The 57051-nt window shown below is 70.9% G+C and carries 50 protein-coding genes (2 of these 50 running past the window's edge); 24 read left to right on the top strand and 26 right to left on the bottom strand.

Annotated features, from left to right (window positions below):
* On the top strand, window positions 1-11 hold the 3' portion of the coding sequence (locus CRP55_RS38335) for a class I SAM-dependent methyltransferase (RefSeq protein ID WP_097326907.1). It extends 217 nt beyond the left edge of the window; 11 of the gene's 228 nt are visible here — the last part of the coding sequence; the start codon falls outside the window, past its left edge; the stop codon is at window positions 9-11.
* Window positions 12-91: 80 nt separating this feature from the next.
* On the opposite strand, the gene CRP55_RS38340 is transcribed toward CRP55_RS38335, so the two are convergent.
* Window positions 92-568 (bottom strand): YcxB family protein, encoded by a 477-nt coding sequence (locus CRP55_RS38340; protein WP_097326908.1) that lies wholly within the window; start codon window positions 566-568, stop codon window positions 92-94.
* Window positions 569-677: 109 nt separating this feature from the next.
* Between CRP55_RS38340 and CRP55_RS38345 the strand changes: the two genes are divergently transcribed.
* Window positions 678-941, top strand: coding sequence for a YciI family protein (locus CRP55_RS38345; protein ID WP_097326990.1), 264 nt, complete (start codon window positions 678-680; stop codon window positions 939-941).
* On the opposite strand, the gene CRP55_RS38350 is transcribed toward CRP55_RS38345, so the two are convergent.
* Complete coding sequence (locus tag CRP55_RS38350) at window positions 938-1483, bottom strand: phosphoribosyltransferase (protein WP_097326909.1); 546 nt, start codon at window positions 1481-1483, stop codon at window positions 938-940. The two genes, CRP55_RS38345 and CRP55_RS38350, sit on opposite strands and share 4 nt — an antisense overlap.
* Before the next feature lie 100 nt (window positions 1484-1583).
* Here CRP55_RS38350 and CRP55_RS38355 point away from each other — a divergent pair, with 100 nt between their 5' ends.
* The gene (locus CRP55_RS38355; protein ID WP_097326910.1) at window positions 1584-2714 is read left to right on the top strand and encodes a PP2C family protein-serine/threonine phosphatase; all 1131 of its coding nucleotides are present in this window, start codon (window positions 1584-1586) and stop codon (window positions 2712-2714) included.
* Here CRP55_RS38355 and CRP55_RS38360 read toward each other — a convergent pair.
* A complete protein-coding gene (locus tag CRP55_RS38360) occupies window positions 2711-2929 on the bottom strand; it encodes a hypothetical protein (protein WP_097326911.1) in 219 nt (72 codons plus the stop codon). The genes CRP55_RS38355 and CRP55_RS38360 overlap by 4 nt on opposite strands.
* Window positions 2930-3214: 285 nt before the next feature.
* On the opposite strand from CRP55_RS38360, the gene CRP55_RS38365 reads away from it, so the two are divergent.
* Complete coding sequence (locus tag CRP55_RS38365; protein WP_097326912.1) at window positions 3215-5071, top strand: acyl-CoA dehydrogenase; 1857 nt, start codon at window positions 3215-3217, stop codon at window positions 5069-5071.
* Between the two features lie 164 nt (window positions 5072-5235).
* The gene (locus CRP55_RS38370; protein ID WP_218854815.1) at window positions 5236-8124 is read left to right on the top strand and encodes a FlgD immunoglobulin-like domain containing protein; all 2889 of its coding nucleotides are present in this window, start codon (window positions 5236-5238) and stop codon (window positions 8122-8124) included.
* On the opposite strand, the gene CRP55_RS38375 is transcribed toward CRP55_RS38370, so the two are convergent.
* Complete coding sequence (locus CRP55_RS38375; RefSeq protein ID WP_097326914.1) at window positions 8121-8642, bottom strand: SixA phosphatase family protein; 522 nt, start codon at window positions 8640-8642, stop codon at window positions 8121-8123. The genes CRP55_RS38370 and CRP55_RS38375 overlap by 4 nt on opposite strands.
* 87 nt (window positions 8643-8729) lie before the next feature.
* On the opposite strand from CRP55_RS38375, the gene CRP55_RS38380 reads away from it, so the two are divergent.
* Window positions 8730-9014, top strand: coding sequence for a DUF6458 family protein (locus CRP55_RS38380; RefSeq protein ID WP_097326915.1), 285 nt, complete (start codon window positions 8730-8732; stop codon window positions 9012-9014).
* A 64-nt stretch (window positions 9015-9078) separates the two neighbouring features.
* Here CRP55_RS38380 and CRP55_RS38385 read toward each other — a convergent pair whose 3' ends face one another.
* The gene (locus CRP55_RS38385; protein WP_097326916.1) at window positions 9079-9912 is read right to left on the bottom strand and encodes an SDR family oxidoreductase; all 834 of its coding nucleotides are present in this window, start codon (window positions 9910-9912) and stop codon (window positions 9079-9081) included.
* A gap of 105 nt (window positions 9913-10017) precedes the next feature.
* Between CRP55_RS38385 and CRP55_RS38390 the strand changes: the two genes are divergently transcribed.
* Window positions 10018-10404 (top strand): winged helix-turn-helix transcriptional regulator, encoded by a 387-nt coding sequence (locus CRP55_RS38390; RefSeq protein ID WP_097326917.1) that lies wholly within the window; start codon window positions 10018-10020, stop codon window positions 10402-10404.
* Here the strand turns inward: CRP55_RS38390 and trhA are convergent.
* Window positions 10383-11060, bottom strand: a complete 678-nt coding sequence (gene trhA, locus CRP55_RS38395) for a PAQR family membrane homeostasis protein TrhA (RefSeq protein WP_097326918.1) — start codon at window positions 11058-11060, stop codon at window positions 10383-10385. The genes CRP55_RS38390 and trhA overlap by 22 nt on opposite strands.
* A 53-nt stretch (window positions 11061-11113) precedes the next feature.
* Between trhA and CRP55_RS38400 the strand changes: the two genes are divergently transcribed.
* The 3 genes from CRP55_RS38400 to CRP55_RS38410 are packed head-to-tail and all read left to right on the top strand — an operon-like array spanning window position 11114 to window position 13294.
* Entirely contained in the window at window positions 11114-11725 is a 612-nt protein-coding gene (locus tag CRP55_RS38400) for a 5-oxoprolinase subunit B family protein (protein WP_097326919.1), read from the top strand.
* Window positions 11722-12552 carry a 5-oxoprolinase subunit C family protein gene (locus CRP55_RS38405; RefSeq protein WP_097326920.1) on the top strand — a complete coding sequence of 277 codons (831 nt, stop codon included), beginning with the start codon at window positions 11722-11724 and terminating at the stop codon, window positions 12550-12552. The genes CRP55_RS38400 and CRP55_RS38405 overlap by 4 nt, the downstream gene beginning before the upstream one ends.
* Window positions 12548-13294 carry a LamB/YcsF family protein gene (locus CRP55_RS38410; protein WP_097326991.1) on the top strand — a complete coding sequence of 249 codons (747 nt, stop codon included), beginning with the start codon at window positions 12548-12550 and terminating at the stop codon, window positions 13292-13294. Before CRP55_RS38405 ends, CRP55_RS38410 begins: the two co-directional genes overlap by 5 nt.
* Before the next feature lie 83 nt (window positions 13295-13377).
* On the opposite strand, the gene CRP55_RS38415 is transcribed toward CRP55_RS38410, so the two are convergent.
* The 6 genes from CRP55_RS38415 to pdhA form a co-directional block, all read right to left on the bottom strand.
* A complete protein-coding gene (locus tag CRP55_RS38415; RefSeq protein WP_097326992.1) occupies window positions 13378-15150 on the bottom strand; it encodes an NHL domain-containing thioredoxin family protein in 1773 nt (590 codons plus the stop codon).
* A gap of 63 nt (window positions 15151-15213) precedes the next feature.
* Window positions 15214-19002 (bottom strand): LppU/SCO3897 family protein, encoded by a 3789-nt coding sequence (locus CRP55_RS38420; protein ID WP_143235215.1) that lies wholly within the window; start codon window positions 19000-19002, stop codon window positions 15214-15216.
* Window positions 19003-19316: 314 nt separating this feature from the next.
* Window positions 19317-19454, bottom strand: a complete 138-nt coding sequence (locus CRP55_RS53530; protein ID WP_179855508.1) for a hypothetical protein — start codon at window positions 19452-19454, stop codon at window positions 19317-19319.
* A gap of 178 nt (window positions 19455-19632) precedes the next feature.
* Entirely contained in the window at window positions 19633-21075 is a 1443-nt protein-coding gene (locus CRP55_RS38425) for a dihydrolipoamide acetyltransferase family protein (protein ID WP_097326922.1), read from the bottom strand.
* A gap of 5 nt (window positions 21076-21080) precedes the next feature.
* Window positions 21081-22067: an alpha-ketoacid dehydrogenase subunit beta gene (locus CRP55_RS38430; RefSeq protein ID WP_097326923.1), complete on the bottom strand. Its 987-nt coding sequence runs from the start codon at window positions 22065-22067 to the stop codon at window positions 21081-21083.
* A complete protein-coding gene (gene pdhA / locus CRP55_RS38435) occupies window positions 22067-23206 on the bottom strand; it encodes a pyruvate dehydrogenase (acetyl-transferring) E1 component subunit alpha (protein WP_097326924.1) in 1140 nt (379 codons plus the stop codon). The genes CRP55_RS38430 and pdhA overlap by 1 nt, the downstream gene beginning before the upstream one ends.
* A gap of 461 nt (window positions 23207-23667) precedes the next feature.
* Here pdhA and CRP55_RS38440 point away from each other — a divergent pair, with 461 nt between their 5' ends.
* Entirely contained in the window at window positions 23668-25008 is a 1341-nt protein-coding gene (locus tag CRP55_RS38440) for a hypothetical protein (RefSeq protein WP_097326925.1), read from the top strand.
* On the opposite strand, the gene CRP55_RS38445 is transcribed toward CRP55_RS38440, so the two are convergent.
* The 3 genes from CRP55_RS38445 to CRP55_RS38455 are packed head-to-tail and all read right to left on the bottom strand — an operon-like array spanning window position 25009 to window position 29571.
* Window positions 25009-26220: a hypothetical protein gene (locus tag CRP55_RS38445; protein WP_097326926.1), complete on the bottom strand. Its 1212-nt coding sequence runs from the start codon at window positions 26218-26220 to the stop codon at window positions 25009-25011.
* Window positions 26221-26254: 34 nt separating this feature from the next.
* A complete protein-coding gene (locus CRP55_RS38450; protein WP_097326927.1) occupies window positions 26255-27937 on the bottom strand; it encodes a GTPase in 1683 nt (560 codons plus the stop codon).
* Window positions 27934-29571 (bottom strand): GTPase domain-containing protein, encoded by a 1638-nt coding sequence (locus tag CRP55_RS38455; RefSeq protein ID WP_245923640.1) that lies wholly within the window; start codon window positions 29569-29571, stop codon window positions 27934-27936. Before CRP55_RS38455 ends, CRP55_RS38450 begins: the two co-directional genes overlap by 4 nt.
* Window positions 29572-30056: 485 nt before the next feature.
* Between CRP55_RS38455 and dnaK the strand changes: the two genes are divergently transcribed.
* The 4 genes from dnaK (at window position 30057) to CRP55_RS38475 (ending at window position 34308) form a co-directional block, all read left to right on the top strand.
* The gene (gene dnaK, locus CRP55_RS38460) at window positions 30057-31949 is read left to right on the top strand and encodes a molecular chaperone DnaK (protein ID WP_097326928.1); all 1893 of its coding nucleotides are present in this window, start codon (window positions 30057-30059) and stop codon (window positions 31947-31949) included.
* A complete protein-coding gene (gene grpE / locus CRP55_RS38465) occupies window positions 31946-32581 on the top strand; it encodes a nucleotide exchange factor GrpE (protein WP_097326929.1) in 636 nt (211 codons plus the stop codon). The genes dnaK and grpE overlap by 4 nt, the downstream gene beginning before the upstream one ends.
* Window positions 32582-32651: 70 nt before the next feature.
* The gene (dnaJ, locus tag CRP55_RS38470) at window positions 32652-33851 is read left to right on the top strand and encodes a molecular chaperone DnaJ (protein WP_097326930.1); all 1200 of its coding nucleotides are present in this window, start codon (window positions 32652-32654) and stop codon (window positions 33849-33851) included.
* 22 nt (window positions 33852-33873) lie between these two features.
* Window positions 33874-34308 carry a heat shock protein transcriptional repressor HspR gene (locus CRP55_RS38475; protein WP_097326931.1) on the top strand — a complete coding sequence of 145 codons (435 nt, stop codon included), beginning with the start codon at window positions 33874-33876 and terminating at the stop codon, window positions 34306-34308.
* A 29-nt stretch (window positions 34309-34337) separates the two neighbouring features.
* Here CRP55_RS38475 and CRP55_RS38480 read toward each other — a convergent pair whose 3' ends face one another.
* The 4 genes from CRP55_RS38480 to CRP55_RS38495 all read right to left on the bottom strand — a co-directional run bounded on the left by CRP55_RS38480 (window position 34338) and on the right by CRP55_RS38495 (window position 37794).
* Window positions 34338-34784: a hypothetical protein gene (locus CRP55_RS38480; protein ID WP_097326932.1), complete on the bottom strand. Its 447-nt coding sequence runs from the start codon at window positions 34782-34784 to the stop codon at window positions 34338-34340.
* A gap of 102 nt (window positions 34785-34886) precedes the next feature.
* Entirely contained in the window at window positions 34887-36089 is a 1203-nt protein-coding gene (locus CRP55_RS38485; protein WP_097326933.1) for a cation:proton antiporter, read from the bottom strand.
* Window positions 36090-36097: 8 nt separating this feature from the next.
* On the bottom strand, window positions 36098-36595 hold the full coding sequence (locus CRP55_RS38490) for a cation:proton antiporter regulatory subunit (protein WP_097326994.1): 498 nt from the start codon (window positions 36593-36595) through the stop codon (window positions 36098-36100).
* Between the two features lie 2 nt (window positions 36596-36597).
* The gene (locus CRP55_RS38495) at window positions 36598-37794 is read right to left on the bottom strand and encodes a sugar efflux transporter (protein WP_097326934.1); all 1197 of its coding nucleotides are present in this window, start codon (window positions 37792-37794) and stop codon (window positions 36598-36600) included.
* 119 nt (window positions 37795-37913) lie between these two features.
* On the opposite strand from CRP55_RS38495, the gene clpB reads away from it, so the two are divergent.
* Window positions 37914-40505, top strand: a complete 2592-nt coding sequence (clpB, locus tag CRP55_RS38500) for an ATP-dependent chaperone ClpB (protein WP_097326935.1) — start codon at window positions 37914-37916, stop codon at window positions 40503-40505.
* A gap of 35 nt (window positions 40506-40540) precedes the next feature.
* On the opposite strand, the gene CRP55_RS38505 is transcribed toward clpB, so the two are convergent.
* Window positions 40541-40720: a hypothetical protein gene (locus CRP55_RS38505; RefSeq protein WP_097326936.1), complete on the bottom strand. Its 180-nt coding sequence runs from the start codon at window positions 40718-40720 to the stop codon at window positions 40541-40543.
* A gap of 397 nt (window positions 40721-41117) precedes the next feature.
* Between CRP55_RS38505 and CRP55_RS38510 the strand changes: the two genes are divergently transcribed.
* The 4 genes from CRP55_RS38510 to CRP55_RS38525 all read left to right on the top strand — a co-directional run bounded on the left by CRP55_RS38510 (window position 41118) and on the right by CRP55_RS38525 (window position 45628).
* A complete protein-coding gene (locus CRP55_RS38510; protein WP_097326937.1) occupies window positions 41118-42215 on the top strand; it encodes a hypothetical protein in 1098 nt (365 codons plus the stop codon).
* 81 nt (window positions 42216-42296) lie between these two features.
* Window positions 42297-43613: a hypothetical protein gene (locus CRP55_RS38515; RefSeq protein ID WP_097326938.1), complete on the top strand. Its 1317-nt coding sequence runs from the start codon at window positions 42297-42299 to the stop codon at window positions 43611-43613.
* Between the two features lie 857 nt (window positions 43614-44470).
* Window positions 44471-44848, top strand: a complete 378-nt coding sequence (locus CRP55_RS38520) for an ArsR/SmtB family transcription factor (protein WP_014440216.1) — start codon at window positions 44471-44473, stop codon at window positions 44846-44848.
* A 105-nt stretch (window positions 44849-44953) separates the two neighbouring features.
* Window positions 44954-45628, top strand: coding sequence for a class II aldolase/adducin family protein (locus CRP55_RS38525; RefSeq protein WP_097326939.1), 675 nt, complete (start codon window positions 44954-44956; stop codon window positions 45626-45628).
* A gap of 712 nt (window positions 45629-46340) precedes the next feature.
* Here CRP55_RS38525 and CRP55_RS38530 read toward each other — a convergent pair.
* The 4 genes from CRP55_RS38530 to CRP55_RS38545 form a co-directional block, all read right to left on the bottom strand.
* Window positions 46341-47159 carry a DedA family protein gene (locus tag CRP55_RS38530; protein ID WP_097326995.1) on the bottom strand — a complete coding sequence of 273 codons (819 nt, stop codon included), beginning with the start codon at window positions 47157-47159 and terminating at the stop codon, window positions 46341-46343.
* Window positions 47160-47280: 121 nt separating this feature from the next.
* Window positions 47281-49770, bottom strand: coding sequence for a polynucleotide kinase-phosphatase (locus CRP55_RS38535; protein WP_097326940.1), 2490 nt, complete (start codon window positions 49768-49770; stop codon window positions 47281-47283).
* Window positions 49767-51143: a 3' terminal RNA ribose 2'-O-methyltransferase Hen1 gene (locus CRP55_RS38540; RefSeq protein ID WP_097326941.1), complete on the bottom strand. Its 1377-nt coding sequence runs from the start codon at window positions 51141-51143 to the stop codon at window positions 49767-49769. The genes CRP55_RS38535 and CRP55_RS38540 overlap by 4 nt, the downstream gene beginning before the upstream one ends.
* Window positions 51144-51189: 46 nt before the next feature.
* Entirely contained in the window at window positions 51190-51369 is a 180-nt protein-coding gene (locus tag CRP55_RS38545; RefSeq protein ID WP_097326942.1) for a hypothetical protein, read from the bottom strand.
* Window positions 51370-51542: 173 nt separating this feature from the next.
* On the opposite strand from CRP55_RS38545, the gene fbaA reads away from it, so the two are divergent.
* On the top strand, window positions 51543-52568 hold the full coding sequence (fbaA, locus tag CRP55_RS38550) for a class II fructose-bisphosphate aldolase (RefSeq protein ID WP_097326943.1): 1026 nt from the start codon (window positions 51543-51545) through the stop codon (window positions 52566-52568).
* 102 nt (window positions 52569-52670) lie between these two features.
* On the top strand, window positions 52671-53192 hold the full coding sequence (locus tag CRP55_RS38555) for a hypothetical protein (protein WP_097326944.1): 522 nt from the start codon (window positions 52671-52673) through the stop codon (window positions 53190-53192).
* Here the strand turns inward: CRP55_RS38555 and CRP55_RS38560 are convergent.
* Window positions 53164-54381, bottom strand: a complete 1218-nt coding sequence (locus CRP55_RS38560) for an LOG family protein (protein WP_097326945.1) — start codon at window positions 54379-54381, stop codon at window positions 53164-53166. The genes CRP55_RS38555 and CRP55_RS38560 overlap by 29 nt on opposite strands.
* 18 nt (window positions 54382-54399) lie before the next feature.
* On the opposite strand from CRP55_RS38560, the gene CRP55_RS38565 reads away from it, so the two are divergent.
* Together CRP55_RS38565 and CRP55_RS38570 are read left to right on the top strand one after the other, a co-directional pair.
* Entirely contained in the window at window positions 54400-55389 is a 990-nt protein-coding gene (locus tag CRP55_RS38565) for an ADP-ribosylglycohydrolase family protein (protein WP_245923636.1), read from the top strand.
* Window positions 55390-55475: 86 nt separating this feature from the next.
* A complete protein-coding gene (locus CRP55_RS38570; protein ID WP_097326946.1) occupies window positions 55476-55898 on the top strand; it encodes a DUF3151 domain-containing protein in 423 nt (140 codons plus the stop codon).
* Between the two features lie 193 nt (window positions 55899-56091).
* Here CRP55_RS38570 and CRP55_RS38575 read toward each other — a convergent pair whose 3' ends face one another.
* A protein-coding gene (locus CRP55_RS38575) for a MinD/ParA family ATP-binding protein (RefSeq protein ID WP_438865844.1) crosses the window boundary here: on the bottom strand, window positions 56092-57051 show its 3' portion. Its footprint extends 714 nt past the window's final position; 960 of the gene's 1674 nt are visible here — the last part of the coding sequence; the start codon falls outside the window, past its right edge — the gene reads right to left on this strand; it ends in the stop codon at window positions 56092-56094.

Below are 57051 nucleotides of genomic sequence, written 5' to 3' on the forward strand. Positions count from 1 at the left end.
AACGGGTTTGACCGAGACCATGCGCCTGGAGCGTGCGGCCGAGCCGCCGGAGAGGCAGCCCCGGGCCTACGGCATGTTCCTCGAGCCGGGGTCAGCTGTGGCGGATCTGTAGGCCGTGGCCGGCGGCGGTGCCGAGGACCTCTTCGATCTGGGCCGGGGTCAGGCCCGCGGTCGGCACGGGCAGGAAGCGGGCCCGGGTCCGGCCGAAGACCAGCTGGCCGGCGAGGTTGTCGACCCTGGTGAAGGCGGTCCAGGCGTAGGCGTGGCGGCTTTCGGCCGTGGAGAGGGCCACGCCGCCGTCGCTGATCTCGTAGGTCGTCAGACGGCCCGCGTCGAGTGCTCGGCGGGTGCCGGTGTTGATCAGGAGGAGGGGGATGCCCACGGCCAGGAGCACTCCGAGCACGAGCAGGGGGATGTCCAGCCCGTTGCCGGTGAGCTCGTGCAGCGCGGCCAGCCCGATCGCGGCCCAGCCCGCCACCCGGGCGATCAGCAGCGGGCGGCGCAGGCCGTGGCGCAGGGCGGTGGCGGCCAGCCGGGGGTCCGGACGCGCGGTGATCTGCAAAAACACTCCTGAAATGTAACTTTTCGGGAGTGTCGGACACCATCGGCCGCTCAGCCGAGCGAGAACCACCCGGAAGAAACCTCAACCGGCTCGTACGATTGCCGGCGTGTATTTGATGATTTCGAAGTACGTTGTGCCGGTCGAGCAGGTTGACGCCGTGCGGGCCGAGCACCTGGCCTATGTGGACTCGCTGGAGCAGCGGGGGCTGCTCGCCTCGGCCGGGCGGCAGGATCCGCCGGTCGGTGGGGTGCTCGTGCTCAAGGTCACCGAGCGGGAGCGCGCGCTCGAGCTGATCGCCGAGGACCCGTACGTCAAGGCTGGGGTGGCCGAGTACACGCCGGTGGGCTACGTCGCCAACCGGGGACTCGTCACGGACTAGACGGGCTCGATGTCGTCGCCGGTGAGCAGGCCGCGGATGGTCAGCTCGCGGGCCACCGGCGGCGGCGTCTCGTCCACGATCACCGCGGTGCCGACGTAGCCGGGGCCGAACAGGCTGCTCAGGCCCCGTGCCTGGGCGCCGGTCGACGCCCAGTCGTCGACCACGAGCACGCGATCTTCCGGCGTGAGCAGCTGACGGCGTACCCCCAAATGCTGTTTTTCTCCCCGATGATCCGACGGGACCTCGGCCCAGATCATCGGCTCGGCGATCGGGCGGCGGGCGCCGGCCCGGTAGGCCTCGACGAAGCCGACGCCCAGCGCCCGCGCCACCAGTGGGCCGACCAGGAAACCCGTCACCTCCGGGGCCACCACGACGGTCGGCTTGTCGGCGCGGAACAGGTCGGCCAGGCCGTCGCCGAGCTTTTCGAGGATCACCGGATCGCGCCACCAACCGGAGCGGTCGCTCACCAGATATCCACTGCCGTCGCCCGGGTCGGTCCACCGGAAACCGGCCCTCAAACGATCACGCAAGTCGCTCGCCACGCCGACATCCTGTCATCGTGCGGCTGATCCATTCCGCCGCGCGGTCAGAACCCGCTCAGACTACGGGTCAAGTTAGTGCAGTCCGTCGCTCTGATCGGGCATGCTGTGTCGCGTAACCATGCCTACTCTGCCGCCGGGCCGCCGCCGCCCGCTGAGCCCTGGATCCCGCGCCGGCCTCGGCGCGGCCCTCGTGCTGCTCGCCGTCGTGTCCGCGGTGGAGCTGGCCGACCCGAAGACGGCCGACTTCGTGGGCCTGCTCGCCGCCGTTCCGTTCCTGGCCGCCGTCTTCGCCTTCTGGCAGACGGTCCTCGTCGTCGGCATCGTCGCGACGGTCGTCGGGATGGCCTTCGTCGGGGCGGCCGGGCCGATCACCGTCGCCGGCATGGTCAACCTGCTCGGCATCCTGCTGGCCACCGGCATCGCCGGCGCCGTGGCCACGATCCGGCAGCGGCAGGCCGACCGGATCGCTGAGTTGCAGCGGCTGGCCGCGGTCGCCCAGCAGGCGGTGCTGCGGCCGCTCGGGCCGCAGGTCGGCTCGCTCGCGGTCGCCGGCCGCTACATCTCGGCGACGGCCGCCGCCGACATCGGCGGAGACCTCTACGAGGCCCTCGACACGCCGTACGGGGTTCGCATCATCATCGGTGACGTGCGCGGGAAGGGCCTGGACGCCGTCCGCCTGGCCAGCATCGTGCTCGGCTCGTACCGGCACGTGGCGTACGAGCGCAATGATCTGAAAGCCATGGTGACCGACCTCGACCGGGCGGTCGCGCGCAGCGTCGGTGACGAGGATTTCGTGACCGCGGCGCTGGTCGAGGAGCGTGGCGGCACGCTCACGATCGTCAACTGTGGACATCCGGCCCCGCTGCTGCTGCGGCGCGGCCAGGTCATCCCCCTGGAACCGCCGGCGCCGGCGCCACCGCTGGGCTTCATGCCCGAGGTGAAGGCGCGGGTCGAGCGGCTGGAGCCGGGTGACCGGCTGCTGCTGTTCACCGACGGGCTCGGCGAGGCCCGCCGGGAGGGCGAGTTCTTCCCGACCGCCGATCGGGCCTGGCGGCTGCTGGGCCACGGCACGGTCGGTGATGGTCTCGCCTCGCTCGAGACCGCCCTGGTCGACTGGGTGCACGGCCGTCTCGAGGACGACATTGCGCTGGTGCTGCTGGAATACGCGGGCCCGGACGACGGCGCGACGATGCCGATGCCGAGCTGGGAGGTCGGCGCCGCGGGCAGTTAAGCCGCGGCGATCTCCTGGGTCTCGGCTTCGAGCACCTGCGCCTTGCCCTCGAGTACCGGCACCTTGCCCTCGGGGACCGATTCTCCCGTGGGCGGAGCGGGCGCGGGCGAGACCGGAACGGGCACCGGTTCCGGCTTGCGGTGGCGCCCGACGTAGTGACGTGGCTGGTCCGCCTGGCGAGGCTCCGGAATCAGGCTCTTGATCGTGGCGAACATGCGCGCCCCCTTGGCGGCTTGAATGAACGTCTATCCACAGCAACGAGCCGAGGAACCCTCCGATACGTCTGTGGCGCATGGGAGCACGCAAATAGCCGAACGGCTGTCCTGCTGGCCACCCGATCGGAGGCGTTTGATGTGCGAACCGACGGACAGACCCCCACACGCGGGTGGTCGGTCACGAAACGGCTTGCGGCTTGTCCGTCTCTACCGATCAGTAATACAGTGGGAGTTACTGACGGGTAACTCCAAGACTCGCGGCGTTCGGAGAGCGGGGCCAGCAGCATGACTCACTACAAGGGCAACCTTCGGGACCTCCAGTTCAACCTGTTCGAGGTCTTCGAGGCTGATCGTGCGTTCGGCCAGGCGCCGTACGAGGACATCGACGCGGAGACCGCCAAGGACGTTCTTTCCGAGGTGCACCGCCTCGCCACCGAAGACCTCGCGGCCAGCTACACCGAGGCCGACCGCAACCCGCCGGTCTTCGACCCCGCCACGCACACCGCGCCGCTGCCGGAGTCGTTCAAGAAGTCGTTCGAGCAGTGGATGGCGTCCGAGTTCTGGCGCCTCGACCTGCCCGGCGCCCTCGGCGGCACCCTCGCCCCGCGCGCCCTGTGGTGGGCGCTGGCCGAGAACATCCTCGGCGCCAACGCGCCGGTCTGGATGTACTCCTCCGGCCCCTCCTTCGCGCACGTCGTGCACGAGGAGGGCACCGAGGAGCAGAAGCAGTGGGCGAAGCTCTTCGTCGAGAAGCAGTGGGGCTCGACCATGGTCCTCACCGAGCCCGACGCCGGCTCGGACGTGGGCGCCGGCCGCACCCGGGCCATCCCGCAGCCCGACGGCTCGTGGCACATCGAGGGCGTCAAGCGCTTCATCACCTCGGGTGAGCACGACCTGAGCGACAACATCGTGCACTACGTGCTGGCCCGCCCGGTCGGCGTGGAGGGCGTGGGCGGTCCCGGCACCAAGGGCCTGTCGCTGTTCATCGTGCCGAAATACCACTTCGACGCCGAGACCGGCGAGCTGGGCGAGCGCAACGGCGTCTACGCCACGAACGTCGAGCACAAGATGGGCCTCAAGGCCTCCAACACGTGCGAGATGACCTTCGGTGAGCACGGCACGCCGGCCAAGGGCTGGCTGCTGGGCGAGAAGCACGAAGGCATCCGGCAGATGTTCATGATCATTGAGTACGCCCGGATGATGGTCGGCACGAAGGCGATCGCCACCCTGTCCACGGGTTACCTGAACGCCCTCGAGTACGCGAAGAACCGCGTACAGGGCGCCGACCTGGTGCAGAACGACAACAAGGCCGCCCCGCGCGTCACGATCACCCATCACCCCGACGTGCGCCGCTCGCTGATGCTCCAGAAGTCGTACACCGAGGCCCTGCGTGCCCTGGTCATCTACACGGCCACCTGGCAGGACAAGGTGGCCATCGCCGAGGCAGCCGGCGACACCGCCGCCGCCAAGGCCGCCAGCAAGGTCAACGACCTGCTGCTCCCGCTGGTCAAGGGCGTCGGCTCCGAGCGGGCGTACGAGCTGCTCGGCCACGAGTCGCTGCAGACCTTCGGCGGTTCCGGCTTCCTGCAGGACTACCCGCTCGAGCAGTACGTCCGCGACGCGAAGATCGACACTCTGTACGAGGGCACCACGGCGATCCAGAGCCTCGACCTGATCTTCCGCAAGATCGTGAAGGACCAGGGCCGCGCGCTGGCCACCCTGGCCACCGAGATGCAGTCGTTCATCGAGAGCGAGGCCGGCAACGGCCGGCTCAAGGAGGAGCGCCTCGCCCTCGGCAAGGCCCTCGGCGAGCTCCAGCAGATCCTCGGCGTGACCATGGGCTGGCTGGCCGCGGTGCAGGGCGGCGAGACCCGCGAGCTGTACAAGGTGGGCCTGACCTCCCGCCGCGTCCTGCTCGCCCTCGGCGACGTCGTCCTCGCCTGGCTGCTGCTGCGCCAGGCCGACGTGGCCCTCAAGGCCCTGGGCCGCGAGGTCTCGGCGGCCGACAAGAACTTCTACGAGGGCAAGATCGCCGCGGCCCGCTTCTTCGTCCGCGAGATCCTCCCCCGCGTCGGCTCCGACCGCCGCATCATCGAGAACACCACCCTCGACCTGATGGACCTCTCCGAGGACGTTTTCTGATCCGTTCGACCAGGAGAAAGGCCGGCCGAGAGGCCGGCCTTTTTTCGTTGATCTTCTATATGGACGGCTGTTACGCTGCGCTCCACGCGTGCGGGGGCGCGCTCCGTGACGGTTTCCGGGAACGCCACCACACCTCTCTTTCTTTTCTTCCTTCAGGAGGATCGGTGGCTCCAGCCATCCGGAGTCTGGCCGCAGCGGCCATCGGCGTCGGAATAGTCCTGACCGGTCTGCCCGCACAGGCGGCGCCGGTCACCCGAGCGGCGGCAGCTCCGTCGGGTGAGGTCGTGATCCCGGCCGCGTCCCGCTTCGTGCCCCGCGCGACCCGCATCCTCAACGCGGGCCTCACCGGCTTCCTCTGGGCTCAGGAGGGCGACGACCGCCTCCTGTGGACGGACTACGCCACCGGGACGGCGACCGCCCTCGCCCAGCGGCTTCCCGAAAAGGTCGTCTACGACATGGACGGCGGGTTCTACCCGTCGAGCCCGTCCTGGAACCCGGGGTGGTACGGCGCCGGCAGTGACACCGTCGCCCTGTACGACGCTCAGCGGGTCCGGCTCCAGACGGGGGCCGGGGGCGACGTCACCGAGGTCGTGCTTCCGGAGGGCCACTCCTACCAGGGAACCTTCGGCGCCGTGGTCCTCAGCCGCAGCGGCTACGAGGGCGGACCGCAGACGTATCACCTCTGGCGCGACGGCGCCGAGAGTGCCGTGACGGGTCTGCCGGCCGATGCCGCCGACTTCACCGTCGAGGACGGCGACGCCCGTTCGGTGATCCTCAAGTACAAGCTGCCCGATGCCACCGGCTGGGGGTCCTGGTCGATCGTCGACCTCGCCACCGGAGTGGCGACCGCGCTGCCGGTCAACGACGAGGACGGCTGGGATGTGGCGGCCTTCCGGCTCGGTGGTGATTCGGTCCTGCGCGACCGGTGGGGCCGGGGCAAGATGGACGTGTACGACCGGGACGAGCTGACCGCCGCGCCGCGGACGGTCGACACCGGGCAGTTCGGCTACCAGACCGTGTACGGCGTCGCCGGCTCCTCGCTGCTCGCCGTCGATCCGATCATGCCGGGCAACAACATCTACCGCGGCCAGCCGCTCTGGTCCTTGCGGACCGACGAGGCCGACCCCGACCAGACCGAGGTCATGAGCCCGGCCGCCCACCAGATCGTCCAGGCTCCGGACGGATCGGTCCTGGTGGCCGGCGCCGCGAAGTACGTGCAGTACGGCGACCTCGACTGGGGCTTCTACCGGATCACCGAGGCGGCCGGCGGAACGATCCAGCGGCGCGAGATCGCCGACATCGCGCCGATGCCCGCGCAGACCCTGGGCATGTCGCTCGGCAGCGGCATCCTCACCACCGGCGTCAACAGCACGATCTACGAGCCGGGCGGCCTGCTGGGCGCCTATCGCAGCACCTGGCTGACCACGGGCGGCACGCCCTCGGTGGAGAAGACCACGCTGGACGCCTGGGTGACCGGCGACGACGGCGACTGCCACTACAGCGGAAGCCCGACCTGCGTCACGATGTTCGCCGACGGCACCGGCTTCCACGGGCGGCGGGACGACACCTATTTCGAAGAGACCATGTTGTACGCCAACGGGTCCGCCACGCCGGGCCCGAAGGTCAAGACCGGGTTCTCGTCGCCGTACCTCCTCGACCTGTCCGGTCGCTACGGAGTGATCAACAGCGGTCCCAAGGGCGCGCAGGCGATCGCCGACTTCCGGGCCGGAACACTGCTGCAGAAGCGTGACGACGTCCCGGCCGCGGTCTGGGGCAACCTGCTGTGGAGCGCGTCCGCCGAGGGCGGCCGGGTGACCGCGACCCGGATCCCCGCGACGACGGCGGTGGAGTCCTTCACCACCTCCAACAACTGCACGCCGACCCAGGTGCAGGCGGTGGGCCGCTGGGTCTACTGGTCCTGCAACGAGTACGGCACGGCGTACGGCTCCGGCGTCTACGACCGGGTCACGAAGACCAGCGCCGCCGCGCCCGGCGAGAAGGTGCTGCTCGGTGACGGCTACTACGTCCAGCAGGACGCGGCCGGCACGCTGACGCTGTTCGACCTGTACCACCCCGGTACGGCCGGCCGGGTGATCGGCGCCGTCGGGCAGTACACCGAGCCGCGCGTCTCCTGGACCGTCGACCGGTTCGGCGGTGGCGTCGCCTGGTCCGATCAGGAGGAACGCGTCCACGTGACGCCGAGCGGTGTGCCGGCATCGGCCCTCACCGTGATCGACTCCGCGGTGTCGGCCACGGTCCCGAACTGGTCGGGCACCTGGTGGCTGTCGAAGCCGGGCGCCGCCTGGCAGCTCGTCTTCCGCAGCTCGGCCGGCACGGTGCTCCGGACGATCTCCGGCACGTCGGCCCGCGGCGTGGTGAAGGCGACCTGGGACGGCAAGGACTCGGCGGGCAGGGCCGTCGCCAACGGCACCTACGGCTGGTCGCTGACCGTGACGCCGGCCGACGGCCAGGGTGCGCCGCTCACCGCCGGGGTGGCCGCTCCGCCGGCTCCGCTGAAGGCCACCAAGGCGCCCACGATCACCGGCGCCGCCGTGGTCGGCTCCACCGTGAAGGCCGCCACCCTGGGCACCTGGACGCCGGCGCCGACGTCGTACACCTACCGCTGGGCCGCGAACGGCGTGACGATCAAGGGTGCGGTCTACCAGTCGTACCCGATCACCGCCGCCGTCCTCGGCAAGCGCCTGACCGTCACCGTGACCGCGAACCGCGCCGGTCACCCCTCCGGCAGCTCCACCTCGGCCGCGACCGCCGTGGTGGCCAAGGGCGCGGCGCCGCGCAGCACCAAGCGGCCGGTCATCCTGGGCACGCCCAAGGTCGGGCGCACCCTGTCCGTCTCCACCGGCGGCTGGTCGATCAAGCCGGACTCGTACCGCTACGAGTGGCGTCTCAACGGCAAGCTGATCAGCACGGGTACGAAGCTCAAGCTCACCTCCGGCATGCGCAACAAGAAGCTCGTGCTGACCGTCGTGGCCCGCAAGACCGGCTACAACGACGGCCGCGCGGCCAGCGTGGCGGTGACCGTCAAGAGCTAACCGCGGGCGGTGTGTCGCTCGATCAGGTGCATGGCGCGGGGCTCCGTCGTCGACCAGGAACCTTCTTCCCGGTGGACGGCGAGCCCCGCCGTCTTGAGGGCGACGTCGACGCCGTCGTACTGGGCGTCGGGGATCAGGAGCAGGGAGACCTCGGAGACGGTGGGGTTGTGCCCCACGACCAGGACGGTGCGGACCGTGTCGGGGACCGTGCGCAGCAGGTCGAAGACCTCCGTGCGGCCTCCGAAGTAGAGGGACTCCTCGTAGCGCACCTCGGGGGCGCCGCCGCCCGGCTTGGCCTGGGCCAACGCGATCGAGACGCCCTGCCACGTCTGGCGGGTGCGGGCCGCGGGGGAGCAGAGGACCAGGTCGGGGTGGAGGCGCTCGTCGGCCAGCCAGGCGCCGGCGGCGTCGGCGTCGGTCTCACCGCGCTCGGTCAGCTTGCGGTCGAAGTCCTGTTGATCGTCACCGATGATCTCGGCCTTGGCGTGGCGGAGCAGAACGAGCGTCCGTGCGGTCATGGGGACAGCTTGCCTGATTGAGGAATCGGGCGGGTGGGTAACCCATCATCAACGCATTGACCCCGGTGATGATCAAGGAGGCCCGTGATGGGCATCGGCGGCAGCATCTTCCTGCTGGCGGTGGGCGCGATCCTCGCGTTCGCCGTCAACGCGGATATCAGCGGGCTCGACATCAACATCATCGGCTGGATCCTGATGGCGGCCGGCCTCGTCGGGCTCATCATCACGCTCTGGTACTGGAACAGCCGGCGCCGCACCGTGGTGACCCGGCAGACCGCCGCTCCGGTGGTGGCTCCGAACCAGCAGGTTCGCAGCGAGTACCGCGAGACCCGTCGCGAGGACGCCCCGCCGCCCCCGCCCCCGGGTTACTGAGTTAGAGACTCGCGACGCCGGCACGGCCGCCTCCCCCCTAGCGGCCGGGCCGGCGTCGCGCGCGTCAGAGGGCGGCCTTGATGGCGGTCGCCACCGGTGTCGCCGGCCGTCCGAGCAGCTTCTCGAGGTCGTCGCGCGGCACGAACAGCGCGCCCGCGGCGGTGGCCCGGTCGACGTCGGCGAAGACCTCGGCCGCCTCGCGGGGCAGGCCCACACCGACCAGCAGCTCGGTGTACTTGTCGACGTCCAGGTCGGTGTAGGTGACCGGCTTGCCGGTCTGGCGGGAGATCTCGGCGGCCAGCTCGGCCTTGGTGAGGGCCTCGCCGCCCAGCTCGTACGTCTTGCCCTCGTGCCCCTCGGTGACCAGAGCCGCCGCGGCCGCCTCGGCGTAGTCGGCGCGGGGAGCCAGGCTGATCCTGCCGTCGCCGGAGGCGCCGACGAGGCCCTGCGCGACCGCCTGGTCGGCCGGGTAGTTCTCGACGTACCAGCCGTTGCGCAGGATGACGTACGGAAGCCCGGAGTCTTTGATCAGCTTTTCGGTGACCGCGTGCTCGCCGGCCAGCTTCATGTCGGTGGTGTCGGCCTTCGGCGCGCTGGTGTAGACGAGCAGCCCGACGTTGGCCGCCTTGGCCGCTTCGACGACGTTGGTGTGCTGCGCGATCCGCTTGCCGGGCTCGCTGGCCGAGATGAACAGCACCTTGTCGGCGTTCTCGAAGGCGGCCCGCAGGCCCTCCTGGTCCTCGTACGACACCTTCTTGACCGTGATGCCGAGGTCGGCGATCTTCTCGACCTGGCGGCCGAGACCGACGATGTCGCCGGCCGGTACGCCCTTGGCCAGCAGGGACTCGATGGCGAGGCGGCCGAGGTGTCCGGTGGCGCCGGTAACAACGATGGTCATGGGGAGCTCCTCTGACGACTTGATCTGCCAGTAGAAGCCAACATGCCTGGTCAGCGATCACTTCCCATTCGATAGTAGGCACCTTGAAGTGCAATACTTACTCGCATGGAAGTGACTGCGTACGCGAAGGACTGCCCGAGCCGGCAGATCCTCGACCGGATCGGCGACACGTGGAGCGTCCTGATCGTGGTGATGCTGGCCGACGGACCGCAGCGCTACACGGCGCTGTCGAAGAAGATCCAGGGCGTGAGCCCGAAGATGCTCACCCAGACGCTGCGCGGTCTGGAGCGCGACGGCCTGATCATCCGTACGGTGCACGCCGAGGTGCCGCCGCGCGTCGACTATCAGCTCACCGAGCTCGGCCAGAGCCTGCTGGGCCTGGTGCGGGCGCTGGAGCAGTGGGCCGAGACGCACATCGAGGATGTGCAGCGGGCCCGGGTCGTCTATGACAACCCGGGCGTCAAGGCCGACTACGCGTACAGCGCGAAGTAGATCGCGATGTGGTGGCAGAGGGCGGCCACCAGCGTGCAGGCGTGGAAGAACTCGTGGTGACCGAAGACTGTGGGCCACGGGTTCGGGCGGCGCAGAGCGTAGAAGACGGCGCCCACGCTGTAGATTACGCCGCCCACCGCGAGCAGCACGAGGCAGGTGACGCCGCCGGTGTGCAGCACGTCGGGCAGGATCGCGACGGCGCCCCAGCCGAGCGCGAGATAGAGCGGCGCCCCGGCCCAGCGCGGCAGGTGCGGCCAGATCGTCTTGAGGGCCACGCCGCCGAGCGCGCCGCCCCAGATCAGCGAGAGCATCAGCGTCGCCTTGCCGGGGTGCAGCAGCAGGACGCAGAACGGCGTGTACGTGCCGGCGATGAAGATGAAGATCATCGAGTGATCGGCCCGTCGCATGATCTGATAGCCGCGTTCGCTCCAGACCCGCCGGTGGTAGAGCGCGCTGATGCCGAACAGGCCGCAGACGGTCGCGCTGTAGATCAGGACGCTGAAGAACGGCGAGAAGCCCGGTCGGCTGAGCGCGATCGAGCACAGCACGATGCCGCCGACGACGGCGACGAAGAACGCATACTGATGCAGCCGGCCACGCAGACGCGGCTTGCCGAGATCGGCCGGCTTCATCCGGAACGGTGCGGAGGTCGTCACGACTCCAGGTTACGGTATCGTAAGTTACTGGCAAGTAGAACCAGGGTGTCGTGATGAGGCTACGACAGGTCGGCCGGACCGCGCTGCTGATCGAGTGCGACGATCCGGGTCAGGTCGAGGCCTGGCGTCGCGAGCTCTGGCGCCGGCGCGAAACGGGCGATCTGGCGGTGGTCGACATCGTCCCGGGAGCGGGCACCGTGCTGCTGGACGGTGTGGGGCCGGGCACGGCGGCGTTACTTGCTTCGCTCACTCCGCTTCTGGACGCGGCGGCTCTCGCCGAGGGACCGCTCGTGGAGGTGCCGACGGTCTTCGACGGTGAGGATCTCGCTGACGTGGCCGACCTCTGGCAGGTGTCGGTGGACGACGCGATCGGGCGGCTCGCCTCAGTCGACTTCACCGTGGCGTTCAGCGGATTTGCTCCCGGTTTCGGCTATATGCGAGGTCTTCCGGAGGAGTGGGCGGTGCCCCGGCTCGCCGCTCCGCGGCCTCGCGTTCCGGCCGGCTCGGTCGCCCTCGCCGACGCGTACTGCGGGATTTATCCGTCGGCCTCACCGGGCGGGTGGCGGCTCGTCGGTCGTACGGCCATGGAGCTTTTTGATGTACGCCGGGACGACCCGGCCACTCTCAGTCCGGGAGCGCGCGTGAAGCTCGTGCCAGCCTCATGATCACGGTCGTGCGATCCGGTCCGCTGACGACCGTGCAGGACCTCGGCCGGCCCGGGTACGCCCATCTCGGCGTTCCGCGGTCGGGGGCGCTCGACGGGCCGGCGCTGAAGCGGGCCAACGCGCTGGTCGGCAACCCGGCGGAGGCGGCCGGGCTGGAGACGACGCTGATGGGGTGCGCGCTGCGGTTCGAGGAGGCGGCGCGGGTCGCGGTCACGGGTGCCTCGGCGGTGGTGAAGCTGGACAAGAAGCCGGTCGAAGGCGTGATCGAGGTGCCGGCGGGCTCGGTGCTCGACATCGGCCGGGCCACCGCTGGGGTGCGGTCCTATGTCGCCGTGGCCGGGGGGATCGACGTCGAGCCGGTGCTGGGCAGCCGGTCGACCGACACGCTGTCGGGGCTGGGGCCGGCCAAGCTCACGGACGGGGCGGTGCTGCCGATCGGGACGGCCGCCGGGCTTTTCGTGGAAGCTGGTTCGCCGGCTAACTACCACGCTGAGCTGGAGCTGGGGGTGTGGCTCGGTCCGCGCGACGACTGGTTCCAGTGCCGGGAGCTCTTCGTGACCGCGTACAAAATAAGCCCGATGAGCAACCGCATCGGATGCCGGCTGGCCGGCAGCGCCCTGACCCGCGCCAAGGCCGGCGAACTGCCCTCCGAAGGAGTGGTGCTGGGCGCGGTGCAGGTGCCGGCGGACGGGCAGCCGCTGATCTTCCTGGCCGACCATCCGACGACCGGCGGCTACCCGGTGATCGGCGTGGTCGACGACGTGACGCCGCTCGCGCAGGCGCGGCCGGGTACTACCGTTCGGTTCCGTGCCCTCCCTCTCGATTGACCTCAACGCCGACCTCGGTGAAGGATTCGGCCGGTGGCGCCTCGGCGACGACGAGGCGCTGCTCGACATCGTGACCTCGGCCAACGTGGCGTGCGGCTTCCACGCCGGCGACCCGTCCACCATGCGCCGCGTGTGCGCAGCGGCGACGGCCAAAGGCGTGGCCATCGGCGCCCAGGTCGGCTACCGCGATCTGGCGGGCTTCGGCCGGCGGCGGATCGAGTACGAGCCGGACGAGCTCCGCGACGACATTTTGTATCAGATCGGGGCGTTGAGCGCGTTCGGGAAAGTCGCCTACGTGAAACCGCACGGGGCGCTCTACAACGTCGCGGCGGTCGACGAGGTGCAGGCCGGGGCGGTGGTGGCGGCGGTCAGCGCCTTCGACGCGGCGCTGCCGGTGCTGTGTCAGCCGGGATCGACACTTAGCCGGCTCGCTATCGACGCCGGGCTGACCGTGGTGGGCGAAGGCTTCGCCGATCGGGGCTACCGGCCGGACGGAACGTTGATGCCGCGCTCGCAGCCGGGCGCGGTGCTGCACGAGGCCGGCGCGGTGGTCGCCCAGGCCGTGCGGATGGCGGTGGAGAAGGTGGTCGCGACCGGCGATGGCCAGGAGGTGCCGTCACCGGTCGCGTCGATCTGCGTGCATGGGGACACGCCGGGCGCGGTCGAGCTGGCGGCCCGGGTCCGCGCTGGGTTGCGCGAAGCCGGGCTGACCGTCAGGCCGTTCGCTTATCCACAGTCCTGAGTTATCCACAGCCCGCCCGCGCGATCCTCGGCTTTTCGGGAGGATGGCTGTGTAGGACGGGGGCCCCCTTGGGAGGGCGGGGTCTAGGACTCGTCCAGGCCTCGCAGGATCAAGGGGAGGCGGTCGGGGCCGTCGGCGGTGACCACCACGGGGACGCCCCAGTCCTGGCGGGTCAAGTGGCAGGCGGCGAACTCGACGTCGACGTCACAGGTGGCGGCCTGGGCCACTACCTGCAGAATGCCCTTCGGGATGTCGGGGTTGATGACCAGCGGGCGGGACAGGTCGGTGGTCACGCCGGCGCCGGAGAGCAGCAGCTCCGGTGGGGAGGCCGAGACCTCCAGGCGCGTCGACGGGCCGAACTGGGTGTCGAGCTTCTGACCGGGAGCCGGTGTGAAGATCACGTCCAGGGTGAGGGCGCCGGGGGCCACCGGTGACGGCGGGCGCTCGGTGCGGTGACGCTCGCCGGCCACGCTCTGCACGGCGCCGGGGGCCAGGTGGGTCAGGCGGTGGGCGGCCGACTCGACCACGATCACGTCGCCGGTCGAGGTGACCAGCACGTCGCTGGGCTCGGCCAGGCCGGAGTCGACGGTCGAGACCGTCTCGGTGGCGGGGTCGTAGCGGCGGATCGCGCCGTTGTAGGTGTCGGCGATCAGGACCGAGCCGTCGGACAGTGCGGCCACGCCCAGCGGATGCTGGAGCAGGGCCTCCTTGGCCGGGCCGTCCACATGGCCGAAGTCGAACAGGCCCTGGCCGACGGCGGTGTGCATGACGCCGGCCTCGATGTAGCGCACGGCCGAGGTCTCGCTGTCGGCGATCCACAGGCGGTCGCCGCCGACCGACAGGCCGGACGGCTGGGCCATCCAGACGTCGGGGATCGGGCCGTCGCGCAGCGACTCGACCGTCGTGCCGGCGTAGACGCCGACCGTGCGCTTGATCGGGTCGAACCACCAGAGCTGGTGGATGCCGGCCATCGCGATGATGACCTTGTCGTCGAACCAGGCGAGATCCCACGGTGAGGACAGGTCGGCGGCGAGCGCGTCGTGCGGGTGCTCGTCGACGGCCGAACGCCACGGGCGGCCGGAGCCGGCGACCAGGGTGATCTCGCCATCGGACAGGCGCAGACCGCGCAGTTGGTGGTTCACCGTATCGGCGATGACCACATCGTAGCCGGCGGTGGCGGCGACGTCGGACGGCAGAAGCAGCAGGCCCTGCGGCTCGTTGAACGGCCCGAACCGGCGTACGAGCGTCTCGCCGTCCGCCTCGACCTCGGCCACCGAATGGCCGGTGGAGTCGCTGACCAGCAGGTTTCCGTTGGCCAGCTCGATCGCCTTGCCGGGGAAACGCAGCAGCGTGTCGGGCGCGGGCGGCGGCACGTACGGGCCGTCGCCGCGGTGCAGGGTGCCGTCGGCGGTGTGCTTGGCGATCAGCTCGTCGATCAGGCGGGAGAGGCCCTCGGCGTGACCCTCGCCGGCCATCGAGGCGACCAGGTATCCGGTCGGGTCGACCACCGCGATGGTGGGCCAGGCCTTGGCCGCGTACTGCTGCCAGAGGTGCATGTCGCCGTCGTCGACGACCGGGTGGTGCACGCCGTAGCGCTCCACGGCGGCGGCCAGCGCCTTCGGGTCGCGCTCGTGCTCGAACTTCGGCGAGTGGACGCCGATCACGACGAGGGCGTCGCCGTACTTCTGCTCGAGCGGCCGCAACTCGTCGAGCACGTGCAGGCAGTTGATGCAGCAGAAAGTCCAGAAGTCCAGAATGACGATCTTGCCGCGGAGATCGGCGAGGGTCACATCCCGGCCGCCGGTGTTCAGCCAGCCTCGGCCCCGGAGCTCCGGCGCCCGCACACGTCCAGTCATCCGACCATCGTGCCGCACCGGCATCGCCGGCACGGCACGAAGGTGGTCAGGATGACAAGGCGGTCACTTGTTGGGCTTCAGGCAGAGGACCTGCGACTTGCCGTCGCCCGTGGTGGTGAGCACCGACGGGTTGGCCGGGTCGGAGCACTGGGCCTTGTCGTCCACGATGGAGACGACCTGGAACGTGCCGCTGCCACCGCAGTCGACCTTGACCGCGGCCGTGCCGTCCTGCTTGACGCAGTCGCCGGTCTTCATGGCGGCCTCGTCCTTGCCGCCGGCGACCAGGAACACCAGGCCGAAGACGACACCGAGGAGCACGATCGCGCCGAGCACGACGGCGAGCAGGATCGGGAAGACCCGTACGTGCGGGGTCTCCGGCTTCGCGGCCGGTGCGTCCGGCTTGAAGCTGTCGAACTTGCCCTGCTCGGAGTCGGGTCCCGGCCAGCTGGTGGTGTCGTTCGGGCTGGGCGGGGTCACCGTGGCCCGGCTCGCCGCGCTGCCGAAGCCGCCGCTGGTCTCGGGTCCGAAGCCGCCGCTCGTGTCGGGCCCGCTGCCCGGCACGAAGCCGCCCGGCTGGCCACCGTTCGGCCCACCGAAGCCGTTGATGCCCGGGGGCATCGGCGGCAGTGCGGGCGCGGGCACGTACGGCTGCTGCTCGCGGCCGGCCACGTCGGTGGTCATCTCGTTGAACTGGTCGGGCCGGGCGCCGAACGGGGAGGTGCTGTTGGCCTGCTCACCGGGCCGCGGCCCGAACGGCGAGGCACCGTTCGGCGAGTCACCCGGCCGCGGTCCGAAGGCCGATCCGGCGGGCGCGCCGAAGGGCGAGTCGCTTTGCTTGCCGTACGGGGAGTCGCCCTGCTGGCCGAAGGCAGAGTCGCCTTGAGCGCCGAACGGGGAGTCATTCTGCTGGCCGTACGGGGAATCGCTCTGCTGGCCGTGCGAAGAGTCGCCCTGGGCGCCGAACGGGGAGTCATTCTGCTGGCCGTACGGAGAATTGCCCTGCTGGCCGAAAGCGGCGTCGCCCTGCTGGCCGAACGGGGAGTCGCCGGGCTGGCCGTAGGGCGAGGCGCCGGCGGGCGAGCCAGGAGGCGTGCCGTAGGTCGCGGCGCTCGCGGGGGAGCCGGGCGGGGTGCCGTACGTTGCGGCGCCGGCAGGGGTGCCGGGCGGGGTGCCGTAGGGCGAGCCGCTCGAGGGCTGCTCCGGGGTGGTGCCGAACGGGGAGCCGCCGGCGGGGGCGCCGCTGGAAGGCGAGCCGTAGGTGGAACCGCCGAACGGAGAACTCTCCGAGCCGGCAGGCGTTCCGTAGGTCTCCGGCGGGGCCGCGGGGGCACCGGCGGGCGAGACTCGGGCGCTGGCCCGGGCCGGGGACTGCGGGGCGACACCGGGCGTGCCCGGCTCGTCCTGCTGTTGGCCGAAGCCCTCGTCGGGGCGTGCGGTGAACATGCCCGTCGGCTCGCTGAAGTCGGCGGCCGGCTGGAACTCCTGGGCCGGGGCCGAGAAGTTCGGGGAAGGAGCCGAAGAGGCCTCCTCCTGGTCGGTCTCGGCCGGCGCCGGGCGACCGTAGACCCGTGCCTGCGGGCTGGACGACTGCGGCGGCAGCTCGGTGGCCTCGACCGGGGCGACCCGGTTCGTCGTGGGCACCGAGGCGCTGGCCGTGACCGGCCGGGCCGATCCGACCGCGGCCGAGCCCGCCGCGCCGGCCGAAGGTGAGCCGGAGGCGGGGTTGACGGAGGCGGAGCCGGGCTGCACCTCGGACGGGTCGCGCGGCTGCGGCACCGATCCGTTGCGGTTGTCGGAGCCGGTCAGGGCGCCGAGGGCCGCGCCGGGAACCCGCTGCGGATATCCGCTCGGGCTGTCGCCGGCCGGCTCGGGACGCCGGTAGGGAGCGTGGTGGTCGGGCGCGTCACCGGAGGGACCGTCACCTGAAGGACCGTCACCGGAGGAACCGTTGCCGAACGGACCGTCGCCGGACGGACCGCTACCGGACGGACCATCGCCGAACGGGCTGTTACCGGACGAAGCGTTGCCGAACGGGCTGTTGCCGGACGAAGCGTTGCCGGACGAAGCGTTGCCGAACGGGCTGTCACCGGGCGAAGCGGTCCCAGAGGGACCGTTGCCGGAGGGGCCGTTGCCGAACCCGGAGTTGTAGGCCGGAGCCTCGGGCCGCGCGGGCGCGCCATACGGCGACTCGGCGCCGGCCTGGTCGAACGGGCGGGCCGAGCCGTAGGTGCCGGTGGCCGGCTGCGCGCCGGAACTCTCCTCGGCCGAGCCCTCACCGAACGGGGCCGGGCGCGCGGAACCGTAAGCGGAAGCGCCGGCCGGCTGACCCGATCCGTAAGGCGACTCGGGCTGGGCCGATCCGTAAGGCGACTCGGGCTGAGCTGATCCATACGGCGAGTCGGCCTGGGCCGATCCTCCGTAAGGCGACTCGGACTGAGGCGATCCTCCGTAAGGCGACTCGGACTGGGGCGATCCGAACGGCGAGTTTGGCTGGGCACCGTAAGGCGAGTCGGGCTGGGCCGATCCGAACGGCGAGTCCGGCTGGGCGCCGTACGGCGAGTCGGGCTGGGCCGATCCGTAAGCCGCGGCGGCCGGCTGGTCGCCCTGGCTGCTGCGGCCGAACGGGTCGGGCAGCGCCGGGCCGGCACCACCGGAAGCACGGCTGGGCAGATCGGAACCGGCGGGCGCGCGGCCGGGCAGGTCAGAACCCGCGGGGCCGCGGCTGGGCAGGTCGGAGCCGGCAGCAGCGCGGCTGGGCAGGTCAGAACCCGCGGGGGCGCGGCCGGGCAGGTCGGAGCCCGAGCGGCCGAACGGGTCGGCGAAGGGCTCGGACCGGTAGGGGTGCGGCGGGATCTCTTCCTGTGAAGACGACGGGGCAGCCCCGCCGCCGAACGCGCTGAAGCCGCCGGACGGCGGGCCGTCGGGGCCGGACGGGGAACCGCCGCGGATCGGCAGCTCGCCGCTGGGGGCCTGGGTGCGGATGGGCAGCTCGCCGCCCTGCTGGGGGACGGCCGACGGTGCCTCGGGCTCCTGGCTGCCGCGCAGCGGGAAACCGCCGCTGCCGCCACCGCGGGTCGGGAACGCGGAGCCGCCACCGCCGGCGCCGCGCAGCGGGAACCCGCCGGCCGGGTCGGCCGCGGCCGGGGGCTGGGCCTGGGGCGGAGCCGCCGGGGCGGCGGCCTGCGGGGCCTCGGGCGCCCCTGTCGGGCGCGTCGGCGGCGGAGCGTCGGGCAGGCCGGTCAGGGTCGCGCCGGGCACGCGCACGCGCTGGTTGTCGAAGGCCGAGATACCGGGCGGCCGCCCGGTGGACGGGTCGACCGGCTCGCCCGAGCCCTGGTCAGGGCTGGACTGGTCACGGCTGGATTGGCCGGCGGCGAAGCCGTTGAAACCCTCGAAGCTGTCCACGGTGCCGGCCGGGTTCGCGTTCCGCTGCGGGAGCGGGGCGCCCTGGCGCTGGACGAACTGACCCTCGGAGTCGGGGGTGGAGCGCACCTGAGGCGCCCACGCCGAGTCGCCGGGTGTGACCGATCCGTAAGGCGAAGCGCCCCCACGCTGCGGCAACGCGCCACCTTCCTCGGGCTGCGGCTCGCGGGCCGAGCCATAGGGAGTCCCGCCGGAGCCGGCGGAAGCACCGAAGGAGGAGACCGCGGGCACCACGAACGGCGAGCCGCCGTTCGGCGTGGCCTGCGGGGGCGGGCCGTACGAGCTGGGGAAACCGTCGGCGGGCGGCTGGGCGGACGCTCGGCCCGCAGCTCGCTGACTGTCGGTGTCCGGCGGGAAACCGTCCGACGTGGGTCCGCCCGACGTGGCCTCGGCCGGTCGCGAACCGGCGTAATGCCCCTCGGACGTCATGAGCGCCTCCTCATACATTTCGGCCGTGCCGGGCTTTGCACGGACGCGGCCCACCGGCGGGCGCCGGAGACCGTGCCCAGCTCTGAGGCCAGGCCGTGCGGGATTCCCGGGCCAAAAAACAAGGCCGTGAACCCCGGCCCCCGTGCCGACCGGCCGAGCCGGCTCGTTGGCCGTGCCCAACCGTACCGGGCGAGGGCGGCCTGAGGAATCCCGGTGTACGTCCGGAAGGGGACCGATCGGAGATCTTTAAGCGTGACGTGAAAATGCAAACGGCCCGTCCGGAGTGAATCCGGGCGGGCCGTGGCGCCGTGGGGTCAGAAGTTGCGGCGCTGGGCCATGAGAGCGATCTCATCGCGCATCGACTGGGTGGGTGCGCTCATCCACGCACGGTCGATGGCACGGTTCTCGCGGTTGATCATCCGGCGCCGGCGGAGGCGGTCGGCGATGCTCATTGCTAAGTCACTTCCCTTGCTTGTGCCGGGATCATCCGGCCACATCGTGGTGCTCGTCTCGGTAGCTCCATTGTGCTACTTACCGAGACGAGCTGCCATCGATTTAGGGGGTGACGTTGCGCACGTGCCTAACGATCGTAGGTCAAGAAAACCAGTTGCCTACGCATCTTCGGTGTGCCTAGCTCCAGGAGAGTAGCGCCCCCTCGGGGTCGGTGAGGAAGTCACCGATGTCGCGGAGGAACTTCGAGCCCAGCTCGCCGTCGATGATCCGATGGTCGAACGAGAGCGACAGGGTCGTGACCTGGCGCGGCTTGACCTTGCCCTTGTGCACCCAGGGCATCGGCTTGATCGCGCCGAAGGCCAGGATCGCCGACTCGCCCGGCGGCAGGATCGGCGTGCCGGTGTCGACGCCGAACACCCCGACATTGGTGATCGAGAGCGTGCCGCCCGACATGTCGGAAGGAGGCGTCTTGCCGGATCTTGCGACCTGGACCAACGTGTTCAACGCCTCGGCCAGCTCCCGCAACGTGAGACGCCCGGCGTCCTTGATGTTGGGAACGATCAGGCCGCGCTCGGTGGCCGACGCGATGCCGAGGTTCACGTACTCCTTGACGACGATCTCGTTCGTCGCGCCCGACCAGGTCGAGTTGACCATCGGGTGACGCTTGACGGCGAGCAGCACCGCCTTCGCCACCAGCAGCAACGGCGAGATCCGGACGTCGCGGAACTCGCGCCGGCCCTTGATCTTCTCGAGCGCCTTCATCGACCGCGTCACGTCGATCGTGAGGAACTCGGTGACGTGCGGCGCCGTGAAGGCCGACGCCACCATGTTCTCCGCGGTGAGCTTCCGCACGCCCTTGATCGGGACGCGCTGCTCGCGGGACGCGTCGAAGACCGCCGCGGCCCGAGCGGTGGTCACGCTGGGTGCCGCGGTCGCTGCTTGCTGTCGCGCTGACGCGGCTTGGTGTACGTCGTCACGACTGACCGAACCCAGCGGCCCGGTCCCGGTGATCGCGGTGAGGTCGACACCGAGATCGCGGGCGAGCTTGCGCACCGGCGGCTTGGCCAGCACCGGACCGGCCGTCCGCACGCCCGGAGCCGGCTTGGGATTGGGGGCAGGCACCGGCGCGGGAGGCGGGGGCGGCGTCTCTGCGATGGGCGGCGCCGCTACGGGCGTACCACCCAATCGGGGTCGTCGCTTTGCCGCTGTTGTCTTTGGTCCGTAACCGACGAGGACCGGCGTGCGCCCGGCGTTGGGCGCCGGACTGCCGGCCATGCCCGGCTCGACGGCACCCTCGGCCGGCGCGATCTGCACCGCCGCGAGGGACTCGGCCGACGGCACCGGGCCGTCGAAGTCGGGCAGCGGACCGGCCGACGGGTCGGTGTCGATCGCGATGATCGGCGCGCCCACCTCGACCGTCGTGCCGGCCTCGAAGAAGATGCGGGCGACCACGCCGCCCCATTTGGCCGGGATCTCCACCGCCGCCTTGGCCGTCTCGACCTCGACGATCGGCTGGTTGAGCTCGATCGTGTCGCCGACCTTGACCAGCCAGGACAGGATCTCGCCCTCGGTGAGGCCCTCGCCCAGGTCGGGCAGGGGGAACTCCTTGATCCGGGACATCGGCGTCACCAGCCGAACGAACGGTCGACGGCGTCCAGGACCCGGTCGAGGTCGGGGAGGTATTCCTCCTCGACCCGCGCCGCCGGGTACGGGATGTCGTAGCCGGTCACCCGCAGCACCGGGGCCTCGAGCGAGTAGAAGCAGTGCTCGGTGACCCGGGCCGCGATCTCGGCGCCGAGGCCGATGTTGCCGGGCGCCTCGTGCACGACGACCGCGCGGCCGGTGCGCTTCACCGACTCGTACACCGGCTCGTAGTCGATCGGCGAGAGCGACCGCAGGTCGATGACCTCGAGGTTGCGGCCGTCCTCGGCCGCGGCGGCGGCCGCGTCGAGAGCGGTGCGGACCATCGGGCCGTACGCGATGACGGTCGCGTCCGTTCCCGGCCGGACCACCCGCGACTTGTGCAGCGGGTAGGCGCCCGACAGGTCGGCCGCGAGGTCGACGTCGCCCTTCTCCCAGTAGCGGCGCTTCGGCTCGAAGAAGACGACCGGGTCGTCGGAGGCGATCGCCTGCTGGATCATCGTGTACGCGTCCGCGGGGTTCGAGCAGGTCACGACCTTGAGGCCGGGAGTGTGCGCGAAGTACGCCTCCGGCGACTCCGAGTGGTGCTCGACCGCGCCGATGCCACCGGCGAACGGAATGCGGATCACGATGGGCAGGCGGACCTTGCCTCGCGACCGGTACGACATCTTCGCCACCTGGGTGACGATCTGGTTGTACGCGGGGTAGACGAACCCGTCGAACTGGATCTCGCACACCGGGCGGTATCCCCGGATCGCCAGGCCGACCGCCGTGCCCACGATGCCGGCCTCGGCCAGCGGCGTGTCGATGACCCGGTCCTCGCCGAAGTCTTTCTGCAGGCCGTCGGTGATCCGGAAGACGCCGCCGAGCTTGCCGACGTCCTCGCCCATGACGACGACCTTGGCGTTGCCCTCCAGCGAGCGCCGCAGGCCGTGGTTGAGCGCCTTGCCGAGGGTGATGTTGTCGCTCATCAGTGCCCGCTCCCCTCGAACGAAGCCTGGTAGTCGGTGAACTGCCGGCGCTGCTCGTCGAGATCGGGCGAGCCGTTCGGATAGACGTGGTCGAACATGGTGACCGGCTGCGGGTCGGGCATCGCCAGCACCCGCTCGCGCAGGTCGAGGGCGAGCTGCTTGGCCGCCTCGTCGACCTCGTCGAAGAAGTCGTCGTCCCCGATCTTCTGCTTGGCCAGGAAGGCCTTGAGCCGGGAGATCGGGTCCTTGGCCTTCCACGACTCGACCTCGCTGGCGATTCGGTAGCGCGTCGGGTCGTCCGAGCTGGTGTGTGCGCCCATCCGGTACGTGTACGCCTCGATCAGCGTCGGGCCCTCGCCCTGGCGGGCGCGGTCGAGCGCCGAGCGGGTGACCGCGTAGCTGGCCAGCACGTCGTTGCCGTCGATCCGTACGCCCGGGAAGCCGAAACCGGTGGCCCGGCGGTAGAGCGGGATGCGGGTCTGCCGCTCGAGCGGCTCGGAGATCGCGTACTGGTTGTTCTGGCAGAAGAAGACGATGGGTGCGTTGAAGACACCCGACCAGACGAACGCCTCGTTGACCTCGCCCTGGCTGGTGGCGCCGTCGCCGAAGTAGGCGATCACGGCCTCGCCGTCGGGGCTGCCGGTCTTGCCGTCCATGGTCACGCCCATCGCGTAACCGGTGGCGTGCAGGGTCTGCGCCCCGATCACGATCGTGTAGCCGTTGAACTTGTGCTCGTTCGCGTCCCAGCCACCCTGGTCGACGCCCCGGAACAAGCCGAATGGCATGATCGGGTCGATCCCGCGGGTGTAGAGGACGCCGTGCTCGCGGTAGGTCGGGAAGGCCATGTCCTGCGAGCGCAGGGCCCGGCCGGAGCCGACCTGGGCCGCTTCCTGGCCGAGCAGGCTGGCCCAGAGGCCGAGCTCGCCCTGCCGCTGGAGAGCGAGCGCCTCGCTGTCGAGCCGCCGGACCGTCACCAGGTCGCGGTAGAGCCCGCGGTACTCCTCGTCGGTGAAGTCGACGGAGTACGTCGTGCCGTCCGCGGTCGTGACGCTGTCGACGCGCTCCCCCTCCGGGGTGAGCAGTTGGACGAAGCCGCCTGCCGGTGCGTCAGCACCGACTTCGCTTTCGCCGTTCGCCATCGTGTCTCCCTGTTTCGTGTCAGCGCCGCGGCGGGTGTTGCCCGTCCACGCGGCGAACCGCCTCGGTCGCCGCGCCTGGCCCGGGTGAGGTTGCCGCGCAGCGTTTCGGCGCGGGCCGAGACCCCGCCGGGGAGTGACGGCCCCCACCTCCGCCCCGCTCAGTCAGCGAAGCGACGGCGGCGGTGCCGTCGCCCCCATCCTGACAGAGAACGTGAGCCCCGTTACAGGTCAGGTCGATCACAACTGGGAAATTCGGCCGTCACATCGGTGCCCATATTTGTCCTATTAAGTGGTTTTCGTACGGTCACTACCGTACGAACGGGCCGATTCCGCCGCTGCCGATATGCCCATGCGTCGTTCACTCCGGTAACCGGGACGAATCAATGTTGATCATTGCAGCCCCGGACCCGCCGACCCGCTCGTGACACGCCTGTGGCCAGGTTGTGAGGAGGAGACCGGACGTGCCGGACCAGCGCGACGACGACCTCGTGCCACCGATGAAGGTGATGCGGAAGCGTCTCAACGGCGTCTACCGCGCCGACACCGGCTTCTCCGGTCCCACTCGCCGCTATGTGCTGATCGTGGCGCTTCTGGTCGGGCTGGCGTCGATACCGACGCTGGCCGCGATCACCGCCGGAACCAGCGAGATCAACGGCGACCGCACCGACACCATGGACGTGCCGGTGCTGCCACCGGCCCGGCCCGGCCCCGTAGCGGTATCCCCATCCACCGCCGGCCCGTCCGCTTCCGCCTCGGTCGGCCCGTCGCCGGTGGGACCTTCGCGAGCGGACCGGTCGCCCGCGGCGAAGGGCGCCGAGCAGGCCGCCGATGCCGCGAAGCGCCTGGGCCTCCTCTTGGCCCAGCGCCAGTCGTGGGGTCAGGCACGGCCGTTCGCCGCCCTGCCCGGAATGCCCCGCGTGCCCGGCCTTCCTTCGCTGGAGTCACCCGACGACTCGTCGACCGATCGCTCGCGCGCCGACGATTCATCGGCCGGCCGCTCGCGTGGCGGCGGTACGTCGGCCGGCCGCTCGCGCGCCGATGGTTCGTCGGACGATCACCCGCAGTCCGGCAGCGCGCCCTCGGGCGACCGCCCAGCCGGTGAGGAGAGGTCCGGGGGAAAGAGGCCCGAGGCGCCGGTCCAGCTGGGCATCCCGGCGGTGCCGAATCTGCCGTCCGTGCCCGACGAGCCGGAAGAGCCTGACCTCGAGGATCCGCCTCAGGCGAACAACCCGCCCGCCGACGAGCCGTCCGGCCGCGACTGGGACGACCCTTCAGACGACGACGGCCGCGAGCCTTCGGGCCACGACGGCGGCGAGCCTTCGAGCCACGACGAGGACGACGCGGATGGCGTCGGGCGGGCGGATGATTCCGGCGATTCTGAGAAGCCGCATGTGCCGGGGCTGCCTGAGGTGCCCGATGAGCGGCCCGCGTGCCATGAGCGAGGGCGCTGCGGGGACGAGCCGTCCCATCACCGCCGGCCCGATCGCTCTCACGATCGTCGCTGCGAGCGCAGCGTGAAGACACCCGAGAAGAAGGTCAACCGTCACCGGAGGTCAGCAGTGACCGAACGTCCGCACAACATCCGCGCGACCCGCATCCTCGAGCGCAGCTACGCCAACGGCGGCGGCTATCACGGCCGGATCCCCGAGGCTCGCACCGAGGAGAACCAGATCGCGAACCGCTCCTACCGGGGCGCCCACCGCGCCGGCAGCCTGCACCACGCCGACGACCAGACCCCCGAGCAGCGGCGCAGCTCCCGGGTCGGGCGGCACCACGCCGAGGAGCACACCGGCAGCCGGTAGTCAGTTGCCGTCCAGGCGGTGGCGGTTGGCCTCGATCCAGGCGTCGATGGCGTCGGTGTCGTTCGGGTCGACACCCTCGGAGATCAGCTGGGCCACCGCCGCCGTGGCGGGGCTGCGCCGCTCGCCCGTCGCGTAGAGCCGGGCGAACTCGGGGATCATCTCCTCGACCACCTCGTCGGTCTGTGTGGCCGCCGACTCGGGCAGGTCGCGGCGCCGGGTCGCGTAGGCCGACCAGGCGCGGGCCACCCGCGGCAGCATCGCCGCGTCGTCCATGTCGAGGACCGCGCGCCGGTGCACCCAGTCGAGCAGGAACAACCCGGCCACGGCCGGGCTCCAGCGCAGCGGGTCGGGCTCGGGCAGGCTCGCCGCGTGGTCGAGGATCAGGCTGATGCAGAAGTGCAGCGAGGCCAGCTCGTCGTCGGCGGTGATGCGGTCGAGCCCGAAGCGGGCCGCCTCGGGCGAGGCCAGGAAGTCGCGGACCAGGTCGTGACCCACCGACGGCGGCTCCTCGTCGAGCGGCGGCGTGGTGGCCGGCGGCAGCAGCGCCAGCCGGGCCGCGGCCAGCGCCCGGTCGGTGGCGAGTGAGCCCTCGGCGGGCAGGTCGCTCAGCCCGTCGGTGATCTCGAGGTGGCGGCTGACCTCGCCGCGCAGCCGGCCCGGGTCTTCCTCGCGGAACCAGGTCAGCTCGTCGTCGGCGCACATCTGGCGGACCTGGGCGAGGATCCGCTCGGCCGACGTGCCGACGAAGACGTCCTTGGTGATGCCGATGTTGTGGTCGACCAGGGCGACGACCGCGTGCTCGGGCCCGCCGTCCTCAATGTCCTCATAGGCGTAGGTGACCAGGTAGGACGTCTGATCGCCGTACACGTCGCCGTAGGCATAGCACCCGGTGGGCCGGACGCGACCCAGCTGCGCCACCCACGACGGCGCCTGCGCGCCGCGCCGCACCTGGTCGGCGCCCTCCGCGTCGGGCACCAGCGCCGCGAAGACCTCGCGGATCGTGGTGGCCGAGGCGGAGCGCCGGCGGGCGGTGGCGGCCAGGAAGTCGGTCACGAAGGCGCGCACCGCCGAAGCCCTGTCCTCGACCGCGACCGAGTAGACACTGCCGAGCAGGGCGGTGCCCAGCATCTCGGCGTCCAGCGCGCAGTCGAGCTTCGCCACGTCGCGGGCCGCGTGCAGGACCGCTTCGTACGGAGTCTGAGGTCCCGGCATGTCGCGAGCGTACCCGTGACCGGCGCCACACGCGTTATTCAGAGCGCACTGCGGTGAGAGCTTCACGCGCTTGTGCGTACGCGTTGAGCACCTCACGCACCGGCGCGACCACATACTCCCGGGCGACCTCGGTGATCGACTGGCGTAGTCGGTGCTCGGCCTTCTTGCGGGCGCGCCGCGATCCCCATTCGACGATCGGCTTGAGGACCAGCCACAGCAGAACCCCGGCCAGCAGGCCGCCGAGCAGCAGAACCGTCGGCATCGGCACCGCGCCGAGCTTGGGGTTGTTCAGCTCGGGCAGGCCGAGAATCCGTACCCCGTAGCCGGCCAGCAGCCAGCCCAGCCCCACGATGGCCGCACCGACCAGCAGCAGTTGCAGCGCGCCGACGGCGCGCCACCACAGTGGTGTCTTCTCCATGCCCAGCTTCGTCTTGCCGACCGCGCGGTCGAGCGCGTCGGGCAGGTCGGCCGCGCGGGAGCGGGCGGCGTTGTTCAGCGCCGGTGTCCACACTTCGGGCAGTGGCGCGGCGGCGCGGGTGGCGACGGCGCGCACCGAGAGACCCACCGCGGATTTCTGAGCGGCGTCGGCCTCGGGCAGCGACGTGCGGGGCACGATGTCGGTGGAGACCGCGTCGGTCTCGGTCTCGGTGCCGATGTGGAGCCGCTTGAGCGGGTCGGGCCGCAGCTTGCGCAGGCCCCGCACGAGCGGCCAGCCGGTGGCGGCCGCGGCGCGATGCCGATAGGCGGCGGCGGCCGCGTCGGCCGCCGCGCCCACACCGGCCGAGGCGGCGAGCGACTCGGTGAGCTGGCGGACGGTGGCCCGGTCGACCTCGTCCTCGGCCGCCGGCGGGCCGATCATCGCCATCAGCGGTGTGCTGACCGCGTCGACGTCGGCGGCGACCCGGCGCAGCGCGGCCTGCTTGCTCGCGACCGTGGTCTCCAGGGCCGCGCGCAGGTCGGCGAGCATGCCGGGCTGCTTGGCCGAGGTGGCCAGCACCGGCGCCCCGCCGAGGCCGTCGTCGTCGAGCAGCCGCTTGAGGTCGGTCAGCACCAGGTCGGTGTCCTGGGTGGACAGCCGGTCGGCCTGGTTGAGCACCACGACCGTCACGTCGGCGTGGGAGCGGAACTGGGAGAGGTAGGCCTGGTGCAGGATGCGGTCGCCGTATTTCTGCGGGTCGACCACCCAGACGATCTGGTCGACCAGGCCGAGCAGGCGGTCGACCTCGAGCCGGTGCCCGCGCTCGACCGAGTCGAAGTCGGGCAGGTCGAGCAGGACCAGGCCGCGCAGGGCGGCCTCGTCGTCGCCGTCGAGCGCGCTCTCCCGGATGAAGCGGTGCCGCGGCAGCACCCCAACCCAGTCGAGGAGCCTGTTCGCCGGCTCCAGCGGGCCCCACACGCAGGCGTGGGCGACGCCGGTGGTCGGCCGGCGCACGCCGACCGGCGACAGCTTGAGCCGGGCCAGCGCGTTGAACAGGCTGGACTTGCCGCTGCCGGTGCTGCCGGCGAGCGCGACGACGGTGTGGTCGCGCGACAGCGACAGCCGGTTGCCGGCGCGCTCGATCAGCGTGTGGGCCGCGACCAGCTCGCTGTCGGGCAGGTAGGGGTCGACCAGCCGCACGAAGCGGCCCAGCGCCTCGAGCCGCTGGACCAGGCGGTCGGGGTCGACGCGGCCGTCGTCCATGCTGTGTGCGCCTCGCACCTTCTCCACCAGGCTCATGACGCGCTCCCGGTCAGCGCGAGCTCCCTACGGGCATCCTCCACCTCGGCGGCGGCCGAGCGAAGCTCCGCGCCCGGGTCGGTGGACAACCCGGCCTCGGTGAGGCGCTCGCTGAACCGGGCCGCCTCCTGGTCGAGCAGCTCGCCGACGCGGATCATCAGGTCTTCCCGGGCCTGCGTGGCGAGCGTACGGATGGCCTGGTCTCCGAAGATCGCCTCGAGCACCTTCTGCGCGGCGACCGTGGTGGCGGCGCCGCTGGCCACCTCGAGCCCGGTCGGGATGAAGGCGGTGGTGGTGAAGACGGCGATCATCACGGCCAGGCCGGCACCGTTCACCGCGTAGGCCGCGCCGCGGGCGACCACTCTCTTCTCCGCGCCCTCGGTGCGGACCAGGCCGAGCACCCACTCCTGCCAGTCGCGGACCAGCCGCTCGGCCTTCTCGGGCAGGTCGGCCGAGGTGCGCTGGAGGCCGGGCTCGAGCAGGGCGGCGCCGGCCGGATGGGCCTGCCAGGCCGCGTACGCCTGCTCGGCGGCGTCGGCCGCGATCGCGCGCAGCAGGGTGACCAGCTGGGACTCGAGCGCGGCCTGGAGGTTGCGGCCGGGCAGCGGGCGGCCGGTGAGCGCCGAGACGAGCTTGTCGCGCAGCTGCCCGACCTTGTTCTCGAGCGTCTTGAGGAACTCGCCGGTGCCGACGAACTCCTGCCAGCGGGCCAGCACCTCGCCGCGCAGCAGCCGGCCGTCACGCAGGCCGTCGGTCATCGTCTGCCGCGCGTTGCGATAGGCGGCGTCGACCCGGTCGTTCAGCGCCTTGGCCGCGCGGGTCTGCTCCTCGGCCGCCTCGGCCAGGCCCTCGACGGCCGGGCCGAGCGCGGTCAGGGCGCCGTCGAGCGTCTGGCGCACGACCGCGCCGCGGGCCGTCGCGTCGGCCGCGAGCTGGCCGAACCAGTCGTGCAGAGGCTTGATCACGTCCTCGGGGATCAGACCCTGACCGTCGAGCCGGGTCTCGGGCAGCACGAACAGCGGGGCGCCGCCGAGCTCGCGCACGGACAGCATGTCGCTCAGGTGGGTGGAGACCTCGCCGGCCGCCTCGGGCGGCACACGGTCGAGGACCAGGGCGATCACCGTGCCGCGCAGGCGGGCGGTGGTCAGCAGTTCCCAGGGCACGGCGTCGGCGTAGCGCGCGGCCGTGGTGACGAACAGCCACAGGTCGGCCGCCGCGAGCAGTTGCGCGGCCAGCTTGCGGTTGAGGTCGACGACCGAGTCGATGTCGGGGGCGTCGAGGAAGGCCAGGCCGGCGCCGAGGCCGGGGGCCGAGACGAGCTGGAGGGTGCGCGCGTCGGTGCTCGACTCGCGGGTGCGCACGAGGCCGGGCAGGAGCTGCCCCTGCTGGAACCAGGGCTGGTCGCCGGGGTTGCTCACCAGCACCGGGGAGCGGGTGGTCGGGCGGAGCACACCGGCCGCGCTGACCGGGGCCCGGACGATGCTGTTGACCAGTGTCGACTTGCCGGCGCCGGTGGAGCCGCCGACGACCACCAGCAGCGGCGCGTCGAGGCGGGTGAGCCGGGGGAGCAGATAGTCGTCGAGCTGGGCCACGAGAGCCGCGCCGACGCGCTTCGCGTCCTCGGCCGACGGCATGATCAACGGGTACGCGGCGGCGTCGATCGCGGCCCGCAGCCGGGCCAGGGCCGCTGCGAGTTTCGCCACAGCCGGAGGCAGCTCGACGGCCGGCGGCTCGTCGGCCGAGGAGGCGGCGGGTTCCGGATGTGGCTGACGGGACACGACGGGTTCCGTACGATCAGAGTGGTCCGCGGCATCGGCGGAAACCGCGCTGGAGGTTGGAAGCGTGGCGTCGGACACGGCGGACAGGGCCGACGGACCGACCGCCTCACCGTGCGTCGTCACGGGTAAAGAGTGCCCGATCTATGCAGACAGAACAACAGGTACCGGTATGCCGTGACCGGACAGGTATCTACCGAAGTGCTGGAGAGCGTGTGCGAGCATCGTAGTTGCGCCCCTGGGACTCAACTTCGATTTGACGTTGGGCGCGCCCGTGGCATCATTGAGTCGGTTCCACTCAACCTTTGTAATCGGACCGAGCTCTGTAAGAAGCGAGGAACACCATGGCACGTGCGGTCGGCATCGACCTCGGCACCACGAACTCCTGCGTCAGCGTTCTGGAAGGAGGCGAGCCCACCGTCATCGCCAACGCGGAGGGCTCCCGGACGACCCCGTCCATCGTCGCCTTCGCTCGCAACGGCGAGGTGCTCGTGGGCGAGGTCGCCAAGCGCCAGGCGGTGACCAACCCCGACCGGACCATCCGTTCGGTCAAGCGGGAGGTCGGCACCAACTGGTCGATCGACATCGACGGCAAGAAGTACACCCCGCAGGAGATCTCGGCGCGGGTCCTGATGAAGCTCAAGCGCGACTCCGAGGCCTACCTCGGTGAGACGGTCACCGACGCGGTCATCACCGTGCCGGCGTACTTCAACGACGCGCAGCGCCAGGCCACCAAGGAGGCGGGCGAGATCGCCGGCCTCAACGTCCTGCGGATCGTCAACGAGCCCACCGCCGCCGCTCTGGCGTACGGGCTGGACAAGGGCTCCAAGGAGCAGACCGTCCTGGTCTTCGACCTCGGCGGCGGCACCTTCGACGTCTCCCTGCTCGAGCTGGGCGACGGCGTCATCGAGGTGAAGTCGACCTCCGGTGACAACCACCTGGGCGGCGACGACTGGGACCAGCGGATCATCGACCACCTGGTCAAGACGTTCCGCGGTGAGCACGGCATCGACCTCGGCTCGGACAAGATGGCCCTGCAGCGTCTGCGCGAGGCCGCCGAGAAGGCGAAGATCGAGCTGTCCGCCGCGACCACCACCAGCATCAACCTGCCGTACATCACGGCCGGCCCCGACGGCCCGCTGCACCTGGACATGTCGCTGTCGCGCGCCGAGTTCCAGCGCATGACGCAGGACCTGCTCGACCGCTGCAAGGGCCCGTTCGAGTCCGCGATCAAGGACGCCGACGTCAAGCTCTCCGACATCGACCACGTCATCCTGGTCGGCGGCTCGACGCGCATGCCGGCCGTGGCCGAGCTGGTCAAGAGCATGACCGGCAAGGACCCCAACAAGGGCGTCAACCCGGACGAGGTCGTCGCCGTCGGCGCCGCCCTGCAGGCCGGTGTGCTCAAGGGTGAGGTCAAGGACGTCCTGCTGCTCGATGTCACCCCGCTCTCGCTGGGCATCGAGACCAAGGGCGGCATCATGCACAAGCTGGTGGAGCGCAACACCACCATCCCGGCGCACCGCTCCGAGGTCTACACGACGGCCGAGGACAACCAGCCGTCCGTGCTGATCCAGGTCTTCCAGGGCGAGCGCGAGATGGCCGCGTACAACAAGAAGCTCGGCACCTTCGAGCTCAGCGGCATCGCCCCGGCTCCGCGTGGCGTCCCGCAGATCGAGGTCTCCTTCGACATCGACGCGAACGGCATCGTGCACGTGTCCGCCAAGGACCTGGGCACGGGCAAGGAGCAGAAGATGACGATCACCGGCGGCTCCGCGCTGCCGAAGGACGACATCGAGCGCATGATGCGCGACGCTCAGGACCACGCGGACGACGACAAGAAGCGCCGCGAGGACGCCGAGACCCGCAACCTGGCCGAGCAGCTCCAGTGGCAGACCGAGAAGTTCCTGGCCGAGAGCGGCGACAAGCTGCCCGAGGACAGCAAGACCAAGATCGGCGAGGCGCTGGGCGAGCTGCGCGGCGCGCTGGGCGGCACCGACATCGAGAAGATCAAGGCCGCTCACGAGCGTCTCTCGCAGGTCTCGCAGGAGGCCGGCTCGGCGCTCTACTCGCAGGGTGACGCCGCTCAGGCCGCCGCCGGCGCCGGTGCCGCGGGCGACCCGCAGGGCGCTCCGGGTGCCGCTCCGGGTGGTGCCACGACCGGTTCGGCCGGCCCCACCTCGGGTGGCGCTGACGACGTCGTGGACGCCGAGATCGTGGAGGACGACAAGAAGTGAGTGCCACGGACGACGAGAACGACGGTCAGGCGACCGAGCGGGTCGTCATCCGGGACCGCCGCAAGATCGATCCGAAGGGCGACAAGGGCTCGGCGAAGGGCTCGGCCGCGGTCGGCGCCCACCGCGCCGACGACGCCGAGGAGGCTCCGAAGCCGGAGGCCGCGGCCGCCGAGCCGGAGGAGACCAAGCCCGGCCTCGGCGCCGAGCTGGAGGCCCTGCGGAACGACCTGGAGGAGCGGACCCACGACCTGCAGCGTGTGACCGCGGAGTACGCCAACTACCGCAAGCGGGTCGACCGCGACCGGGGTGCGGCGGCCGAGCAGACCACGGGCACGGTGCTGACCGCGCTGCTGCCGGTGCTGGACGACATCGACCGGGCGCGCGAGCACGGCGACCTGGTCGGCCCGTTCGCCTCGGTGGCCGAGTCACTGATCGCGGTGACCGGCAAGCTCGGGCTGGCGCCGTTCGGCGAGAAGGGCGACTCCTTCGACCCCAACCGTCACGAGGCGGTCGCGCACCTGACGTCCCCGGACGTCACCGAGCCGACCTGCGTCGAGGTCATGCGCCGGGGCTACACGCTCGGCGAGCGGCTGCTGCGGCCGGCCCTGGTCGCGGTGGCCGACCCGGAGTGATCTCTCAGATGTTCGTCCCGCCCACCGCGCCGCGGTGGGCGGGACCTGCCCGTAGGAGGGGGGAGGCGGGATGAGCTCGAAGGACTGGCTCGAAAAGGACTTCTATGCCGTTCTCGGCGTGCCCAAGTCCGCTCCGACCGACGAGATCAAGAAGGCCTACCGGAAGCTCGCCCGGGACCTGCATCCCGACCGCAACCCCGGTAACAAGGAGGCGGAGGAGAAGTTCAAGGCCGCCTCCGAGGCGTACGACGTGCTCTCGGACGACAAGAAGCGCAAAGAGTACGACGAGATGCGCTCGCTGTTCGGCTCCGGCGCCTTCCGCCGGGGCGCCCGCTCCGGCGGGGGAGGTCAGTTCGACCCGTCCGACCTGTTCGGCGGGTTCAGCAACGCGGGCGCGGCCGGTGGCGGCGCCGCGGGTGACCGCCGGTTCGGCGGCGCCGGCTTCTCGGACATATTCAGCTCGATATTCTCGGGCGGTGGGCCTGGTGGTGGCGCCGCCCGACGAGGACCGCGACGCGGTCGTGATGTCGAGACCGAGGTGACGCTCGAGTTCGCCCAGGCAGTCCGCGGCACGACGCTGCCGCTGACGCTGCGCTCGGCGGGCGAGTGCGACACCTGTCACGGCAGCGGGGCCAAGCCGGGCACGTCACCGCGGACCTGTCCGCAGTGCGCGGGCAGCGGCCTGATCTCGCGCAACCAGGGGTCGTTCAGCTTCTCCGAGCCGTGCCGCGAGTGTCAGGGCGCGGGCACGATCGTCGACGAGAAGTGCCCGGAGTGCCGCGGCACGGGCGGGGTCACCAAGGCCCGCACGATAAACGTCCGCTTCCCCGCGGGCGTGGCCGACGGCCAGCGCATCCGGCTCAGCGGCCGGGGCGAGCCGGGCGATCGGGGCGGACCGGCGGGCGATCTCTACGTGCAGGTACAGGTGCGACCGGACGAGATCTTCGGTCGTACGGGTGACGATCTCACGCTGTCGGTGCCGATCAGCATCGCCGAGGCGGTTCTCGGTACCGATCTGCGAGTGCCGACTCTGGACGGACCCGTCACCATGAGGGTGCCGCCCGGCACGCCGAGCGGCCGGAAGCTGAGGGCGCGAGGCAAGGGTGTGGCCCGCAAGAGCGGACCGCCGGGCGACCTCATCGTCACCGTCGACGTGCAGGTGCCGAGCGAGGTGACCGGGGAGGCCCGGGACGCGCTCGAGCGTTTCGCCAAGCTGACCCCGCCCGCCGGGCGGGAGCGGCTCGAGGCCCGGGTTCGCCGGGGCAGCTAGGACCCGTTGAAGGAGGTGGCACATGCATGAGGAGATCAGCATCTCGGTCGAGCAGGCCTCCGACGCGAAGGTTCTGATCATCTCGGTCGCGGCTCGACTGGCCGGGATGCACCCGCAGACGCTGCGGCAGTACGACCGGCTCGGCCTGGTGCAGCCGGGCCGGGCCGGCGGCGGCGGTCGCCGGTACAGCGAGCGGGACGTCGCGTTGCTGCGTGAGGTGCAGAGGCTCAGCCAGGAGGACGGCGTCAACCTGGCCGGCGTGAAGCGGATCATCGGGCTGGAGCAGCTCGTCGGTGACCTGCAACAGCGGGTGCAGGAGCTGGAGCAGGAGCTCACCGCCGCGTACGACCGCATCGCCCAGATGGAGAGCCCGTACGGCCGTCGTGACCTGGTCCGCCAGGAGCGGCCGTCGACGGCGCTGGTGGTCTGGCGTCCGCGCCGGGCGCCCGACAGGTAAGAGCGCGAGGCGGTCTGTGACAGGCCGCCTCAGCGCCGGTTGTACAGACCCAGCCGACGGGGCTGGCGGACCAGGCCGCCCTCGATCCAGTCGGTGTAGTCGAAGATCTCGGGCCGGCTCATCAGCACGCGGCAGTTGTGCGCCCAGATCTGCATGGGCTCGTCGCCGACCTCGTCGGCGCGCTCGACGAATTTCTTGAGGCGGCGTTTGCGCTGGCCGGTCGCGTTCTGCCGGACGCCGTCGGCGGCGTAGATGTACATGCAGTGCTGGGCGAAGCGCCGGGCCGGGCACTGCCTGTCCATGGCCAGCTCGAACAGGACCGGGGCGAGCACGTCGCCGGAGATGAGCAGGTCCCAGTCGGGCGGCATCGCGTCGAGGGGCACGGCGTCAGGGTGGTAGGCCCACGCCTGAAGCTCCTCCGGCCGAGGATCGACCGGATTGGCGAACCCGAAGAAAGTCGACTCACGCACTGTCACGCCGCCGCCTGCCAGAAAGTCCCGATAACACGTAGTTGTCGGAGCGGAACGGTAGCGCGCCGACGATGTCCTACGGAAGTGTCAGGGCGTCACAATCGGATACTAGTCAGTAGCTTTGAGCACCGGGGCCTGCTGAGGGTGCATGCGGCGCCGGACAAAATTCTTGAACCACTGATAATCGGGCAGGCGGGCGAGCAGCGGCCCGGTAACCACCGTGATCAATACGTAGGCGGTGGCGAGCGGGGCCAGCCGCGGCTCGACACCGGAGGCCACGGCCAGGCCGGCGATGACGATCGAGAACTCGCCGCGCGGCATCAGGGCCAGGCCGGCCCGCAGCCGGCCGGGCAGGGCGATGCCCACCCGCCGGGCCGCCAGATAGCCGGTGACCACCTTCGTCGCCATGGTCAGCACGGCCAGGCCGAGCGCCGGCAGCAGCACCGGCGGGATCTCGGCCGGGTCGGTGGACAGACCGAAGAAGACGAAGAAGACGGCGGCGAACAGGTCCCGCAGCGGCGACAGCATCTGCGTCGCGTGGTGGGCCACCGGGCCGGAGATCGCGATGCCGACCAGGAACGCGCCGACCGCGGACGAGACCTTGAGCTCCTCGGCCACGCCGGCCACGAACAGGGTCAGGCCGAGCACGCCGAGCAGCAGCGCCTCCGCGTCCTGGGCCGAGATCAGGGTGCTGATCTGCTTGCCGTACCGGATGGCGACGACCAGGACCGCGACCACCGTGACCACCGCGACGCCGAGCGCCTTGGCCCCGCCGATCAGGCCCACCCCGGCCAGCACGGCCGTGACCAGCGGCAGGTAGAACGCCATGGCCAGGTCCTCGATGACCAGCACCGAGAGGATCACCGGGGTCTCGCGGTTACCGAGCCGGCCCAGGTCGCCGAGCACCTTGGCGATCACGCCGGAGGACGAGACCCAGGTGATGCCCGCGAGCACCAGGGCGGCCCGCCAGTCCCAGCCCATCAGCAGCGCGAAGCCGGCGCCGGGCAGGGCGTTGAGCAGCGCGTCGATCACGCCGGCGGGCGCGGCCGCGCGCAGGTTGCCGACCAGCTCGCCCGCCGAGTACTCCAGGCCCAGCATGACCAGCAGCAGGATGACGCCGATGGCCGCGCCGACCTCGATGAACTCCTCGCTCGCGGAGAGCGGCACCAGGCCGCCGTGCCCGAAGGCGAGACCGGCCAGCAGGTAGAGCGGTATCGGCGACAGCCCGATCCGGCGGCCCAGCCGCCCGAGCATGCCGAGCGCGAAGAGCAGCGCTCCTACCTCGATGAGCAGGATGGTGGTGTCGTGCACGCCCCGGCCTAGCCGTCGTCGTCGCCGGCCAGGATGGCGGTGACGCCGTCCAGGCCTTCGCGGGTGCCGACGGCCACGACCACGTCGTTGGGCTCGAAGACGAACGACGGGCCGGGCGAGGCGATCACCTCGCGGTCACGCATGACCGCGACGATGGAGGACCCGGTGCGGGTGCGGGCCCGGGTGTCGCCCAGCTTGCGGCCGACGAACGGCGAGCCGGCGCCCAGCCCGATCTGCTCGGTGAGCAGGCCGGCCGCCTGCTGGCGCAGGCCCGCGAGCTGGCCGAGCATGAGGGAGGCGCCGAGCACGTCGGCCAGGGCCTCGGCCTCGTCGTCGGTGAGCGGGATCGAGGCCAGGCACGCGTCGGGATCGTCGACGTCGTAGAGGACCAGGTCGCGCCGGCCGTTGCGATGCGACACCACGCCGACGGTCCGTCCCGAGGACGTGACGAGGTCGTGCCGGACGCCTATACCCGGCAGAGGAGTCTGTTCCACCCGTACGCGCACGATCACAACGGTAACAGCGCGTCGGCCTCCCGCTTCGATGCGACGGCGGCATGCCGCGCACTGATCAACAAGACCAGGCCGACGGCGCAAAGGACGAGGTTCATGGCGTACGCGAGGCGGAAGCCGTACGCCTGGGCCAGGCCGAACGCCGGGGCCGCGAGGATCTGGCCGGTCGTGAAGGTGTTGGTGATCATCGTGGTGGCGCGGCCCGGGTGACCCGGCATGAGGTCCTGCATGTACGAGATGCCGAGCCCGCTGATCGCCGCGATGGCGGCCGCGTTGAGCGGCTGGGCAGCCACCAGCACCCAGATCGAGCCGGCACTGGCCGCGACCGCGTGATAGGCGATCGCGCAGCACACGCCGATCAGGATCAGCGTCCGCGACGGCACCCGGGTGGTGAGCACGCCGAAGCCCAGCATGAGCGGGATCTCCAGAGCCGCGCAGAGGCCGAGGATCAGCCCGGCCGACCGGATCGAGCCGCCCAGGTCGGTGCTGACGTAGAGCGGCATCGCCTGCACGGCGAGCGTGCCCGCGGTCTGCACGACGGTGAAGCCGGCGACGATCAGGAAGAGCGTGGACCGCGGCGGCACCGGGGCGATCGCGTCCGGCAGGTCACCGGCACCGTCGGTGGTGGGCTTGCGGACCTCGGGCAGCCAGCGGAGCACGATGAGCACGGTGATCGCGTACATGATCGCGGCGAGCCCGTAGGTCCAGCCGAAGCCGTGGCCGGCGAGCACGAGCGCGGCCAGCGGCGGGCCGCCGACCCAGGCGACCGAGAAGAGGGTGCGCAGGGTGCTGATGCCCAGGGCGGCTTTCTTGGGGTCGCCGCTCTGGAGGACCTGACGGGCGTACGCGAAAGATTGCGGGAAAAGCGTGCCGGCCAGGGCCGTGAGAGTCACGGTGATCGCGAGCAGGAGCCAGTAGTCACGGACGACGGCGGTGAGGGCGGTGCCGGCGAGGCCGGCCAGCGCGGCGGTGATGAGCAGCTTGCGGCGGATCGGGCGGCGGTCCGAGACCCGGCCGATCAGCCACGACACGAGGACGCCGGCGACCGGGGCGGCGATCAGGAAGGCCGTGGTCCGGATCGGGCCCGCGTGCACGGCGTCGCTGAGGAAAAGGGCCAGGTAGGGCCCGACGAACGAGGTCGAGATGCCGACCGCTACGAAGATGAGAGCGAGCGGGAGCAGGCGTTTCGACACGTTGTTTAACGTTACAACGAGCGACCGGATGTTCTCTTGGACTCGTGGTGACGATCACTTGCGGGCCGCGCTAGAGTTGAGTGGCTTACGCTCAAGTCTTGCTGCATTCAGGGGAGCGCATGAACGCCGAACGCCTCACCACCAAAAGCCGCGATGTCATCACGGGGGCGGTCGCCGACGCCGGACGGCGCGGGCACGCCACCGTCGAGCCGTGGCACATGTTGCTCTCTCTTCTCGACACCGGCGGGTCGACCGCGCCGGCACTCTTGCGCGCGGTCGGTGCCAACCCCGCGGATGTACGCCGGGTGGCGGCGCGCGCCGTCGAGCAGCTTCCGTCCGCCCGCGGCGCCAGCACGGCCGAGCCCAGCCTGTCGCGGGAGTTCGTCAACGCGATCGGCGAGGCCGAGCTGATCGCCCAGCCGCTCGGCGACGAGTATGTGTCGACCGAGCACCTGCTGGCCGGCCTGGCCCGCGTGGGCGGCGCCGTCGGCCGCGCCCTCAAGGACGTCGGCGCCACCGAGGAGGCCCTGGTGGCCGCGTTCCCGCAGGTCCGCGGGGGCGATCGGCGGGTGACCAACAACGACCCCGAGTCCACCTACAAGGCGCTGGAGAAATACAGCGTCGACCTGACCGCCCAGGCCCGCGAGGGCCGCATCGACCCGGTGATCGGCCGCGACGCCGAGATCCGCCGCGTCGTGCAGGTGCTCTCCCGGCGTACGAAGAACAACCCCGTACTGATCGGCGAGCCCGGCGTCGGCAAGACCGCGATCGTCGAGGGCCTGGCCCAGCGCATCGTGGCCGGCGACGTGCCCGAGACACTGCGCGACAAGAAACTGGTCTCGCTCGACCTCGGCGCGATGGTGGCCGGCGCGCAGTACCGCGGCCAGTTCGAGGAGCGGCTCAAGAGCGTCCTAGAGGAGATCCGCAACTCCAACGGCCAGGTCGTCACCTTCCTCGACGAGCTGCACACCGTGGTCGGCGCCGGCAAGGGCGAGGGCTCGATGGACGCCGGCAACATGCTCAAGCCGATGCTGGCCCGCGGCGAGCTGCGCATGGTCGGCGCGACCACCCTCGACGAATATCGCGAGCACATCGAGAAAGACCCGGCCCTCGAGCGGCGCTTCCAGCCCGTCGTGGTCGGCGAGCCGACGGTCGAGGACACGATCGGCATCCTGCGCGGGCTCAAGGGCCGCTACGAGGCGCACCACCGGGTGCAGATCACCGACGCCGCCCTGGTCGCCGCGGCCTCGCTGTCGGACCGCTACATCAGCGACCGCTTCCTGCCCGACAAGGCGATCGACCTGATCGACGAGGCCGCCTCCCGCCTCCGCATGGAGATCGACTCCCAGCCGGTCGAGCTCGACCAGCTCCAGCGCCAGGTCGACCGCATGCGGGTCGAGAAACTGGCCCTCGAGAAGGAGACCGATCCCGCCTCCCGCGACCGGCTCAGCCGCCTCGAGCGCGACCTGGCCGACCGTGAGGAGGAGCTGACCGCGCTCAACGCCCGGTGGGAGCGCGAGCGCGGCGGCCTCAACCGGGTCGGCGAGCTCAAGAAGAGGCTCGACGAGACCAAGGCGTCGCAGGAGCGGGCGCAGCGCGACGGCAACCTGCTCGAGGCGTCGCGGCTGCTCTACGAGGTGATCCCCGCCCTGGAGAAGGAGCTGCGGGCCGCCTCCGAGGCCGACGAGCAGGAGGCCAAGGCCGAGCCGCCGATGGTCAAGGAAGAGGTCGGTGCCGACGACATCGCCGAGGTGATCTCCTCGTGGACCGGCATCCCGGCCGGCCGGATGATGGAGGGCGAGACCGCCAAGCTCCTGCGCATGGAGGAGTCGCTGCGCGACAAGGTGGTCGGCCAGCAGGAGGCGGTGGCCGCGGTGTCGGGCGCGGTGCGCCGGTCCCGGGCCGGCATCGCCGACCCCGACCGGCCGACCGGCAGCTTCCTGTTCCTCGGCCCGACCGGCGTCGGCAAGACCGAGCTGGCCAAGGCCCTGGCCGGGTTCCTGTTCGACGACGAGCGGGCGATGGTCCGCATCGACATGAGCGAGTACGGCGAGAAGCACTCGGTGGCCCGGCTCGTCGGCGCTCCTCCCGGCTACGTCGGATACGAGGAGGGCGGCCAGCTCACCGAGGCGGTGCGCCGCCGCCCGTACAGCGTCGTCCTGCTCGATGAAGTGGAGAAAGCCCACCCGGACGTCTTCGACGTGCTGTTGCAGGTGCTCGACGACGGACGGCTGACCGACGGTCAGGGCCGGACGGTCGACTTCCGCAACGCGATCCTGGTGCTGACGTCGAACCTGGGCTCGCAGACGGCCGACTTCACGATGGGTGACGAGGAGCGGCGCGACGAGGTGCTTGCGGTCGTACGGGCGCATTTCAAGCCCGAGTTCCTCAACCGGCTCGACGACATCGTGGTGTTCCACGCGCTGACCAAGGACGACCTGGCCGCGATCGTCGACATCCAGCTCGGCCGGCTGCGGACGCGGCTGGCCGACCGGCGGCTGACGCTCGACGTGACGGCGCCGGCGGTCGACTGGCTGGGCGAGCACGGCTACGACCCGATCTACGGCGCGCGGCCGCTGCGGCGGCTGGTGCAGTCGGCGATCGGCGACTCGCTGGCCAAGGCGCTGCTGGCCGGGGAGATCCGCGACGGCGACCGGGTCGTGGTCGACCTTTTGGAAAACAAGGACGGCTTGGCGGTCACCCGCGGATAGCGAAAGGCCCCGGGGATCTCCCCGGGGCCTTCTCTTTAGTCGGTGGCCGTCCGCTGCCGGTAGGCCTGGGTCATCAGGACGTCGGTGACCAGTTGCTCTCCGCCCTCGGCGGACCAGATGCGGATGCCGTCGCGGTGGAGCTGATATCGCACGTCTGTGAATCGGGTCCGGGTGTCGTCATGGTGAACGACGTCCAGGGTGTCGGCGTGGGGCATGGGACTCACCGGTCCTTAACAGGTCTGGGGCGGCCGCGGTGTGGTCACGCGGCCGGCATATCGGGACAGGTGCCCTAGGACGGTCTGCCTCGGCCCTCATCTTTTTTCGGGGCGGGCGACTCGTCCGGGCAGGGGGCGTCGCGGGAGGTCTCTGCTGCCACGTCGGCGCCACGGATGGAAGTGTAGGGGCCGGAATCGACCCGTGTCGCCCCCTGAACGAGCGACCTATTTACGGATATTTCGTCCATCGTCGCCCGATGCTGCCACAGGTTGTCGGCTTCTGTGCCGCTGTCGCCAATATGGCGGCCGACCGATACCGTGAGTGGATCAAGAGTTTGGGGGCATTGTGACCGTTCCGAGCTACCCGGCACCCGCGCCAAGGCCGCGCCCGGCCGTCGTGACGGTCGCGTCCTACCTGCTCTACCTGGTCGCGGCGATCCAAGTGATCAGCGCGTTCCTCACCTTCTCGGTGTCTGGCCGCATGTCCGACGCGGTCCGTGACACCTACGCGGGCACCGAGTCCGAGGGCCTCGAGGGCGTCGCCACCGGCATCTTCGTCTTCGGCGGCATCATCAACCTGCTGATCGGCCTCGGCTTCGCCGCGCTGGCCTTCTTCAACAACCGCGGCAAGAACCCGTCCCGCATCGTCACGTGGGTGATCGGCGGCGTCGCGATCTGCTGCCTCGGCTTCGGGCTGAGCGGAAACGCCCTGGTCAGCTCGATGGAGTCGGCCGGCAACACCGGCTCCACCTGGCAGGACGACGACCTCAACCAGCGCCTGAACGACGCGCTGCCGTCCTGGTACACGCCGACGACGACGGCCCTGACCGTGATCGCGCTGCTGGCCGTGCTGGCCACGGTGATCCTGCTGGCGCTGCCGGCGTCCAACGACTTTTTCCGCAAGCAGCCGGTGGGGGGCTGGGATCCGTCGGTCGGATATCCGCCTTACCCGGGTCAGCCGCCCGGCGGGCAATATCCGGTGTACGGCCAGCAGAACCCCTATCCGCCGTACCCGGGGCAGCCGGCCCAGCCGGGCCAGGGCTACCCGGCTCAGGGCTACCCGGCTCAGGGCTACCCGGCGCCGCAGGGCCAGCCGGGACAGCCGGCTCCGGGGCTTCCGCCTTACCCGGGCGCGGGCTCGTCCACCCCGCCGCCCGCCGGTCCTTCCAGCCCGCCGCCGGGCGCCGGTCCTTCCACCCCGCCGGCGGGCGCCGAACCTTCCACGCCGCCGGCGGGCGCCGAACCTTCCACGCCGCCGGCGGCCTCCGACCCGTACGCGCCGCCGCCGGCCTCCGATCCCTACGCTCCGCCGCCGGCCTCCGATCCGTATGCCCAGCCGCCCGCACCCTCAGCTGGGCCGGAGTCGCCCGGTGGGCAGGAGTCGCCGGGGAGCCCGCCGTCGTGGGGTGCTCCGCCGCCGCCGTGGGGTTCCCAGCCGAAGGCGCCGGAGGACGAGCAGCCGCCCTCGGACGGCACACAACCACCGAAGCCTTGATGTCCCGCTGGACGGGTTCCGCACCGTTGGGCGCTCCACGCGGGTAGGTTCGGGCCAACGGATCACCGCGGGGAGTCGTCGATGTCATACCCAGTCCAGCCGCCGCCGATCGCCGTGGCGCCGCCGCCCTCTCCGGCGGGCCGGCCGCCCACGGTGACGGTGGCCGCCGTCCTGCTCTGGGTGATGGCCGTGATCGGCCTGATCTATGCGATCACGACGCTGGCCATCGTGCCCGGGACGATCGACCGCTTCCGCGACGTCACCGACGGCCCCCTGCAGTCCTTCACGGGCGACAGCGATCTCGACTATTACGTGGCGGTGGTCTGGCTCGGCGCCGCGGTGGCCCTGGCCCTGGCCGTGATCATCTTCGCGCTGTACGTGGTGCTGGGCCTCGCCCTGCGCCGCGGCAGCAACGCCGCCCGGATCACGACGCTGGTGGCCTGCGTCCTGGGCATCCTGGCCGGCGCCGCGAGCACGCTGACGGTGGCGGTCCAGCGAGGCGGCGACGCGGTGCCGGGTTCCCTGGGCACCAGGCTGACCGAGGCGTACCCCGGAGGTTGGGTCGGCACGAACACCGCCCTCTCGGTGGCCCAGATCATCGGCTACGCGGTGGTCGGCATCCTGATCCTGACGGCCCCTAGAGCTTTCTTCCGCAAGCCGGCGGCTTCGGCCGTCCCCGGAGTGCCCCCGGGTGGCTATCCCCCCGCTTACGGCGCCCCTTACCCCGGCCATCCGGCCGCCGCAGGTTACGGCCCGCAGTACACCCAGGGCTACGACACCGGTGCCTACGGTCCGGGTTCCCCTTACGCTTCAGGCCCTTCGAGCCCGTACGCCTCAACGCCCTACCCGCAGTACCCCTCCGCTCCGGCCCCGACCGCCGCACCCGACGGCACCGGCCCGGACTCCCCTTACGCCCGCCCGCCGGCCCCGCCCGCCCCCACAGTCCCGGCCGAGCCCGCCCCTGCAGCGCCCAGCGCTGGCCCTACCGCGCCCACGCCGCCCGGCACCGGCGCCGCGGCGCCCTCCTTCGCGCCTGCTGCGCCCGGCGCTACCGCCGCGTCCAACCCGCCCGGCGCTACCAGCGCGCCCGCGGGACCGATGGCGCCTGCGGTGCCCGGCGCCGCCGCTGCTGCGCCTGTCGCACCCAGCGCCACCTCTGCGACTACCGCGCCCGGCGCGGCCGATTCGGGGGCTGGTTCGCCGGCGGGGGCTGAATCGGCTTCTGCCGCCGCGTCGTCTGCTTCTGGGGCGGCTGCTTCCTCCGTACCCAATCCGGCCGAGGCGTCCTCGCCCACCGTTGTTTCCGGTCCTTCCGGTGAGGCGAGTGGGGCCGAGTCGGGGAAGCGCGCGACCCCTTCGGCGTCGGATGATGAGTACTGGTCACGTCCGTCGGAGTAGTTACTCGCCAGTTACCCCCCTCATTTTGAGGTGAGGCCCCTCATATTGATGGGCATGGGTCACCCGAACGGGTAGCTTTCTCATCCGGCGATGTCCCCCAATCGGCTGTCCGGATAGCGCTTGACCAGCCGGTCGGAGGGTGTTTTTCGCTACATGGGTAAACGTCCCACCGCACGATTCACAGGACCTTCTCAGCACCTCGTCCGGGTGATCTGCCGGCCGCCGCCGCTGTGACCCAGGACATAGGGGCTTTGAGCTGCGTCGATGTTCTCGGGATCGGGCGAAAGGGACTTCGCCAACAGTAAGGTTTGTTTATAGAGAGACCCAATGTTGTGCGTCAATAGTTCCGTTCGACACTGCCGGGGCGAAAGGTTCCAGTTTCGTTCCAGCCAGTACGCTCGATACATGCAAGCACGCCACGACCTGCGTAAATTCATCACTGAATTGCCCGTCGCAGAGCGTGGTGCCGTGCTTTCATCGGGTCGTGAACTTCCGGCATCCGGCCGCCCGGTCCGGGAGATCGCACACGGTGTTGGGATGACGACGGCGAGGTGTGTGCGGACCTCGCTCAAATCGGATCAGTCACCGGAAACAGATCGACGAATTGACAATGTGGGGCGTCTCACTCCCGGGGCGGGGATCGAGACCTCGACACAGATGGACAGCGTCCTGACGGCGGCTGAGGCGTTGCAGGAGGCAGAGACCGAGTTCGGCCGCAGGGGAAAGGTTGATCGGGAGTTCGGGTTACCGGCCATCCTGGATCGACCGACCCGGCGATCGATGTCGGCCTTACGGCCTCGAAGTTAGGCGGTTCGTTCCTGCACCCATGCAGGAGAATCGATGCAGTTGGTGGAAGGATGGAGATCGTGGGAACTGCGTTGGCGGAAATGACAATGCCTCAGATCTCGCCGCTTGCCGGCGAGCCAATTGAACGTGCCGACGCCGAGCGGCTGGCCGGGGTGCTCAAGGCACTGGCCGACCCGGCCCGGCTTCGGCTGCTGAGCCTCATTCAGTCCGCGACGGACGGTGAGGCCTGCGTGTGCGACCTGACCGCTCCGCTCGGTCTGTCTCAGCCGACGGTGAGCCATCACCTTCGGATCCTCACGGAGGCCGGCCTGCTCGAGCGTGAGAAGCGGGGTGTGTGGGCGTACTACCGCCTCGTGCCGACCGCCATCGCGACGATCGCCGATCTTCTGACCCCGCCTCGCAAGCGGGCCACGAAGAAGGCGCGCTGACCGCTTTCGGGACTCGCCTGGCGTCACCGGCATCACGTGGGGCGTGACGCCAGGCCGAAGACCTTCTCCGCCTCAAGTCCACCCCCAGGACCCGAGGAGTAACGGGTGAACTACGTCCACGGCGATCTGCGCGATCAGCTCGCGTTCGTGGGTTTCGACGTCATCCAGGCCGGCCTGGTGGCCGGCTCCGGTGGCAACCTGTCCGCGCGGATCCCCGACGAGGACGCCATCTGGGTCACCGCCAGTGGCTCCTGGCTGGGCCGTCTCAGCCGGACGACCTTCGCCTCCGTGCGCGTGTCGGACGGCTCACCCGCGACGGTCGGCAACATGCCGCCGCCGCAGTGCGAGCCGACCAGCGAGCTGGCGTTGCACCTCGCGTTGTACAGGGCCCGCCCCGACGTCAACGCCATCATCCATCTGCATCCGCAGACCGCTCTGCTGCTCGACGCGCTGGGCGAGCACATCCGGATCGTCACCACGGACCACGCCTACTACCTGAGGCGCGTCTCCACGGTGCCCTTCCGCATGCCCGGCACCATCGAGTTGGCTTCGCTGACGGCCGCCATGGCCGCCGACGGCACCGACTGCCTGGTCCTGAGCCAGCACGGCTGCGTCGTCCTCGGCGATTCGGTCGAGCTCGCCCACAAGCGAGCCCGCAACCTCGAGGAGGCCGCGCAGCTCACCTACCGGGCTTTGGCCGCCGGCCGCCTGGAAAACCTGCGCGACTGCCCCGAGGAGTTCCAGAGCCGCCTGTCCGGTTCCACAGCGCTCTCCGTCTGACCGCTTCCAGCCCTCCCCGAGATCCGCCCAACCGGCCCGCACCCACCGCGGTCCCGCCCAGCGAGTCCCGTCCAGGAGCCCACCGCCCTCAGGGCTCCCCAATGGCGCCCAGCGCCACCCGTCCCGCACAAGCAAAGCCGCCCGTTCCCTTTCGGGCGGCTTTCGCTTTTCCCGTACGCCCAAACAGCCACCCACCGACAGCGCCCTCCCGGGCCACGGTGGCCTGCCTCACCGCACGCCGCCCTGCCTCGCCCGACGCCCGCAACCACAGCCCTGCCGGCCCCAGCTCCGCATTCGCGCGACACCCGCAGCCGAGGTCGCAGCGCAGCGCGGCGCGGGGTTGGGTTTGGGCGGGAAGTGCGGCGCGGCTTCCAGCATTCCGGCCTTCCCGCCGGTCGATCATTCCGCCCGCGTTCTGCTCGCGCCGCCCCCTGCTCCGCCTCGTGGCCGGGCGAGATCGTAGGAGCCGCGGCGGGCGCGGGAGAGGGAGGGGCCGCGAGTCAGCTGGACCAGTCTGTGGGTGTGGGAAAGAGGCCGCGCGAGTCGGACCGGGAGGGCGAATGGCGGCGAGCCCGATGTGGGAGGGCGAAAGGCCACGCGGGTCTCGCGGCGAGGGAGTCGGATGGCGGTGAGGAAGAGGGGCTAGGTGTGGGTGGGAACGAAAAAGACGCCGCCCCCGGCTGGGGCGGCGTCTTTTGTGGACTTGGGGGTGTTAGTTGCGGCGGTGGGAGCGTGGGGGGTAGCGGTCGTCGTTGTCGTCCTCTTCGCGGGCTGCGTCTACCAAGCCGGCGATGCTGGCGGCGGCGACCACGCCGATGGCGGCTGAGGGCTCCGGGTCGGTGGCGTCGCCGTTCTTCTTCTTGTGGCGGCGCTCCCGGAGGATCTCGATGAAGATCGGGAGCAGCGAGATCAGGACGATGATGGCGACGACCGGCAGGATGTAGCGGTCGATGTGGTCGCCGATGGCGTCGTAGATCTGCTGGGCCAGCGTGTGGCCGAGGATGATGATGCCGTCGGTCCAGAGGATGGCGCCGACCACGTTCCAGATGAAGAACTTGCGGGCCGGCATGCCGAGCGTGCCGGCGACCGGGTTGAGGAACGTGCGCACGATCGGGATGAAGCGGGCCAACACGACGGCCTTGGCCGGGCCGAACTTCTCGAAGTAGTACTCGGCCTTTTCCACGTACTCGCGCTTGAAGAGCTTCGAGTCGGGTTTGTCGAACATGCGCCGGCCGTACCTGGCACCGAGCCAATGACCGAGCTGCGCACCGAGGATCGCGCAGATCGGCGCGCCGATCAGCAGGCCGACGTACGACAGCTGCGTGCCCTCGCCGAAGATCGAGTTGGCCACGGGCGAGGCCGCCACGCCGGCCAGGAAGAGCAGCGAGTCGCCGGGGAAGAAGAACCCGACCAGCAGTCCCGTCTCGGCGAACAGGATCGCCCACACGCCGTACAGACCGAGGGTGTGAATCAGCTCCGTCGGATCTGTCGGATTGAAGGCGAGCTGCTCGCTCAGCGCATGGATGTCCACGAGGAGCCAGGGTACCGGCACCGGACCATGTGAAACCTGTCCACTTCCTGTGGAAACGCTTTCCGGCCTGAACGGCCGCGCCGGCCACCCGAATGGCCAGGTCAAGCGCCGGCGCGGTCGATCAGAGGCGCGGGTCGACGGGCTCCGACTCCGAGGCCAGGATGGCGAAGACGAGCTCGTGGACGCGCCACAGCGGCTCGCCGGCCGCCAGCCGGTCGAGGGCGGCCAGGCCCAGGCCGTGCTCGCGCAGCGCCAGGTTGCGTTTGCGGCCCAGGTTGCGGCGGCGCAGGCGGGCCAGCTGCTCGGGGCGGGTGTATTCCGGGCCGTAGATGATGCGCAGATATTCACGGCCCCGGCATTTCACGCCGGGCTGGACCAGCCGCCCCTTCGCCTCGGTGACGGTCAGGCCCGACCACGGCTTGACCACCATGCCCTCGCCGCCGGCGGCGGTGAGCGTCAGCCACCACTCGGTGGCCTCCGCCTCGGACGCCGGGTCGGCGAGGTCGACGACGACCCGCCGGGTCGGTGTGAACAGCTCCGGGTCGGCCGCCACCAGGCGGTCGGCGAGGCTCAGGTGCCAGCCGTGGTCCCGACTCGCATACGTGACGCCGTCGCCGGCCAGCACCGCGAACGGGGCCAGCGTGACGCCGGTCAGGCCGTCGGTCGGTTTCACGTACGCGCGGTAGGCGGCCGAATAGCCGTCGATCTCGGCCGACCGCAGCTCCAGCCGTTCCCGCAGCGCTGTCACGTCCAGCCCACGCGCGGCCGTGCCGGCCACCACGTCGAGGGCCGCGGGCAGGGCGGCCCGGCCGGCGGCGCCGACTCCCGCGTACCGTTCCCGGATCAGGCCGGCCGCCTTGGCCGACCACGGCAGCAGCTCGGCGTCGATCAGCAGCCAGTCGCGGCCGAGCTCGTCGAAGAGGCCGGCCGCCGCGGCCCGCACCCTGGCCAGCAGCGGCTCGTCCAGCTCGGGACCGAAGAACGGGCGCCCGGTCCGGGTCCAGATCGCGTCGCCTTCGCCGTCCCGGGACACGCGAACCACCGCCCGGGAGCCCATGTGCTTCTCCTCGCACACGACCTTTTCCACGCCGGCGGCGCGCATGTCGGCGAATGCGGTCGCCGGGTGCTCCAGATATCCGTCCAGCTCCGACGTCGAGCACGGCGCCATGGTCGGCGGCAGCCAGACCAGCGTCGCCGGGTCGAGCGCGAACCGGCTCATCACCTCCAGGGCGGCGGCCGCGTTCTCGGCGGCGATGGTGGCCCGTCCGTACCCGTAATCGAGGTGTCGCCGCCCGGTCACGTCGGTGATGTCCAGGCCCTCGTCCGGCCGGCCCGGTGCGACCAGTGGGCGTACGGGCGCGTAATGCTCCTTCTCGGCCGGCACCGAGACCAGCTCGCGCGACGGCCAGCGGAGCGCGGTCAGCGCGCCACCGAAGACGCAGCCGGTGTCGAGGCAGATGGTGTTGTTGATCCACTCCGGTTTGGGTATCGGTGTGTGGCCGTAGACGACCGCGGCCGACCCGCGGTAGTCACGGGCCCACGGGTAGCGGACCGGCAGGCCGTACTCATCGGTCTCGCCGGTGGTCTCGCCGTACAGCGCGAAGCTGCGCACTCGGCCCGACGCCCGGCCCTGGTAGGCCTCCTTGAGGCCGGCGTGCGCGACGACGAGCTGGCCGCCGTCGAGCACGTAGTGGCTGACCAGGCCCTCGATGAACGTCTTGGCCTCGGCCACGAACTCGTCCGGCTCGGCCGACAGCTGCTCGAGCGTCTCGGGCAGGCCGTGCGTCAGCTGGACCTTGCGGCCGTTGAGCTTGCGGGCCAGTTTCTGCTCGTGGTTGCCGGGCACGCAGAGCGCCGCGCCGTCCGCGACCATGCCCATCACCAGGCGCAGCACGCCCGGCGAGTCGGGGCCGCGGTCGACCAGGTCGCCGACGAAGACGGCCGTACGGCCCTCGGGGTGCGCCGCGGTGACCGGCCGGCCGGCGGCGTCGCGGGTCAGGGCGTAGCCCAGCCGCTCGAGCAGCGTCTCGAGCTCGGCCCGGCAGCCGTGCACGTCGCCGATGATGTCGAACGGGCCGGTGAGCTCGCGCTTGTCGTTGAACAGCTTCTCGTAGCGGATCGAGGCGGCCGCGATCTCGTCCGGTCCGCGCAGCACGTGCACCTTGCGGAAGCCCTCGCGGGCCAGCGAGCCGAGGCTGTGCCGCAGGTCGCGGTGCATGCGGTTGAGGACACGGCGGTCGAAGGTACGGTCGGGGCGGGCCTGCGTGCGCTCCCAGGCCAGCGCCTCGGGCACGTCGAGGACGATCGCCACCGGCAGCACGTCGTGTTCCTTGGCCACCCGGACCAGCTCGGCCCGGCCGTGCGGCTGGAGGTTGGTGGCGTCGACGACGGTGAGCCGCCCGGCGGCCAGCCGCTTGCCGGCGATGTAGTGCAGGGCGTCGAAGGCCTCGGCCGAGGCGGACTGGTCGTTCTCGTCGTCGGCCACCAGGCCGCGGAAGAAGTCGGACGACAGCACCTGGGTGGGGCGGAAGTGCGTACGCGCGAAGGTTGATTTGCCCGAGCCGGAGATGCCGACCAGGGCGACGAGCGCGAGCTCCGGGATGTCGATCATGCGGTCACCTCCGAGGCGACGAGAGTGAAGAGAGCGAGCTGGGTCGGCGAGCCGGTTGTCTCGTCGAGCTCGCCTACTGTCCTAAATGTCACGTTGTATCCGTATGTCTGCGCTGTCCGACTCGCCCAGTCCTGGAACTCGGCCCGCGTCCACTCGAAGCGATGGTCCGAATGCCGCATGCCGGTCAGGCCCTCGTAGTGGACGTTGTATTCGGCGTTGGGGGTGGTCACGACGACGGCACCGGGACGCGCGTGGCCGAAGACGCTCGCCTCCAAGGCCGGCAGCCGCGGCACGTCGAGATGCTCGATGACCTCCATCAGCACGGCCGCGTCGTAGCCGCGCAGCCGGTCGTCGCGGTAGGTCAGCGCGGACTGCCACAGCTTCAGCCGGCCACGCTGCCGCTCGGGCAGGCGGTCGAGGCGCAGCTTGCGCGCGGCGATCTCCAGCGCCCGGGAGGACACGTCGGTGCCGACGACCTCGGTGTAGCGCCGGTCTTTCATCAGGGCGCCCAGCAGCGCACCGCCACCGCAGCCCAGGTCGAGCACGCGGGTCGCCCCGACCTCGGTCAGCGCGGCCAGCACGGCGTCGCGGCGCTGCTCGGCGAGCGACTGCCGGCGTACCACCGGAAGCTCGGCCTCCTCCTCGGCCGGCGGCTCCTCGGCCTCCTCGCCCTCGAGCGACTGGAGCGCGGTCGTGGTCAGCGCCCGCTTGTGCGCCAGGTAGCGGCGGGCGATCAGCACCTTGTCGGGGTGGCCGGCGAGCCAGCCCTGACCGGAGCGCAGCAGCTTCTCGATCTCGTCGGGCGCGACCCAGTAGTGCTTCGCGTCGTCGAGAACGGGCAGAAGGACGTACAGATGATTAAGCGCCGCGGAGAGCGTCAGCGAACCGCGCAGAACGAGATCGACGTAGCGGCTGTCGCCGCCGATCTCGGGCTCGAACGGGATCTCGGTGGCCTCGACCTCCCAGCCGAGCGGCGCGAACAGGCGCGTGGCCAGCTCGGCCGTGCCCCGCAGCACCGGCACGCGGATCTCCAGCGGGAGCGGGGTGGCCGCCAGCTCGGGGCGGTCCTTGGACGCGCCGCGCAGGGCGGAGCGGAAGACCTTGGACAGGGCGCCGGCGAGCAGGCTGGAAGCCGCGTAGGGCCGGTCGTTGACGAACTGGCTCAGCTCGAAGGCGTCGCGCTGGGCGCGCAGCCGCTGTGGATCGACGTCCAGCATCAGCGCGGCCGTGCACCGCTCGTCGCTCACCTCGGGATACATCACGTACGCGGTACCGGTCGGCACGTCGAACGTATGCACCTTATCGGGGTGTTTGACCAGCAGATATCCGAGATCGGAGGCGGGGCGATGAGTGGTCGTGACGGTCAGCAGCACGCCCGTAATGATGAGCCGCCGAGATGATCAAGGGCGAGCCATTAATTCAGCGGTACTCGTCCTCCAGCCGTACGGACCGGCTCTGCTCCTGCGCGTCCCACTCCGGCGTCTCGTCGCCCAGCGGCGGCGCCGGGTCGTCGCTGTCGTCGTCGAGGAAGGCGTCGGCCGCCTGCTCCGCGGCGTCAGCCTCGGGCGCTTCGAGGTCGTCGCTGCCTGGATACGTCATCACGCGCTTCCTTCCGCCGTCGTCCGGGCCACCTTTCCCCCTCAGCATGCGCGCAAACAGCCCATTTACGGGGTCATTTCTTCTCGGGTCAGCGGCTACGGAATACTGCCTGTTGGAGGACAGCGCGGTCCTGCCCTCTGTCTCCCGAACGTAAAAGAGCAAGGAGCGCACCGATGCCCATCGCTTCTCCCGAGGTCTACGCCGAGATGCTGGACCGGGCCAAGGCGGGCGCGTTCGCGTACCCGGCGATCAACGTGACGTCCTCGCAGACCCTGAACGCGGCCCTCCAGGGCTTCGCCGAGGCCGGCAGCGACGGCATCGTCCAGATCTCCACCGGTGGCGCCGAGTACGCGTCCGGCCCCACCATCAAGAACATGATCACCGGGGCGGTCGCGCTGGCCGAGTACGCCACCGAGGTCGCCAAGAACTACCCGGTCAACATCGCGCTGCACACCGACCACTGCCCGAAGAACAAGCTCGACGGGTACGTCCGCCCGCTGCTCGCGCTGAGCAAGGAGCGCGTGGCCAACGGCCAGGCGCCGCTGTTCCAGTCGCACATGTGGGACGGCTCGGCCGTGCCGGTCGACGAGAACCTGCAGATCGCCGAGGAGCTCCTCAAGGAGGCCGCGGCCGCGCACATCATCCTCGAGATCGAGGTCGGCGTGGTCGGTGGCGAGGAGGACGGCGTCTCGGCCGCGATCGACGACAAGCTGTACTCGACCGTCGAGGACGGCCTGGCCACCGCCGCCGCCCTGGGCCTGGGCGAGAAGGGCCGCTACATGACGGCCCTGACCTTCGGCAACGTGCACGGCGTCTACAAGCCGGGCAACGTCAAGCTGCGCCCCGAGATCCTCAAGGAGATCCAGGACGCGGTCGGCGCCAAGTACGGCAAGGACAAGCCGTTCGACCTGGTCTTCCACGGCGGCTCGGGCTCGCTGCTCTCCGAGATCCACGGCGCCCTGGACTACGGCGTGGTCAAGATGAACATCGACACCGACACGCAGTACGCGTTCACGCGCCCCGTCGTCGACCACGTGATGAAGAACTACGACGGCGTTCTGAAGATCGACGGCGAGGTCGGCAACAAGAAGGCCTACGACCCGCGCGCCTGGGGCAAGCTGGCCGAGAACGGTCTGGCCAAGCGCGTCGTCGAGGCGTGCGAGCACCTCCGCTCGGTCGGAACCACTCTCTCGAAGTAATCGAACGACGACAGCCGGTCCCGTACGAGGGGCCGGCTGTTCCGTTTGCTACCGGGTTACTGAGAGGTATGTATACGATCGTCGTCCCCCCGGAGGTGGATCATGATCGTGCTTGGGATCCAGGGCTACGAGCCCACATGGCACCATGACGCCGAGGCCCTGGCGGCAGTTCACCGGACCAGGTTTGTGCGGCTCATCGGCAAGAAACTGCGATCAAGCTGGCTGATGTGGGACATCGCCGAGCGCGGCTGGTTCGCCGACGGCCCGGTGATCCTCGACTTTGGAGTGACAAGAGTCGAGATAACCCATCGTAAATTCGACGAGTGCGCGATCACCTGGGACCAGATCGATCTGAACCAGCCGATCGACTGGTACGAGCATTTCGACTGGCGCCCCGACCCGCACGCCGCCTTGCGCGCGGCCCGGGGCCAGCGCCTGCGCTCGGTCAACATCATCGAGCTGGTCACGACCGCCGAGTGGCGGCCCCGGGTGCTGCACGCCGTCGAGTTCCTCTTCGAGGAGTCCCGGCTCGCGGTCTACAACGCGATGGACGAGAACGGGCTCACCGACATACCCGAGAAAGACCTTCCGGTCACTAACTGGCGGCGTGTGCACGTGGCGTGAGCGCCTTCATCGCCACGTCCAGCGAGTCGGTGACCACGACCAGATGCGACTGGTCACCGTGCGGGCTCTTCGCCAGCAGCGGGCGCAGCAGCGCCTCGACCGGCAGCTCACGCCAATGGTCGACGCCGAGGAAGACGAACGCGCCCGACGGCCCGTCGGTCTGGTAGAAGGTCTTCGTGGCCGCCTGGAAGATCTCCTGGACGGTGCCCGCCCACCCCGGCGCGAAAACGATGCCGCCCCGGGAGAGCCGCAGGATCGAATCCTCACGGACGGCGTTCGAGAAGTACTTGCCGATCTGACCGGCGAAGAGGTTGGCCGGCTCATGACCGTACAACCACGTGGGCAGGGCCAGGCCGCCGTGCCGCAGCCGCCCGGCCACGTCGGCCACCGCCTTCGGCGGCGCCGGGAACCGCTTGCGGACGGCCAGAGCAGCCGCCGTGTACGGGTCGTGATCGGCGAAGTGCGGCGCCGCCGACAACACGTCGATCGCCGCCATGAGCTGGGGCGCGGGACGAGCCGCGAAGTACGCGCCGAGGTTCGCCGCCTCCATCACGCCCGGCCCGCCGCCGGTCACCACCAGCCGGCCCAGCGACGCCAGCCGCCAGGCCAGCGTCGCCGCCATCCGGTAGGCCTGCGATCCGCGCGGCGCCGCGTGCCCGCCCATGATCCCGACCGCGCCCTCGATGCCACGGCCGTGCACCCAGGCCGCGAGCGCCTTGCCCAGCGCGTTGTCGATGCCGGCGTCGTGCAGCCGCTGCGCGATCGCCTCGCGGATGTCCGGTGACGCGCCGCCGTGAGCCACGAAGTGGTCGTACACCTGGGTGTCGTACATGCCGGCGAAGCCGCCCTCGGCGAAGCCGAACGAAAGGTCCTCGGGCGTGTAGAGGTTGGCCGGGTGGGTCGGATAGGGCCGCGCGTCGAACGGCGGAACCAGGTGGGCGCCGCGCCGGATCAGATCGATCTCGACGTCGTCGCTCGCCAGCCGGCAGCCGATGAACAGCGCGCCCGCCACCTCCACCTCGCTGAGATCGGGCGGGTTCAGATCGAGGCGCAGCCCGAGGATCACGAGGCCGGCCAGGGATCTTTTGGCGAGATGGACGTCGAGCTCGGCCCGCGACTCGATCTCGTTGACCGTGGCGTCGAAGGGAGCGTCGCCGCCGAACACGGACTGAAGGGGATCGCCGACCATGCACGTAGGGTAGCCACCGTGCGAAACGCAGCGGGATCGCTCTTCGGCCTGGCGTACGGTGACGCGCTCGGCAAACCGACCGAATTCCAGGATTACCCGACCATTATCGCGGCGTACGGGGTCAGCGGGCCCCGCGAGCTGACCGGCAATCCGGCGCTGGTCACCGACGACACCCAGATGGCGCTCGCGGTCGGTGAGGCCATCCTGGCGGCGCCGGCCTTCACCGCCCGGGCGCTCGAGCCGGAGCTGCGGCGGGCGTTCCTGGCCTGGGCGGTCAGCCCCGACAACAATCGCGCGCCCGGGATGACCTGCCTGCGGGCCTGTGCCGCGCTGGAGGCGGGCGGTCCGTGGCAGCAGGCGACACAGACCGGGTCGAAGGGCTGCGGGGCCAACATGCGGGTCACGCCGGTCGGCCTGGTCCCCGGACTGACCGACGATCAACGGGCCGGCGCCGCTCAGCTCCAGGCCGGGCTCACGCACGGTCATCCGACGGGCCTGACGTCAAGTGAGCTGACCGCGTACGGGGTCAGGTGGCTCGCCGACGGCATGGCGCCCGGCGACCTGCTCGGCGCGTTGCGGGAGCGCTGCGACAGCCAGCGGAAGGTCTACCACGAGGAGTGGCTGGGGGATCTCTGGCAGCAGCCGGGGGTCGGCTCGCCCGAGGAATTCATCGCCCGTGGCTGGGACGAGACGGCGGCCGCCCTCGACCGGGTCGGCGCCGCGCTGGCGGCGGGGAACTTCTCCGGCGACCCGTGCCTGGCCACCGGCGAAGGCTGGATCGCCGAGGAGGCGCTGGCCACGGCCCTGTACTGCTACCTGATCTCGCCGGAGGAGCCGCTGGCCGTGCTCGGCCGGGGCGCGGCCTCGTCCGGCGACTCCGACTCCATCGCCTGCCTGGCCGGCGCCTTCGCCGGGGCGGCGCTCGGCATGGCGGCGTGGCCCTCGGGCTGGGAGACGAGGATCGAGTACGCGGACCGCCTGAACCGTCTCGCCGGCGGCTGGGACTGAGCCGGGACGCCCGCGTCGGGTGGATCTTTGTCGGCGCGCGGGTGCCCGGAAGGAATGAGGGCGGGGCGGACCGGTTGAATAAGGGCATGCAGAACCTCCTTCCCGAGCCGCCGGCCACCCTGCTGCCCGCCGACGAAGAGGCCGACAAGGCCCTGGCCGAGGCCGCCGAGCGCGGCACCGCCGACGCGTACAAGGCGGTGGCCGCCGCCCACCCGGCGTACAGCGGAGGCTGGGCCGCCCTGGCCGCCGACGCGCTGGCCGCCGGTGAGCCGGTCACCGCGTACGCCTATGCCCGCACCGGATATCACCGCGGCCTCGACGCGCTGCGCCGCAACGGCTGGAAGGGCCACGGCCCGGTCCCGTGGTCGCACGCGCCCAACCAGGGCTTCCTGCGCTGCCTGCACAGCCTGTCCATCGCCGCCGCCGAGATCGGCGAGGCCGACGAGGCCGCCCGCTGCGCCCAGTTCCTGCGCGACAGCGACCCGGCCGCGGCCGACGCCCTGTCCTGAACACCGCGTCCTGATCGGCCGTCCCCTCCCCTCCTCCTTCCGCTCCCTCTTCCCTTCCGCTCCCTCTTCCCTTCCCGCCGCGACAATCCCGACATTCCGGATATTGTCCGGGCGAGGGCGAGGGCGAGGGCGAGGGGCGAAGGGCGAAGGGCGAAGGGCGAAGGGCTGGCCTGATGCCGCTGGTCGGGCAGGGTCAGAGGCCTTCGGCCACCGCGGCGGCGATCTTCAGCCAAGCGTCTCGGGTGTTGCCGGAGAGCTGGCCGTAGCGGAGCGGCTCGCCCGAGTCGATCAGCTTCTCGTAGGGGGCCAGCAGGACCGCGCGGGTGCGGGCGGCGAAGTGGCGCTGGATCGCCGGCAGATCGATGTCCTTGCGGGTGGGCGGCATCGACACGACGCTGATGGCCTGGCGGACCAGGCGCTGGCGGCCGCTCTGCTCCAGATGGTCGAGCATGCGGGCGGCGGTCTCGGCCGAGTCGTTACGGGCCGACATGGTGATCACCAGCTGGTCGGTCGCGTCCATCGCGGCCTGCCAGTTCTGCGCGCGGACGTTGTTCCCGGTGTCCACAAAGATCAGTTTGTAGAACCGGCTCACGATCTCGCGGATCTCGGCGAAGGCGTCCGCGGTGAGCATCTCGCCGGCGGTGGCCGACTCGTCCGAGGCGAGCACGTCGAACATGCCCTCGCCCTGAGCCCTGACATATTGCGACAGGTCGCCCACGCGGCCGTGCGCGCCGCGGAACAGATGCAGGTCGCGCATCATGTCGCGGACCGTACGGGCGTGGAAGTCCTGCTGGGCCCGCATGCCCAGGGTGCCCTGGGTCTCGTTGTTGTCCCAGGCCAGCACGTACCCGCCGCGCTTCTGACCGAAGGTCATGGCCAGAAGCAGCACGGCGACCGTCTTGCCGGCCCCACCCTTGGGGTTGACCACGGTGACCTGGCGCAGCCCACCGAAGTTGCGGCGGACCATCTCGACGTCCTGCTTGCGTTCCACCTCGCGCCGACCCGGCGAGAGCTTGGCCAGCCCGCCGGTGATGTTGTTGACGGCGCCGCGCACGCCCACCTTGGCGATCGGCTCGGGCGGCTTGGCCAGCCGGCGCCGGGCGAACTCCTCAGCGGTCGGCGTGCCGTCCGACACCCACGGCAGATCCTGGAA

This window comes from Paractinoplanes atraurantiacus, assembly GCF_900215205.1.
In the GTDB taxonomy this organism is placed as follows: domain Bacteria; phylum Actinomycetota; class Actinomycetes; order Mycobacteriales; family Micromonosporaceae; genus Actinoplanes; species Actinoplanes atraurantiacus.

Excerpts from the sequence above, each read along its gene's own strand:
- CRP55_RS38380 (WP_097326915.1), top strand. The coding sequence starts at position 8,730 with ATGGGCATCGGCGGCAGCATCTTCCTGCTGGCGGTGGGCGCGATCCTC.
- CRP55_RS53530 (WP_179855508.1), bottom strand. The coding sequence starts at position 19,454 with ATGAGCATCGCCGACCGCCTCCGCCGGCGCCGGATGATCAACCGCGAG.
- CRP55_RS38390 (WP_097326917.1), top strand. The coding sequence starts at position 10,018 with ATGGAAGTGACTGCGTACGCGAAGGACTGCCCGAGCCGGCAGATCCTC.
- CRP55_RS38405 (WP_097326920.1), top strand. The coding sequence starts at position 11,722 with ATGATCACGGTCGTGCGATCCGGTCCGCTGACGACCGTGCAGGACCTC.
- CRP55_RS38545 (WP_097326942.1), bottom strand. The coding sequence starts at position 51,369 with ATGACGTATCCAGGCAGCGACGACCTCGAAGCGCCCGAGGCTGACGCC.
- CRP55_RS38420 (WP_143235215.1), bottom strand. The coding sequence starts at position 19,002 with ATGACGTCCGAGGGGCATTACGCCGGTTCGCGACCGGCCGAGGCCACG.
- CRP55_RS38515 (WP_097326938.1), top strand. The coding sequence starts at position 42,297 with ATGTCATACCCAGTCCAGCCGCCGCCGATCGCCGTGGCGCCGCCGCCC.
- CRP55_RS38425 (WP_097326922.1), bottom strand. The coding sequence starts at position 21,075 with ATGTCCCGGATCAAGGAGTTCCCCCTGCCCGACCTGGGCGAGGGCCTC.
- CRP55_RS38455 (WP_245923640.1), bottom strand. The coding sequence starts at position 29,571 with ATGCCGTCGGCCGAGGACGCGAAGCGCGTCGGCGCGGCTCTCGTGGCC.
- dnaK (WP_097326928.1), top strand. The coding sequence starts at position 30,057 with ATGGCACGTGCGGTCGGCATCGACCTCGGCACCACGAACTCCTGCGTC.
- CRP55_RS38505 (WP_097326936.1), bottom strand. The coding sequence starts at position 40,720 with ATGCCCCACGCCGACACCCTGGACGTCGTTCACCATGACGACACCCGG.
- dnaJ (WP_097326930.1), top strand. The coding sequence starts at position 32,652 with ATGAGCTCGAAGGACTGGCTCGAAAAGGACTTCTATGCCGTTCTCGGC.
- CRP55_RS38535 (WP_097326940.1), bottom strand. The coding sequence starts at position 49,770 with ATGATCGACATCCCGGAGCTCGCGCTCGTCGCCCTGGTCGGCATCTCC.
- CRP55_RS38430 (WP_097326923.1), bottom strand. The coding sequence starts at position 22,067 with ATGAGCGACAACATCACCCTCGGCAAGGCGCTCAACCACGGCCTGCGG.
- CRP55_RS38520 (WP_014440216.1), top strand. The coding sequence starts at position 44,471 with ATGGAGATCGTGGGAACTGCGTTGGCGGAAATGACAATGCCTCAGATC.
- CRP55_RS38560 (WP_097326945.1), bottom strand. The coding sequence starts at position 54,381 with ATGGTCGGCGATCCCCTTCAGTCCGTGTTCGGCGGCGACGCTCCCTTC.
- CRP55_RS38445 (WP_097326926.1), bottom strand. The coding sequence starts at position 26,220 with ATGCCGGGACCTCAGACTCCGTACGAAGCGGTCCTGCACGCGGCCCGC.
- CRP55_RS38385 (WP_097326916.1), bottom strand. The coding sequence starts at position 9,912 with ATGACCATCGTTGTTACCGGCGCCACCGGACACCTCGGCCGCCTCGCC.
- CRP55_RS38415 (WP_097326992.1), bottom strand. The coding sequence starts at position 15,150 with ATGACTGGACGTGTGCGGGCGCCGGAGCTCCGGGGCCGAGGCTGGCTG.
- fbaA (WP_097326943.1), top strand. The coding sequence starts at position 51,543 with ATGCCCATCGCTTCTCCCGAGGTCTACGCCGAGATGCTGGACCGGGCC.
- CRP55_RS38360 (WP_097326911.1), bottom strand. The coding sequence starts at position 2,929 with ATGTTCGCCACGATCAAGAGCCTGATTCCGGAGCCTCGCCAGGCGGAC.
- clpB (WP_097326935.1), top strand. The coding sequence starts at position 37,914 with ATGAACGCCGAACGCCTCACCACCAAAAGCCGCGATGTCATCACGGGG.
- CRP55_RS38355 (WP_097326910.1), top strand. The coding sequence starts at position 1,584 with ATGCTGTGTCGCGTAACCATGCCTACTCTGCCGCCGGGCCGCCGCCGC.
- CRP55_RS38450 (WP_097326927.1), bottom strand. The coding sequence starts at position 27,937 with ATGAGCCTGGTGGAGAAGGTGCGAGGCGCACACAGCATGGACGACGGC.
- CRP55_RS38365 (WP_097326912.1), top strand. The coding sequence starts at position 3,215 with ATGACTCACTACAAGGGCAACCTTCGGGACCTCCAGTTCAACCTGTTC.
- pdhA (WP_097326924.1), bottom strand. The coding sequence starts at position 23,206 with ATGGCGAACGGCGAAAGCGAAGTCGGTGCTGACGCACCGGCAGGCGGC.
- CRP55_RS38570 (WP_097326946.1), top strand. The coding sequence starts at position 55,476 with ATGCAGAACCTCCTTCCCGAGCCGCCGGCCACCCTGCTGCCCGCCGAC.
- CRP55_RS38400 (WP_097326919.1), top strand. The coding sequence starts at position 11,114 with ATGAGGCTACGACAGGTCGGCCGGACCGCGCTGCTGATCGAGTGCGAC.
- CRP55_RS38475 (WP_097326931.1), top strand. The coding sequence starts at position 33,874 with ATGCATGAGGAGATCAGCATCTCGGTCGAGCAGGCCTCCGACGCGAAG.
- CRP55_RS38345 (WP_097326990.1), top strand. The coding sequence starts at position 678 with ATGATTTCGAAGTACGTTGTGCCGGTCGAGCAGGTTGACGCCGTGCGG.
- CRP55_RS38555 (WP_097326944.1), top strand. The coding sequence starts at position 52,671 with ATGATCGTGCTTGGGATCCAGGGCTACGAGCCCACATGGCACCATGAC.
- CRP55_RS38375 (WP_097326914.1), bottom strand. The coding sequence starts at position 8,642 with ATGACCGCACGGACGCTCGTTCTGCTCCGCCACGCCAAGGCCGAGATC.